The sequence below is a fragment of the Ornithinibacillus salinisoli genome, assembly GCF_042684965.1.
In the GTDB taxonomy this organism is placed as follows: domain Bacteria; phylum Bacillota; class Bacilli; order Bacillales; family Amphibacillaceae; genus Ornithinibacillus; species Ornithinibacillus salinisoli.
Genome location: NZ_JBHUMI010000009.1, coordinates 230687 through 288357 on the forward strand (window position 1 = coordinate 230687; position 57671 = coordinate 288357).

61 protein-coding genes (2 of these 61 running past the window's edge) are annotated in these 57671 nt (G+C 35.5%); all 61 read left to right on the forward strand.

Annotated elements, in window-relative coordinates; all coding sequences use genetic code 11:
- Positions 1–47, forward strand: partial view of a flagellar assembly protein FliH gene (gene fliH, locus ACFSTA_RS06025; RefSeq protein WP_377555687.1) — the end only. 685 nt of this gene lie to the left of the window's left edge; the window shows 47 of its 732 coding nt (coding positions 686–732); its start codon lies off the left edge, out of view; the stop codon is at positions 45–47.
- Positions 44–1369 (forward strand): flagellar protein export ATPase FliI, encoded by a 1326-nt coding sequence (fliI, locus tag ACFSTA_RS06030; protein WP_377555689.1) that lies wholly within the window; start codon positions 44–46, stop codon positions 1367–1369. Before fliH ends, fliI begins: the two co-directional genes overlap by 4 nt.
- Positions 1362–1808, forward strand: coding sequence for a flagellar export protein FliJ (gene fliJ / locus ACFSTA_RS06035; protein WP_377555691.1), 447 nt, complete (start codon positions 1362–1364; stop codon positions 1806–1808). The genes fliI and fliJ overlap by 8 nt, the downstream gene beginning before the upstream one ends.
- Before the next feature lie 5 nt (positions 1809–1813).
- Positions 1814–2407 (forward strand): magnesium transporter MgtE N-terminal domain-containing protein, encoded by a 594-nt coding sequence (locus tag ACFSTA_RS06040; protein WP_377555692.1) that lies wholly within the window; start codon positions 1814–1816, stop codon positions 2405–2407.
- Positions 2408–2435: 28 nt separating this feature from the next.
- Positions 2436–3725, forward strand: coding sequence for a flagellar hook-length control protein FliK (locus ACFSTA_RS06045; protein WP_377555693.1), 1290 nt, complete (start codon positions 2436–2438; stop codon positions 3723–3725).
- A gap of 9 nt (positions 3726–3734) precedes the next feature.
- The gene (gene flgD / locus ACFSTA_RS06050) at positions 3735–4193 is read left to right on the forward strand and encodes a flagellar hook assembly protein FlgD (protein ID WP_377555695.1); all 459 of its coding nucleotides are present in this window, start codon (positions 3735–3737) and stop codon (positions 4191–4193) included.
- Between the two features lies 1 nt (position 4194).
- Positions 4195–4566: a TIGR02530 family flagellar biosynthesis protein gene (locus tag ACFSTA_RS06055; protein ID WP_377555696.1), complete on the forward strand. Its 372-nt coding sequence runs from the start codon at positions 4195–4197 to the stop codon at positions 4564–4566.
- A 79-nt stretch (positions 4567–4645) separates the two neighbouring features.
- A complete protein-coding gene (locus ACFSTA_RS06060) occupies positions 4646–5722 on the forward strand; it encodes a flagellar hook-basal body complex protein (RefSeq protein ID WP_377555697.1) in 1077 nt (358 codons plus the stop codon).
- A gap of 39 nt (positions 5723–5761) precedes the next feature.
- Entirely contained in the window at positions 5762–5980 is a 219-nt protein-coding gene (locus ACFSTA_RS06065) for a flagellar FlbD family protein (RefSeq protein WP_377555765.1), read from the forward strand.
- Positions 5964–6392, forward strand: coding sequence for a flagellar basal body-associated protein FliL (gene fliL, locus ACFSTA_RS06070; protein WP_377555698.1), 429 nt, complete (start codon positions 5964–5966; stop codon positions 6390–6392). Before ACFSTA_RS06065 ends, fliL begins: the two co-directional genes overlap by 17 nt.
- A 30-nt stretch (positions 6393–6422) precedes the next feature.
- Positions 6423–7421 carry a flagellar motor switch protein FliM gene (gene fliM / locus ACFSTA_RS06075; RefSeq protein ID WP_377555699.1) on the forward strand — a complete coding sequence of 333 codons (999 nt, stop codon included), beginning with the start codon at positions 6423–6425 and terminating at the stop codon, positions 7419–7421.
- Complete coding sequence (fliY, locus tag ACFSTA_RS06080; RefSeq protein ID WP_377555700.1) at positions 7411–8553, forward strand: flagellar motor switch phosphatase FliY; 1143 nt, start codon at positions 7411–7413, stop codon at positions 8551–8553. Before fliM ends, fliY begins: the two co-directional genes overlap by 11 nt.
- A gap of 11 nt (positions 8554–8564) precedes the next feature.
- The gene (locus ACFSTA_RS06085) at positions 8565–8927 is read left to right on the forward strand and encodes a response regulator (protein ID WP_377555701.1); all 363 of its coding nucleotides are present in this window, start codon (positions 8565–8567) and stop codon (positions 8925–8927) included.
- Between the two features lie 15 nt (positions 8928–8942).
- Positions 8943–9638 (forward strand): flagellar biosynthetic protein FliO, encoded by a 696-nt coding sequence (locus ACFSTA_RS06090; RefSeq protein ID WP_377555702.1) that lies wholly within the window; start codon positions 8943–8945, stop codon positions 9636–9638.
- Positions 9631–10296, forward strand: a complete 666-nt coding sequence (gene fliP / locus ACFSTA_RS06095; protein WP_377555703.1) for a flagellar type III secretion system pore protein FliP — start codon at positions 9631–9633, stop codon at positions 10294–10296. Before ACFSTA_RS06090 ends, fliP begins: the two co-directional genes overlap by 8 nt.
- A gap of 42 nt (positions 10297–10338) precedes the next feature.
- Positions 10339–10608 carry a flagellar biosynthesis protein FliQ gene (gene fliQ, locus ACFSTA_RS06100; protein ID WP_377555704.1) on the forward strand — a complete coding sequence of 90 codons (270 nt, stop codon included), beginning with the start codon at positions 10339–10341 and terminating at the stop codon, positions 10606–10608.
- A 3-nt stretch (positions 10609–10611) separates the two neighbouring features.
- Positions 10612–11391 (forward strand): flagellar biosynthetic protein FliR, encoded by a 780-nt coding sequence (gene fliR, locus ACFSTA_RS06105; RefSeq protein ID WP_377555705.1) that lies wholly within the window; start codon positions 10612–10614, stop codon positions 11389–11391.
- Position 11392: 1 nt separating this feature from the next.
- Positions 11393–12475: a flagellar biosynthesis protein FlhB gene (flhB, locus tag ACFSTA_RS06110; RefSeq protein ID WP_377555707.1), complete on the forward strand. Its 1083-nt coding sequence runs from the start codon at positions 11393–11395 to the stop codon at positions 12473–12475.
- Positions 12476–12492: 17 nt separating this feature from the next.
- A complete protein-coding gene (gene flhA, locus ACFSTA_RS06115) occupies positions 12493–14529 on the forward strand; it encodes a flagellar biosynthesis protein FlhA (protein ID WP_377555708.1) in 2037 nt (678 codons plus the stop codon).
- On the forward strand, positions 14526–15656 hold the full coding sequence (gene flhF, locus ACFSTA_RS06120; protein ID WP_377555709.1) for a flagellar biosynthesis protein FlhF: 1131 nt from the start codon (positions 14526–14528) through the stop codon (positions 15654–15656). The genes flhA and flhF overlap by 4 nt, the downstream gene beginning before the upstream one ends.
- Positions 15649–16512: a MinD/ParA family protein gene (locus ACFSTA_RS06125; protein ID WP_377555710.1), complete on the forward strand. Its 864-nt coding sequence runs from the start codon at positions 15649–15651 to the stop codon at positions 16510–16512. The genes flhF and ACFSTA_RS06125 overlap by 8 nt, the downstream gene beginning before the upstream one ends.
- Before the next feature lie 5 nt (positions 16513–16517).
- Positions 16518–17570 (forward strand): protein-glutamate methylesterase/protein-glutamine glutaminase, encoded by a 1053-nt coding sequence (locus tag ACFSTA_RS06130; RefSeq protein WP_377555711.1) that lies wholly within the window; start codon positions 16518–16520, stop codon positions 17568–17570.
- A gap of 1 nt (position 17571) precedes the next feature.
- Complete coding sequence (locus ACFSTA_RS06135; protein WP_377555712.1) at positions 17572–19587, forward strand: chemotaxis protein CheW; 2016 nt, start codon at positions 17572–17574, stop codon at positions 19585–19587.
- 450 nt (positions 19588–20037) lie between these two features.
- Positions 20038–20508 carry a chemotaxis protein CheW gene (locus tag ACFSTA_RS06140; protein WP_377555713.1) on the forward strand — a complete coding sequence of 157 codons (471 nt, stop codon included), beginning with the start codon at positions 20038–20040 and terminating at the stop codon, positions 20506–20508.
- Positions 20509–20512: 4 nt separating this feature from the next.
- On the forward strand, positions 20513–21148 hold the full coding sequence (locus ACFSTA_RS06145; RefSeq protein ID WP_377555714.1) for a chemotaxis protein CheC: 636 nt from the start codon (positions 20513–20515) through the stop codon (positions 21146–21148).
- Positions 21141–21638 (forward strand): chemotaxis protein CheD, encoded by a 498-nt coding sequence (locus ACFSTA_RS06150; protein WP_377555715.1) that lies wholly within the window; start codon positions 21141–21143, stop codon positions 21636–21638. Before ACFSTA_RS06145 ends, ACFSTA_RS06150 begins: the two co-directional genes overlap by 8 nt.
- A 100-nt stretch (positions 21639–21738) precedes the next feature.
- Complete coding sequence (locus tag ACFSTA_RS06155; RefSeq protein ID WP_377555716.1) at positions 21739–22506, forward strand: FliA/WhiG family RNA polymerase sigma factor; 768 nt, start codon at positions 21739–21741, stop codon at positions 22504–22506.
- A gap of 20 nt (positions 22507–22526) precedes the next feature.
- Positions 22527–23897, forward strand: coding sequence for a DUF342 domain-containing protein (locus ACFSTA_RS06160; protein ID WP_377555717.1), 1371 nt, complete (start codon positions 22527–22529; stop codon positions 23895–23897).
- Between the two features lie 21 nt (positions 23898–23918).
- A complete protein-coding gene (locus ACFSTA_RS06165) occupies positions 23919–24221 on the forward strand; it encodes a hypothetical protein (protein WP_377555719.1) in 303 nt (100 codons plus the stop codon).
- 10 nt (positions 24222–24231) lie between these two features.
- Entirely contained in the window at positions 24232–24678 is a 447-nt protein-coding gene (locus ACFSTA_RS06170) for a DUF6115 domain-containing protein (RefSeq protein ID WP_377555720.1), read from the forward strand.
- Between the two features lie 194 nt (positions 24679–24872).
- Positions 24873–25622, forward strand: a complete 750-nt coding sequence (rpsB, locus tag ACFSTA_RS06175) for a 30S ribosomal protein S2 (protein ID WP_377555721.1) — start codon at positions 24873–24875, stop codon at positions 25620–25622.
- A gap of 241 nt (positions 25623–25863) precedes the next feature.
- Positions 25864–26748, forward strand: a complete 885-nt coding sequence (gene tsf / locus ACFSTA_RS06180) for a translation elongation factor Ts (RefSeq protein WP_377555722.1) — start codon at positions 25864–25866, stop codon at positions 26746–26748.
- A gap of 100 nt (positions 26749–26848) precedes the next feature.
- Complete coding sequence (pyrH, locus tag ACFSTA_RS06185) at positions 26849–27571, forward strand: UMP kinase (protein ID WP_377555724.1); 723 nt, start codon at positions 26849–26851, stop codon at positions 27569–27571.
- A gap of 2 nt (positions 27572–27573) precedes the next feature.
- Positions 27574–28131, forward strand: a complete 558-nt coding sequence (gene frr, locus ACFSTA_RS06190) for a ribosome recycling factor (protein ID WP_377555725.1) — start codon at positions 27574–27576, stop codon at positions 28129–28131.
- 234 nt (positions 28132–28365) lie between these two features.
- Complete coding sequence (locus ACFSTA_RS06195) at positions 28366–29130, forward strand: isoprenyl transferase (protein WP_377555726.1); 765 nt, start codon at positions 28366–28368, stop codon at positions 29128–29130.
- A 15-nt stretch (positions 29131–29145) separates the two neighbouring features.
- On the forward strand, positions 29146–29943 hold the full coding sequence (locus ACFSTA_RS06200) for a phosphatidate cytidylyltransferase (RefSeq protein ID WP_377555727.1): 798 nt from the start codon (positions 29146–29148) through the stop codon (positions 29941–29943).
- 36 nt (positions 29944–29979) lie between these two features.
- The gene (gene rseP / locus ACFSTA_RS06205; protein ID WP_377555728.1) at positions 29980–31251 is read left to right on the forward strand and encodes an RIP metalloprotease RseP; all 1272 of its coding nucleotides are present in this window, start codon (positions 29980–29982) and stop codon (positions 31249–31251) included.
- Positions 31252–31400: 149 nt separating this feature from the next.
- The gene (locus ACFSTA_RS06210; protein WP_377555729.1) at positions 31401–35690 is read left to right on the forward strand and encodes a PolC-type DNA polymerase III; all 4290 of its coding nucleotides are present in this window, start codon (positions 31401–31403) and stop codon (positions 35688–35690) included.
- A 345-nt stretch (positions 35691–36035) separates the two neighbouring features.
- Positions 36036–36908 (forward strand): STAS domain-containing protein, encoded by an 873-nt coding sequence (locus ACFSTA_RS06215; protein ID WP_377555730.1) that lies wholly within the window; start codon positions 36036–36038, stop codon positions 36906–36908.
- Positions 36909–37166: 258 nt separating this feature from the next.
- The gene (gene rimP / locus ACFSTA_RS06220) at positions 37167–37637 is read left to right on the forward strand and encodes a ribosome maturation factor RimP (RefSeq protein WP_377555731.1); all 471 of its coding nucleotides are present in this window, start codon (positions 37167–37169) and stop codon (positions 37635–37637) included.
- A 15-nt stretch (positions 37638–37652) separates the two neighbouring features.
- Positions 37653–38756, forward strand: a complete 1104-nt coding sequence (gene nusA, locus ACFSTA_RS06225; RefSeq protein ID WP_377555732.1) for a transcription termination factor NusA — start codon at positions 37653–37655, stop codon at positions 38754–38756.
- 12 nt (positions 38757–38768) lie between these two features.
- On the forward strand, positions 38769–39050 hold the full coding sequence (rnpM, locus tag ACFSTA_RS06230; protein WP_377555733.1) for an RNase P modulator RnpM: 282 nt from the start codon (positions 38769–38771) through the stop codon (positions 39048–39050).
- A complete protein-coding gene (locus tag ACFSTA_RS06235; RefSeq protein WP_377555734.1) occupies positions 39040–39339 on the forward strand; it encodes a L7Ae/L30e/S12e/Gadd45 family ribosomal protein in 300 nt (99 codons plus the stop codon). The genes rnpM and ACFSTA_RS06235 overlap by 11 nt, the downstream gene beginning before the upstream one ends.
- Before the next feature lie 20 nt (positions 39340–39359).
- A complete protein-coding gene (gene infB, locus ACFSTA_RS06240; protein WP_377555735.1) occupies positions 39360–41522 on the forward strand; it encodes a translation initiation factor IF-2 in 2163 nt (720 codons plus the stop codon).
- Entirely contained in the window at positions 41519–41797 is a 279-nt protein-coding gene (locus tag ACFSTA_RS06245; protein WP_377555736.1) for a DUF503 domain-containing protein, read from the forward strand. The genes infB and ACFSTA_RS06245 overlap by 4 nt, the downstream gene beginning before the upstream one ends.
- A 383-nt stretch (positions 41798–42180) precedes the next feature.
- Positions 42181–42522 carry a 30S ribosome-binding factor RbfA gene (gene rbfA, locus ACFSTA_RS06250; RefSeq protein ID WP_377555737.1) on the forward strand — a complete coding sequence of 114 codons (342 nt, stop codon included), beginning with the start codon at positions 42181–42183 and terminating at the stop codon, positions 42520–42522.
- An 85-nt stretch (positions 42523–42607) separates the two neighbouring features.
- Positions 42608–43504 carry a tRNA pseudouridine(55) synthase TruB gene (truB, locus tag ACFSTA_RS06255; RefSeq protein WP_377555739.1) on the forward strand — a complete coding sequence of 299 codons (897 nt, stop codon included), beginning with the start codon at positions 42608–42610 and terminating at the stop codon, positions 43502–43504.
- A gap of 22 nt (positions 43505–43526) precedes the next feature.
- Positions 43527–44474 carry a bifunctional riboflavin kinase/FAD synthetase gene (locus ACFSTA_RS06260; RefSeq protein ID WP_377555740.1) on the forward strand — a complete coding sequence of 316 codons (948 nt, stop codon included), beginning with the start codon at positions 43527–43529 and terminating at the stop codon, positions 44472–44474.
- A gap of 137 nt (positions 44475–44611) precedes the next feature.
- Positions 44612–44881, forward strand: coding sequence for a 30S ribosomal protein S15 (gene rpsO, locus ACFSTA_RS06265; RefSeq protein WP_047981226.1), 270 nt, complete (start codon positions 44612–44614; stop codon positions 44879–44881).
- Positions 44882–45019: 138 nt separating this feature from the next.
- Entirely contained in the window at positions 45020–47134 is a 2115-nt protein-coding gene (gene pnp, locus ACFSTA_RS06270; RefSeq protein ID WP_377555741.1) for a polyribonucleotide nucleotidyltransferase, read from the forward strand.
- Positions 47135–47493: 359 nt separating this feature from the next.
- Positions 47494–48444 (forward strand): polysaccharide deacetylase family protein, encoded by a 951-nt coding sequence (locus ACFSTA_RS06275; RefSeq protein WP_377555742.1) that lies wholly within the window; start codon positions 47494–47496, stop codon positions 48442–48444.
- Positions 48445–48493: 49 nt separating this feature from the next.
- Entirely contained in the window at positions 48494–49717 is a 1224-nt protein-coding gene (locus ACFSTA_RS06280; protein WP_377555743.1) for a M16 family metallopeptidase, read from the forward strand.
- Positions 49718–49791: 74 nt separating this feature from the next.
- Positions 49792–50025, forward strand: a complete 234-nt coding sequence (locus tag ACFSTA_RS06285; RefSeq protein ID WP_377555744.1) for a YlmC/YmxH family sporulation protein — start codon at positions 49792–49794, stop codon at positions 50023–50025.
- Positions 50026–50300: 275 nt separating this feature from the next.
- Complete coding sequence (gene dpaA, locus ACFSTA_RS06290) at positions 50301–51188, forward strand: dipicolinic acid synthetase subunit A (protein WP_377555745.1); 888 nt, start codon at positions 50301–50303, stop codon at positions 51186–51188.
- Entirely contained in the window at positions 51185–51775 is a 591-nt protein-coding gene (dpaB, locus tag ACFSTA_RS06295) for a dipicolinate synthase subunit B (RefSeq protein WP_377555746.1), read from the forward strand. The genes dpaA and dpaB overlap by 4 nt, the downstream gene beginning before the upstream one ends.
- A gap of 283 nt (positions 51776–52058) precedes the next feature.
- Positions 52059–53105 (forward strand): aspartate-semialdehyde dehydrogenase, encoded by a 1047-nt coding sequence (gene asd / locus ACFSTA_RS06300; protein ID WP_377555748.1) that lies wholly within the window; start codon positions 52059–52061, stop codon positions 53103–53105.
- Between the two features lie 197 nt (positions 53106–53302).
- The gene (gene dapG, locus ACFSTA_RS06305; protein ID WP_377555749.1) at positions 53303–54553 is read left to right on the forward strand and encodes an aspartate kinase; all 1251 of its coding nucleotides are present in this window, start codon (positions 53303–53305) and stop codon (positions 54551–54553) included.
- Between the two features lie 6 nt (positions 54554–54559).
- A complete protein-coding gene (gene dapA / locus ACFSTA_RS06310; protein ID WP_377555750.1) occupies positions 54560–55423 on the forward strand; it encodes a 4-hydroxy-tetrahydrodipicolinate synthase in 864 nt (287 codons plus the stop codon).
- Positions 55424–55529: 106 nt separating this feature from the next.
- Positions 55530–56267 (forward strand): ClpP family protease, encoded by a 738-nt coding sequence (locus ACFSTA_RS06315; protein ID WP_377555751.1) that lies wholly within the window; start codon positions 55530–55532, stop codon positions 56265–56267.
- Positions 56264–56470 carry a YlzJ-like family protein gene (locus tag ACFSTA_RS06320; protein ID WP_377555752.1) on the forward strand — a complete coding sequence of 69 codons (207 nt, stop codon included), beginning with the start codon at positions 56264–56266 and terminating at the stop codon, positions 56468–56470. The genes ACFSTA_RS06315 and ACFSTA_RS06320 overlap by 4 nt, the downstream gene beginning before the upstream one ends.
- Before the next feature lie 143 nt (positions 56471–56613).
- Positions 56614–57671: the 5' portion of an FtsK/SpoIIIE family DNA translocase gene (locus ACFSTA_RS06325; protein ID WP_377555753.1), read on the forward strand. The gene runs 1228 nt beyond the window's last position; the window shows 1058 of its 2286 coding nt (coding positions 1–1058); the start codon lies at positions 56614–56616; the stop codon falls past the right edge of the window.

The following is a 57671-nucleotide window of genomic DNA, read 5'->3' on the forward strand; positions in this document are numbered from 1 at the left end:
AAATACGGAATGTTCTATACGAAGTAGTCATGGAGAATAAACAATGAATATTACTCATTATCTTTCTGCAGTTGAACAGGCAGACACGTATAAACGCTATGGTAAAGTACAACAAGTTGTTGGTATTATGATTGAATCTCAAGGTCCTGATGCCAACATTGGTGAAGTTTGTTATATTCATCCAAACACTCCAAATAAACATAGAATTTTAGCTGAAGTAGTCGGGTTTAATAATGAAAAAATTATTCTAATGCCTTATTCAGAACTGACTGATATTGGTCCTGGATGCTTAGTGGAATCTTCGAGAAAACCATTAAGTATAAAAATTGGAAGAGGATTAATTGGAAAAGTGATTAACTCTTTAGGAGAGAGCTTAGATCAATCTCCACTACCAAAAGGGCTCGCTAATTACTTAACAGAACAAGCACCACCAAACCCGATGTCCCGAGCGCCGATTTCAGAACCATTTCAAGTTGGTGTTAAAGCGATAGATTCCATGTTAACAGTAGGGAATGGTCAACGTATTGGAATTTTTGCAGGCAGTGGTGTTGGTAAAAGTACTTTACTAGGTATGATTGCGAGAAATAGTGAAGCAGACATCAATGTAATTGCCTTGATCGGGGAACGTGGACGAGAAGTTCGCGAATTTATTGAAAAAGATCTTGGTGAGGAAGGGTTGAAGAAATCAATTGTTGTTGTAGCAACATCTGATCAACCTGCACTAATGCGAATAAAAGGAGCCTATACTGCAACTTCGATAAGTGAATACTTCCGAGATCTTGGTTATAAAGTAAATCTAATGATGGATTCTGTCACCAGGGTTGCTATGGCACAGCGTGAGGTTGGTTTAGCTACTGGTGAACCACCAACAACAAAAGGATATACACCGTCTGTGTTTGCAACTTTACCTAAGTTATTAGAACGAACTGGAACAAATGAGTCTGGTGCTATTACTGCATTTTATACCGTATTAGTGGATGGGGATGACATGAATGAACCGATTGCTGATACAGTAAGAGGTATTCTAGATGGCCATTTTGTTATGGATCGTAAATTAGCTGAACAAGGGCAGTTTCCAGCAATTAATATTTTGAAATCAATTAGCAGAGTTATGAACCAAATAGCAACTGATGAACATACTGATTTAGCGCTGCAAATTCGTTCACTATTGTCAACATACGAGCAGAATAGTGAATTGATCCAAATCGGTGCTTATAAACGAGGAACTGATCAATCGATTGATAAAGCTATTTCTTATTATCCGAAAATACAAACCTTTTTAAAACAGGGAGTTTTTGAACAAATAACACTTGATGACTCGATTGATATGATGAAACAGTTGTTAAATGGAGGAATTAAACATGGCTAATATGGTAGCGATAAACAAAATATTGAACATACGCGAGAAAGAAAAGAAGGATGCACAACATGCATACCAACAATCAATGGACGATTTTGAACGTATAGCCACGACATTATATACGTTATTACGAAAAAAAGAAGTCGCAGAACAAGCCTATGAAGATTCGTTACAAGAGGCAACTCAAATCAATTCTATTAAAGATCAACTTGAGTATATTGAAATGTTAAATAAACAGATTTCAAATTTACAACAGGAAGTACAACAAGCAAGAACGGTAATGGAAACCAAACAATCTAACTTAACGAGTGCTCATGTTGAAGTGAAAAAGTATGAAAAAATAATAGAATTTCGTCACAATAAAAATGAAAAAGAAGAAAAAAGATTAGAAAACTTCATGATGGACGAAGTGTCAATCCAACAATTTCTAAGTTACAAAAATAGGTGAATAGCATGTCAAAAGAGATAATGAATAAAGAAAAAAAGAAAATGAATCCAATTATATGGTTTTTGATTGCAATTGTAATACCGGTTATTATCGCAATCTCTCTCACGGCAGTTGCGTTTGCCATTGCAGGAGTAAATGTACTTGATTGGGCGAAAAACACTGGGAACAATATACCTGTTGTTAATACTTTGATAACAACGGAAGAAGAAGCTGAAGAAGCAAAAGATGAAGAGAAAATACAAACAGAAATTACGAGCAAGGATAATGAAATTGAGAGCTTAACGAATGAACTGGCAAATCTGGAAGGAATAATAGATCAATTGGAACAAGAAATATTAAAGCTTGAAAATAAGCAAGACAATTCTTCTGATCAAGAAGAGTCTAGTAATGCGGAAAGTAATATGGTGAAAGATATGTCTAGCTCTTTAAGAGAGATGGATAATAAACAGGCTGCCAGAATCGTTGAGCAACTCGAAGACAGTACAGCCGTATCTCTTTTAAAACAGTTATCTAATAAAGATAGAGGCGCTATTTTAGAAGCGATGGAAGCAGAAAGAGCAGCAGAATTAGCTGGATTATTTATCGACAGCGATAATTAATTTCATATCCTTGAAAGGGGGTGAAGAAATGAATGCGTTAGGGTTACTATTAATTTCACAAGCAGGGAAAAATGTATTGCCTGTTAGCACAAACAAACAGGATACCACAAAAGATGGCGATATGTTTCAAGAACTGTTACTCCAATTGGGAAACGAGAGATCGGAAGATAGTGTTAACTTGTCTGGAAATAAGGTTAATGTTCTCTCAGAAATCATGAATTCAAGTCCATTAGCCCTTCAATGGATGGATGGGTTGGAACCATTCGAAACTAATCAAACAATGCTAGGTCAACAAAGTCAACTAAATGAACTAAGTGAACAACTTCAAGATGTGGATCATGAACTCCTTGAACTTACGTTACAACAGTTAGAAATAGCGGAAGATGGTCAGCTATTAAATCTGGAAAGTGTCAACATGGACTTACAGGATAATATTGCTCTACAGGGGCAATTTATGGAGATTTTTTCTAAAATGTCAACTATTATTCAAGGAATTTCTACTGACCAGGACATGAAAAAGGCTGCTCCAAAAATTTTGGATTTATTGCAGCAGTGGACAGCGTTAAATAAGAATAGTGGTAATGAAAAAAATATAATGAATCTTGTAACGCAAGAAGGCACAAAAGACCAAGGTGTTTTGAAAGATTTATTACAATCATTTCAAAAACGAAATCAGCTTGTTTCCAATCATCAATATAATTCCGATGCGAAAGTAACCTCAACAGATGTTGTTAAATGGCTTCGGCATGCTATGCAGAAACACTCACAAGGAGAAAGCACATTGAATCAGAGTGTGAACGCAACAGTTTTTTCTACGACGCCTATTACGAAACTGGAACAATTCGTTATTCATGTCAATCAAACACAAGAAGCAAAACCGGTTGATAAGCAACTTATGGATCAGGTTCAAAAAGTAATGAAGTCAAGTAAATTCCTATCTATGGCTAATGGAACCAATCAATTATCACTCACTTTACGCCCGGAAAACCTAGGGGACATGATGGTGAAACTTACACAAGTAAATGGTGAAATGACAGTCAAAATCATGGTTACTTCTCAGGCAACCAAAGAAATGCTCGAGTCAAATATGAATCAATTAAAAAATATGTTTTCACCACACCAAGTTTCGATTGAAAAGCAAGATGTAAATACACAGCAACAAGGCCAGAATTTACAAAAGGATCAAGAGGGACAAGCTTTTAAAGAACAAAATGATAATCAAGATGGACATTCACCATCTGATCAAGGTCAACAACAAGATAATGATCTTGATTTTGAATCAACTTTTAAAGATTTAATACTAAATGAGAAAGTGTAGGTGATATGTATGACAGTAATCGATCCATCACTATACTTAAAAAATCAATCTAGTGCAAGGACTCCTAGTCCAGATCTTGGGAAAGATGAATTTTTAAAAATTTTAATGACACAATTGCAAAATCAAGATCCAACTAGTCCGATGGATGATCGTGAGTTTATTTCACAAATGACAACTTTTTCATCTTTGGAGCAGACGATGAATATGGCTAAATCGATTGATAATCTGGTTCAAAGTCAACTGATTTCTCCAGTCATTCAGTATAGTCATATGATTGGTAAAGAGGTAACATACGAAGCTTATGATGAAGAGACAGGAGAAAAGCTAGGTGAACAAAAAAGTAATGTTATAGCAGTTAGTCAAAAAGAAGGTTGGGCAATATTAGAGCTTGAAAACGGAGAAAAAGTCTACGCAGATTCTGTATTGCAAGTTAGTGATCAACGTGAACCAGATGAAGGAAGTGAGTAGCATGGATCATCGTGTACATCAAGTACCACATCATGCATTACAATTTCCGAATGTAAGGAAGCCAGAAGTAAAACAACCGACTACAAGTTTTAAAGATGTGTTAGCTACACAACAAGAATTAAAGCTAAGTAAACATGCAACCGAACGTTTATCCGAGCGCAACATTCATTTTAATGATAAGCAATGGCAAACAATCTCGGAAAAAGTTATGGAAGCTAAAGAAAAAGGAGTAACAGACTCTCTTGTAGTTACGAATGACGCTGCATTGGTTGTTAGTGCTAAAAACAATGTGGTTGTTACAGCACTAGGTAGAGAGGAAGCATCGAGTAAAATCTTTTCTAATATTGACGGTACAATTTTAATAAATGATTAGGCTGGACCCTAATGGGAGGCCAACTAGCTGTTGAATGACAGATACAGCTAAAACTTAAACCAAAAAGGGGAGAAATAATATGCTACGTTCAATGTATGCAGGTATTTCAGGAATGAAGAACTTTCAAACAAAGTTAGATGTTATCGGGAATAATATTGCCAATGTAAACACTTCTGGTTTTAAAAAAGGTCGTGTTACGTTTCAAGATATGATGAGTCAGATGACATCAGGTGCACAAGGTCCAACTGCTACTCGTGGTGGGGTAAACCCGGCACAAGTTGGGTTAGGATCACAATTAGGATCTATTGATAATATTCACACGCAAGGGTTCCGCCAAACAACTAACAATCCGTTAGACTTCGCATTAGAGGGCGATGGAATGTTTGTTGTTCGAGATGGTGATTCAGTAGCATATACGCGTGCTGGTAACTTCTACTTGGATGAAAATGGAAGTATCGTAAATCCACAAGGTTTATATCTTACTGGTTTTCAAACGAATGAGGTTGATGCTAGACAATTTACGACAGATGATGAAAGTTTAACAGTTAGTGTTGATGAAAATGGCAATGCTACTGTAAGTGGTAATAACATTTATGAAGCTGGTATAACCGCCAATACAGATACTAGTGGTACTTTTGATGTCATCACCTTGAATTTAGAGGATGGAAGAACTATTACCATTAATGATGATCCCTCTGGTGTTACAATCGATTTTAACGATACATCTTATACGGGTGAAGCAACAAATATTACAACTACTGGCTTTGATTACACACAAACTAGCAACATACAAATTCCAGATACTGCACAAAGTTTCAGTGTACAATCAAACGGTATTATAAACTACATTGATGAAGATGGTAATACACAAGTTGCGGGGCAAATTGCAATTGCTAACTTCTCAAATCCAGCAGGTCTAGAAAAAGCTGGTAGTAATTTATTCTATAACACACCAAATGCTGGATATACAGGATTATCTGAACCTGAATCAGAAGGTGTAGCATCCATTGTGAGTGGTTCTCTTGAGATGTCAAATGTTGACCTTTCCGAAGAATTCACAGAAATGATTACTGCTCAGCGTGGATTTCAGGCAAATACTAGAATAATAACGACATCAGATGAAATTCTACAAGAGCTTGTTAATCTAAAACGATAATAAGGAGGTAGGGAGTGCCCTGTGCACTCCCGCCATATTATGATTACAGTTACACGATTGAATGGGGAACCTTTTGTACTGAATGCGGTCATGATCGAGCAAATACAGGCATTACCAGATACAACGGTAACGCTACACAACGGGAAAAAGATTGTTGTTAGAGAATCAGTACAAGAAGTGGTTGACCAAATTACAGTTTTTTATCAAAAGGTTGGGATCCAACGATCTCTTAAAGAGGTGAATGAAACTAGTGAATAACATAGTAAAGACGATGATAACTTCATTAATAGCTATTTTGGTACTTGGTGGCATTGCTGCTGCGGTTGTATTATATGTCTTAAATGATAAAAATGGCGATGGGGAGCAAACAATCGACGATATCGTTGAATACTCTTACACCACACCTGAAATTACTACGGATCTGAATGATGGTAGTTTTGTTCGCATTCAGTTTGAAGTCATTACAGATAGTAAAAAAGCTAAAAGCGAAATTGAAAAGCGTGATTTTCAAGTGAAAAACATATTGATTAAGGAATTGGCCAAGATGGATGAAGAAGATTTTAAAACAGGTCTTCCAGGGCTTGAAGATGTCGTTATGGCTAAATTAAATGAAGTTATGACAGAAGGAACAGTAGCAGACGTTTACACGATTCAGAAAATATTACAATAGCAAACTACTCCGGCATGGAGGTGAGTATACTTGGTAGATGAAGTACTTTCGCAAAATGAAATAGATTCGCTGTTATCCGCATTAACTACAGGTGAAATGGATGCAGATGAATTGAAAAGAGAAGAAAAAGAAAAAAAGGTTCGTGTATATGATTTTAAACGAGCTTTACGGTTCTCAAAAGACCAGATTAGAAGCATTGGTAGGATTCACGAAAATTATGCAAGATTACTAACGACGTATTTTTCGTCGCAGTTAAGATCATATGTGAACATAACAGTAGCATCAGTTGATCAGATTCCATATGAGGAATTCATTCGTTCGATTCCAAATATTACTGTTTTGAATGTGTTTAGTGTGGCACCACTAGAAGGTCGACTTATTATGGAAGTAAATCCTAATATTGCATACAGTATGCTTGATAGAGTTCTAGGTGGCAGAGGAGAAAGTGTTAATAAAATTGATAACTTAACAGAGATTGAGACAATATTAATTTCTCAATTACTAGAAAAAGGGTTTTCTAGTATAAAGGAAGCTTGGGCATCATTAATTGATATGGAGCCTATCTTAGAGGAGTTTGAAGTGAATCCTCAATTTCTTCAGTTAGTTTCTCCAAATGAAACTGTTGTTGTCGTTTCATTGAATACGACAGTTGGTGAAACGAGTGGAATGATCAATATTTGTATTCCACATATTGTTTTAGAACCAATCATATCCAAATTATCTGTGCAGTACTGGATGCAAACTACAACAAAGAAAAGAGATCCAGAAGCATATGAAAAGCTATCAAAGAACCTACAAAACGCTGACGTTGAACTGAAAGCTTTACTAGGAAAATCTACAATAAGTATTCAACAATTTTTGGAACTGAACAATGAAGATGTGATTGCCTTAGATCAATCAATTGATCAACCATTAACAATGAAAATTAATAATGAAGATAAATTCTATGTCCAGCCTGGTAAGTACAAAAACAAACTTTCCGTTCAAGTGTTGGAAGAAATTAAGGAGGGGAATGAAAGTGATGAGTGATGGTATGCTTTCCCAAGACGAAATAGACGCATTGTTAAATGTAGGGACTAATGAAGAAGATAATCAAGATTCAAATCAATCAAATACAGAAGAACATCTAACTAGCATAGAAGAAGATACGCTAGGAGAAATTGGGAATATTTCATTCGGAAGTTCTGCTACAACTCTTTCAACACTATTAAATCAAAAAGTAGAGATTACAACTCCAAAAGTATCTATTATAAATAGAGAAGATGTAAGTGACGAGTTTCAATATGAACATGTTGGTATTGAAGTTAATTATGTTGAAGGATTTACAGGTGTTAATGTATTTGTAATTAAATCGGAAGATGCAGCTATTATTTCTGACATAATGCTTGGAGGTACTGGTTCCGGAGCAACGGAGGAACTGAATGATATACATTTAAGTGCTGTTCAAGAGGCAATGAATCAGATGATGGGAGCAGCAGCAACAAGTATGTCAACGGTGTTTTCAAAGAAGGTAGATATTTCACCACCATCTATTGCTTTAAATCAAGCGAATGTGTCTCTTAGTAGTGATAGTACGGAGGATTTATTTGTAAAGGTTTCTTTTCAACTTAAAGTTGGCACATTAATCGATTCTAATATCATGCAATTGATTCCAATCGATTTTGCAAAACATTTAGTAGAAAGTTTAAATAATCAGCCTGCAGAAGAAGCAGCAGCGGCTGTAGAACAACTCGATCATCCGCTCGAGGTTGAAGCTGAGAATGAGATGTCAGTAAATACTCAATCTCAAGTCGAGAAGAGTGAACCACAGTTTATCGGAAGTCAAGTCGCTAACAAAAATTCCGATATTCAACAAGCCGATTTTTCAACCTTTAATCAAGTCGAATTGAACAAAAACGAGCAACGAAATTTAGATATGCTTCTAGATATTCCGTTAAAGGTAACAGTGGAACTGGGAAGAACAAATCGGTCTATTCGAGAAATATTAGACTTATCAGCTGGTTCTATAATTGAACTTGATAAACTAGCTGGTGAACCAGTGGATATTCTCGTTAACGAAAAGTTAATTGCCAAAGGGGAAGTCGTTGTTATTGATGAAAACTTTGGTGTTCGAGTAACAGATATAATTAGTCAATCAGACAGATTAATGAAGCTTAAATAGGGGGAATTAAAATGGGTAATCGTATTTTAATAGTTGATGATGCAGCATTTATGCGAATGATGATTAAGGATATTTTAAGTAAAAACGGATTTGAAGTTGTTGGAGAGGCTCAGGATGGTTCTCAAGCAGTAGAATTATATAATGAATTAAAGCCAGATTTGGTCACGATGGATATTACAATGCCAGAAATGGACGGAATTACTGCTTTAAAAGAAATTAAGTCTGCAAGTCCAGAAGCAAAAATAATTATGTGTTCGGCAATGGGTCAACAAGCAATGGTAATTGACGCAATTCAGGCAGGTGCAAAAGATTTTATCGTTAAACCATTCCAAGCTGATCGGGTAATCGAAGCTATTCAAAAAGCATTAGCCTAGAAACGAGTGACGATAGTGATTAAAAAAATTAGCATTAGTGTTACATTTATTCTATTACTCTTTATTAGTTGTTTTACTGTACATGCAATTGCAGAAGAGAAAAACGATCAAGAAGAGCGAGATGACGGAACAGCTAAAAGTATGTTTGAAAATGAGGATGAGGATAGTGAGGAAAGTGGCGATGAAACGCCACCTACTAATCCTGATAATAATCTAAGTACTACTGAGAATGGGAATAGCGGCTCGATGGTATTTGATCTCGTTAAAATGGTGTTTGCTTTACTGTTAGTCCTTGCACTTATTTATTTATTGCTAAAGTTTTTAAATAAACGTAACAAATTATTTAGTAAGGTGAAGGCGTTAGAAAATGTGGGTGGATTGACATTAGGACCTAATAAATCAATTCAAATTATACGTGTAGGAAGTAAACTGTATATGGTTGGTGTTGGGGATAATGTAGAATTACTTCACGAAATTACCGATGAAGATATGAAGAAGGAAATCTTAACTAGCTATGAAAAGCAACATAATTTTTCCGCAAGCGGTGTTTGGTCTACTTTTATGCAACCGAAGTCGGAAGTAACAGAATCTACAAACACTAGAAAGAAAAATGACTTTAAAAATATGTTTGCAACTGAACTAGACAAACTGAAGAAAAACCGACAGAAACTAAGAAATATGAATCAGCAGAAGGATGATAATCATGAATGAATTTATCGATATGTTTTCTAGTTCAGATCCTTCAAACGTAGCAACGTCCGTTAAATTAATACTGCTACTAACGGTATTATCCTTAGCACCAGGTATATTAATTTTGATGACAAGCTTTACCCGAATTATAATCGTACTTTCTTTTGTCCGTACTTCATTAGCGACACAGCAAATGCCTCCCAATCAGGTATTAATTGGATTGGCCTTATTTTTAACATTTTTCATTATGGCTCCTACCTTTGGTCAAGTGTATGATGAGGCATTACAACCACTTTTTAATGAAGATATTACGTTGGATGAGGCATATGAAAGAGCAAGTACACCTTTAAAGGATTTTATGGCAAAGCATACACGACAAAAAGATCTCGAACTATTTATCAGTTATACAAATATGGATAGGCCGGAAAGCGTTCAGGATATTCCGCTTACAACATTAGTTCCTGCATTTGCAATTAGTGAATTAAAAACAGCATTTCAAATGGGCTTTATGATCTTTGTGCCATTTTTAATAATTGATATGGCCGTAGCGAGTGTTCTTATGTCCATGGGTATGATGATGTTACCGCCTGTAATGATTTCCTTACCATTTAAAATATTATTATTTGTACTAGTGGATGGATGGTACTTGATTACTCATTCATTATTAAGTGGTTTCTAGAAAACTACTAAGTAGGAAGAGGAAGAGGAAGGGTGCGTATTTTTGAGTAGTGAATTTGTTTTATCTTTAGCAGAAAAAGGAATATATACTATTTTATTAGTAACGGGCCCATTATTAATTTTAGCACTTGCTGTTGGTTTGCTTGTTAGTATCTTTCAAGCTACAACACAAATTCAGGAACAAACCCTGGCCTTTATTCCGAAAATAGTAGCAGTACTAGTCGGATTAATATTTTTTGGTCCTTGGATGTTATCTAAGATGGTGGAGTTCACAGCGGATTTATTACAAAATTTAAATCAGTTTGTAGGTTAAAATATGCTAGAAATAATTAATATCAATAGTTTTCCTGTTTTCTTACTTGTATTAGTTCGAGTTGCAGCATTTTTTGTAACATTGCCTTTTTTCTCTTATCGAACCATACCGTTACCTTTTAAAATTGGTTTTAGTTTCTTCTTAGCATTTATTATGTTTTATACAATTGATGCTTCTACCATAGTAATAGACGAATTGTATATATTTTTAATTGTTAAAGAAATACTTGTTGGATTGTTAATCGGTTTGATTGGCTATATTATTATTTCTGCTGTACAAATTGCAGGTGGGTTTATAGATTTTCAAATGGGTTTTGCCATTGCGAATGTGGTTGACCCACAAACAGGTGCTCAAAGTCCTTTAACGGGTCAATACTTTTATATCATTGCACTTCTATTTCTATTATCGGTAGATGGACATCATTTATTAATAGATGGAATTGTAAATAGTTATCGATTTATACCAATTGATACGTTTATCCCTTTTCAGGACGGTAATATAGTAGAATTTATCATTCGTACATTCAATAATATGTTTTTAATTGCTTTTCAAATAGCAATACCTATTGTTGGATGTTTGTTCTTAGTGGATGTAGCATTAGGTATCATCGCTAGAACCGTACCACAGTTAAATGTTTTTGTAGTTGGGCTACCGATAAAAATATTAGTCAGCTTCGTAGCAATATTTTTTTTCTTAAGTCTTTATGTGGTACTAGTAAAGAATTTGTTCGAAACGATGTTTGAAGCAATGCGAAGCCTTATGCAGTTATTCGGAGGGGTATAAAATGCAGTTGAAACTAGACCTGCAGTTTTTTGCAGGTGAAAAAACAGAAAAAGCTACCCCGAAAAAAAGGCAGGACGAGCGTAAAAAAGGAAAAGTTGCCAAAAGCCAAGATGTGAATACAGCAATTTTATTATTATCTTCTTTTATAATTTTATTTGTTTTTGGCAGTTTCATGAAAAATAACATGACAGCAATGTACCAGCACTCCTTCACAGAATATATCCATTGGGATATAACGCCAAATAGCGTACATCAAGTTTTCTTAGAGGGTACTATTGAAATGGCTAAAGTACTTTCCCCTATCATGTTAGTCGCTATTATCGCAGGCTTTGCATCAAATCTTATGCAAATTGGTTTTTTATATACGACTGAGCCATTAAAATTCGATTTAAAGAAAATAGATCCAATCCAAGGTGCAAAACGAATTTTTTCTATTCGGGCACTAGTGGAGTTGCTTAAATCATTGTTAAAAATAGTTTTCATTGGAGTAATCACGTTCTCCGTTATTTGGATCTTTAAAGACGATATGATGATGATCGCTTTTAAAGATGCAGATAATGCATTGGCGTTCTTTGGAAACGTCACTATGATAATGGGGATTGCAGCTACTATAGCTTTATTATTCCTGTCTGTTTTTGATTATGCCTATCAACGTTATGATTTTGAAAAAAATATGAGAATGTCAAAACAAGATGTGAAAGATGAATATAAGAATATTGAAGGGGACCCTTTAATTAAGTCAAAAATTAAAGAAAGACAGCGTCAAATGGCAATGCGTCGTATGATGAGTGAAGTGCCAAATGCTGATGTTGTTATTACAAACCCAACCCATTTTGCTATTGCAATAAAATATGATGAAGAAAAAGCAAGTGCACCATATGTGGTTGCAAAAGGTGTGGATCATTTGGCTTTCCGAATAAGAGAAATAGCGAAAGCAAATGATGTTGTAACAGTCGAGAATAAACCACTTGCAAGATCGTTATATGACAAGATTGAAATTGGAGATACAATTCCAGAAGAGTTTTATCAAGCTGTTGCTGAAATTTTAGCATATGTTTATCGTTTAGAGAAAAAAGCTAGGTAATAAGGAGAGAGACATCCATGAAGGCACGTGATTTATCCGTACTTTTCGGCGTTATTTTAATAATTATTATGTTAGTAATACCATTACCAGGATGGCTATTAAGTGTACTTATATTATGTAATATTACACTTGCATTAATCGTTATTCTTGTTTCAATGAACACGCAAGATGCACTGCAATTCTCCATATTTCCGTCTCTCTTATTGTTACTAACATTATTTCGATTGGGATTGAACGTATCAACTACTAGATCTATTCTTAATGATGCAGATGCTGGTGGAGTTGTTGATACCTTTGGCTCGTTTGTAATAGGAGATAATGCGTTAGTTGGTTTTGTGGTATTCGTTATTTTAGTAGTAATTAATTTTCTAGTAATTACAAAAGGTTCGGAACGTGTGTCGGAAGTAGCCGCACGTTTTTCACTAGATGCAATGCCAGGAAAACAGATGAGTATCGATGCGGACTTAAATGCAGGATTAATTTCTGAAAAGGAAGCAAAGGATAGACGTAAAACAGTAGAGGATGAAGCAGATTTTCATGGTTCCATGGATGGTGCTAGTAAGTTTGTAAAAGGAGATGCCATCGCTGGTATTATTATCGTACTCATTAACATTTTATTTGGCTTAATTATTGGAATGGTTCAAATGGATATGTCCTTCCAAGAAGCAGTTAACACGTTTATGCGATTAACTGTTGGGGATGGTCTGGTAAGTCAAATTCCGGCACTATTAATATCTACTGCGACAGGAATTGTCGTAACACGGAGTTCATCATCAGGTAATAATTTAGGTAGTGATGTAACGGACCAGTTATTACGTTACCCGAAATTATTATTTATTGCTTCTGGGACTATTTTCTTATTAGGATTAACACCAATTAACTTCTTTCTAACAACATTTATTGCTGCGTTTTTAGCTTTAGGAGGTTACTTGCTGTTACAGCAAATCAAAGAGCCTGAGATACAAGATGTGGAACAAGAAGATGAAGCCGAAAGCTCTGAAATGAAAACACAGGAAAATGTAGTTAATCTAATCAATATGGATCCGATTGAATTTGAATTTGGATATTCTTTGATTCCACTTGTTGATGCCAAACAAGGAGGGGATCTGTTAGATCGAGTTATCATGATTCGACGGCAGCTTGCTATTGAATTAGGTATTGTTATACCGGTTGTAAGAATCCGCGATAATATTCAATTAAACCCAAATGAGTATCGTTTGAAAATAAAAGGGAATGAAGTTGCGCAAGGAGAGTTATTATTAGATCATTTTCTTGCTATGACTCCTGAAATGGATGATGATACGATAGAAGGAATTGATACTCAAGAGCCGGCATTTGGATTACCTGCTAAGTGGATTAGTGAAGAACATAAAGATGAAGCGGAACTATCGGGCTATACAGTCGTTGATCCACCATCTGTTGTGTCAACACATATAACAGAAGTGATTAAACAGCATGCACATACATTGCTTGGCAGACAGGAAACGAAAGAATTAATCGATCATTTAAAAGAAAGCTATCCGATTTTAGTAGAAGAAGTTACACCAGAACCTTTAGCAATTGGTGATATTCAAAAAGTACTCAGTAAACTGTTGAAAGAAAATATTTCAATAAAAAATTTACCGATTATATTCGAAACGTTAGCGGACTTTGCTAAATTAACGAATGATCCCGAATTGTTAGGGGAGTATGCAAGGCAGGCATTATCTTCGCAAATAACGAAACAATTTGTATCTGATAATTTGTCATTGAAAGTGATCACGATATCAGGAAAAGTGGAGAAATTGATTGCTGAAAACATTCAACAGACTGAGCATGGAAATTATTTAGCATTAGATCCAGAATCTCAACAATCCATTGTTACTACGATTCACGAAGAAGTTGAGAAGCTCACATTGCAAGAAGAAAATGCGATTGTATTATGCTCGCCAGCCATACGAATGTATGTAAAGCAGTTGTTAGATCGGTTTTTACCACAGGTTATTGTATTGTCCTATAATGAGCTAGAACCAAATGTACAAGTTCAAAGCGTTGGAGTGGTGAATGTAGCATGAAGGTAAAAAAATATGTAGCACCGACGATGCCAGAAGTTATGAGCATCGTGAGAAAAGAGCTAGGTCCTGATGCGGTTATCTTGAATTCAAAAGAAATTCAAGATAAAGGATTTTTAGGATTTTTCAAAAAAAAGAAGATAGAAGTAGTTGCTGCACTTGATAAAAATCCACTTCCAGAAAAGTCTAAAAGGCAAAGACAGCCTGCAGAAGCACCAAAAAGATCATTTAATAATATCGAGACCCCTACCGATAAAAGTAATACAGATATTTTAGACGAAATAAAGTATCTAAAGAAAATTATGCAACAACAAGCAGACCAAAAGGATTACACATTTGAATTGGATTATCAAGTAGTTTTTGAGTTTTTAGTTGATCAAGAAGTAAATAAGGATATAGCAGAAAACATCATTCAAAAAACAATGAAAAGTAGATTGGATAACAATTCCATCAATACCTCGACCATTATTAATGATGTTCGAAGCGAAATTGAAACGCAACTTAGCTCATTGACATTTCATGGCATTACCTATGATAAAAAAATTGTCCAATTCGTTGGCCCTACCGGTGTTGGAAAAACGACTACATTAGCAAAGGTTGCAGCACAGAGTATGCTTAAAGATAAAAAAAAGGTTGCCTTTATTACGATGGATACGTACCGAATTGCGGCGATCGAACAACTTAAGACATATGCCAAAATATTGGATGTCCCTCTAGAAGTTGCCTATTCAATAGACGAATATAAAGAGAAAGTTGAACTGTTTCAAGATTATGACCTAATACTGGTTGATACGGCAGGAAGAAATTTTAGGGATGAAAGATATGTAAAAGAATTAAAGGATAATATCAATATAGATGAAGATGTAGAAACATTTTTAGTCTTAGCATTAACAGCCAAACCAAAGGATTTGATAGACATTTATAATAGTTTTTATCATATTCCGATAAAGGAAGTAATTTTAACCAAAGTTGATGAGACTAGGCAATATGGAAGTGTGTTAAATCTAGCAATCGAGAAGCAAATAGGGATTGCTTATTTGACTAATGGACAAGATGTTCCAGAGGATCTCCTCCAGCCATCACCAAAAAAAATAAGTAATTATATAGTGGGTGAGTTCATTGATGCATGATCAAGCGGAAGGTTTGCGTCGGAAGTTTGAAATGTTACAACAACCTAGACAAGCGAAAACGATATCATTCGTCAGTGGAAAAGGCGGAGTTGGAAAATCCAATGTCGCACTAAATTTCTCCTTAGAATTATGTCGAAATGGAAAAAAAGTTATTTTAGTTGATTTAGATATCGGAATGGGAAACGTTGAAATATTGTTAGGTTTACAAGCCAATAAAACTATCGTAGACATGTTACATGATCATATACCTATATATGATATTATTGAGACGGGTCCATGTGATTTAGCGTATATTTCTGGGGGCTCTGGGTTAGCGGATGTATTTACGATGGATCAGGAGAAAATGGCTCATTTTTTTGAACAGTATAATAAACTGACCCAACTTTACGATTATATTATCTTTGATATGGGGGCTGGTGCGACTCCAACAAGTATGGCGTTTGTACTAGCTGCTGATGAATGTATTGTTGTTACGACTCCAGAACCGACATCCATAACAGATGCTTATAGTATGATAAAACATATTGTTACCCAACAATCAAGCATGCCTATTTATGTGTTGTTGAATCGCTCAACATCACCCAAGAATGGTTTGAAATCATTAGAGAGATTTAAGCGAGTGATTAAGCATTTTTTAAATTTCGAAGTTAAGTTTCTAGGGGTACTACCAGATGATCAAGTAGTAACAAAAGCGGTAATACGTCAAATTCCTTATAGCTTGTATAATGAAAGAGCAGCAGTTTCAAAATCTTTAAAACAACTTACCAAAAGCTATATATCGGATACACAAGAAAGTACTCATAATGAGCCATCGTCATTCATCCAAAAATTTAAAAGACTAATAAAAGAGAGGTAACTGCTGTGAATCCTATTCGTGTGATTGTAGTTGATGATTCCGCTTTTATGCGCAAAATGGTTACAGACATACTAGAAAGTGATAATCGAATACAAGTTATTGCTACAGCTCGAAATGGTGAAGAATGCCTTTTAAAAGTAAAAAAACTGCATCCAGACGTTGTTACACTAGATGTAGAAATGCCAAAAATGGATGGTATTTCTACTCTTGCTACGATAATGAATACCAATCCATTGCCAGTAGTGATGTTATCCAGTGTAACTAGTGAAGGTGCTGCAAAGACCCTTCAAGCAATATCAAATGGAGCAGTAGACTTCATCACAAAGCCTTCTGGTTCCATTTCTTTAGATATTAACACGATTAAAGATGAAATTATCCAAAAGGTATTAGCTGCTTCACAAGCACAGTTAACAAAAACAGAGCATGTAAAACAAGAACCGAACCTTCAACATGTTACAGGGTTACATAAGAAATCAATGATTGTAATAGGCTCCTCTACTGGGGGACCAAGAGCGTTACAAAGTGTTTTAACTAATTTACCCGAAGATTTTATTACTCCGATATTAATTGCACAGCATATGCCTAAAGGCTTTACGAAATCACTTGCAGATCGACTCAATTTGCTAAGTAACGTCCATGTAAAGGAAGCTATGCACGGTGAAATTATTAAAGATAAAACGGCCTACATTGCTCCAGGAGGCTATCACATGAAAATTCGGAATGTTGGTATTGCGAATGCGATTGAATTGATAGACGATAGTCTGGGGTATTTACATAAACCCTCGGTGGATTTCCTAATTGAGTCATTAGCACAGATAAACAAAGTAAATAAAATAGCTGTCATATTGACTGGGATGGGAAGTGATGGATCAGAGGGAATTAAATACTTAAAAGAGCAAGATCCAAGTTCCCTTATCGTTGCGGAATCGGAAGAGTCATCCATCGTATATGGAATGCCGAAGTCAGCAATAAAAACAAATGTTGTTAATTATATTTTACATATTCAACAAATTGGACAAATGGTCCATACGATTACGAAAAGACTAGGGGGGAGATAACATGGATACTACGCAATATTTAGACGTATTTATTGACGAAAGTTCGGAACATCTAGAAGTTTTGTATAAAAAACTGCTCGATTTAGAAAAGAAACCAACAGAAAAAGTGATTATTGATGAGATTTTTCGTGCAGCACATACGTTAAAGGGTATGTCTGCTACGATGGGTTATCAAGATATTGCAAATCTAACACACAAGCTAGAAAATATTTTCGATGGAATACGATATGATCAAATAGTAGTAAATGCGGAAATGATAGATACATTATTTGAGTCTGTCGATCACTTAAATGCAATGGTAGAAGAAATAGCAAATGGCGGAGATGGGAAAAGAGATGTTCGCTCTATTACCGCAAAATTAGAAGACATTGAAAGTGGCGAAGATTCTCCAAAAGAAATAGTGGATAAGAAATCCGTACAAGAACCTAGGGGAAGTTTACAAACCATTGAACAACTAGACGATTTTGAGCTATCCATTTTAAATGAGTCTGTTGAACGTGGGTTCTCCAACTACGAAATAACGGTTGCGTTAAGAGAAGATTGTCTGCTTAAAGGTGCTCGTGTATTTATGGTCTTTGAGGTATTAGAAAAATTAGGGGAAGTCATTCGCTCAGAACCATCAGTGAGTGAATTAGAAGAAGAAAATTTTGACTTTTCATTCAGCTTAATACTCGTTTCGGAGTCCTCCCAATCAGAAATTGAGGAAAAGATATTAAAAGTTTCCGAGATTGATCATGTTTCAATCAATCATTTTTCGGTGGATGCATTTAAAGAAGAAATGAAAAAGGAAGAATTAACTCCAGAAAAAGAACAAGAATCGAAAAAGCCAAATAAAGAGAAACAAGTAAGCAATTCTAATGGATCACCTAGTAAAACAATCCGTGTGAATATTGATAGATTAGATGTATTGATGAATTTATTTGAGGAACTTGTTATTGACCGTGGGAGATTAGAACAAATAGCAGATGATTTGAAGCATCAGGATTTACAAGAAACGGTTGAACGGATGTCACGCGTATCTGGGGATTTGCAAAATATTATTTTAACGATGCGTATGGTACCAATAGATCATGTATTTAGTCGTTTCCCAAGGATGATTCGTAATCTAGCACGTGATCTACAAAAGAATATAGAATTGGAAATTATCGGAGCTGATACGGAGTTAGACCGTACGGTGATTGATGAAATCGGAGATCCGCTCGTTCATTTATTAAGAAATGCAATAGACCATGGTATTGAATCACCAGAAGAACGTGTGAAAAAAGGTAAGCCAGAACAAGGTACGATAAAATTAGAAGCTTATCATAGTGGAAACCATGTCTTTATAGAAATTAGGGATGATGGAGCAGGAATTAATAAAGATAAAGTTCTTGCTAAAGCATTAGATAATGGCATTATTAGTGAGACTGAATCGGAAACATTAACCGATCAGCAAATCTATGAGCTCATTATGGCGAGTGGATTTTCAACTGCAGATCAAATTTCAGACATCTCTGGACGTGGAGTTGGGTTAGACGTCGTAAAAAATACAATTGAATCGTTAGGTGGAAACATTTCGATTAATTCTAATGTGAATGAAGGTTCTGTTTTTTCAATCCAACTCCCTTTAACATTGTCGATTATTTCCGTGTTATTAGTAGAATTAGAAAATGAAAAATATGCTATTCCACTTTCATCCATTATTGAAACATCAATTATTCATAAGGATCAAATTTTATCAGCACATAATAAAAGTGTAATAGATTTTCGCGGTAAGGTAGTACCTCTAGCATATTTAAAAGATATATTTGCTGTATCGAACAAGAATGACAGTTCAAGTGATTATGTATCGGTTGTTATCGTAAAAAAAGGTAACAAACTAGCTGGGCTAGTAGTAGATTCGTTTATTGGACAACAAGAAGTAGTGTTAAAATCTTTAGGAAATTATCTAACGAATGCATTTGCGATTTCCGGTGCAACTATCCTTGGCGATGGTGAAGTTTCCTTAATAATTGATAGCAATGCATTAGTAAAGTAGGAGATTTTCAATTAAATTGCTGCTTTTTCCAAGTTTTTAATCTTAATGAGTAATTGATAGAAAATGTGCAGGAACATATCAAAAATTGCTCAGACTACAAATTGTGAATTAATATAACGCTCGCAACACCGCTTCGGAAAAACACTTCGCTTTCCGCGGACGGCTAGTGGGCCTCCTCGTGCTACGCACTGTGGGGTCTCACCGATGCCTATTTTCCCGCAAGAGTCTTCGTGTATTTCCTACGCTAGTGAAGTAGTAACACTTTTTCTTTAAATAAGAAATTACCATCAGCGAAGTATTCTGACGGAGCGGTTTTGTAGCACACTATTGAATTAGACTGTGAAAGTAAATCTACGCAAAAGTTATGTCGCAGTTTATGTATAACTAGCAACAAACGAAGTGAAAAGAGTCTAATGTAAATAAATGAATTGTAACTAGGAGGATATTTATATGGAAAATGAAACTATGGTAGAACAAAAGGTTATTGTATTTCAATTAAAAGATGAAGAATTTGCTGTATCTGTTAATCAAGTTGGTTCGATTGAAAGACTAGTGAAAATTACACGTGTACCACAGACAGCTGATTTTGTTAAAGGTGTAATCAATTTACGGGGTGTTGTCACACCAATCATTGACCTACGTGTCCGCTTTGGAATAGAAGAATCAGAGTATGATGAATCTACCCGTATTATTATTGTTCACTTAGATGGTTTAGAAGTTGGATTAATCGTTGATGCCGCTAATGACGTTCTTGATATCCCTGTTGACGCAATTGAACCTGCCCCAGAAGTTGTTGGTGCAGTCCACGTTGATTATATTGAAGGCGTAGCTAAATTAGACAACCGACTACTTATATTACTGGATTTGCAGAAAGTCTTAACAAATGAGGAATTAAAAGAATTGAAAACAGTAGAAGGTTAAGGCTATGAATTTTGATGAACTATCGACAATTCAACTAGATGCACTTCGAGAAATAGGAAATATTGGAGCAGGAAATGCCGCAACTTCGATGTCCAAAATGATTAATGAGAAAATTGATATGCAAGTTCCAAGTGTGAAAATTGTAGCGTTTAATGAAGTGATGGATATGATTGGTGGTGCAGATTCATTAATCGTTGCCGTCATGTTTCAAATACATGGTGATGCACCTGGAACGGTGTATCTACTTTTTACAATGGAAGAGGCAGAGGCTCTAGTTGGTCACATAACATTGAATTCTGACGTAAAACTTTTTGACGAAGGAGCACCTAATGAGTTTGCTATTTCAGCATTACAAGAAACTGGAAATATATTAGCTGGCTCCTATTTATCAGCACTCTCTGACTTCACTAAAATGAATATGCATCCTTCCATACCACATTTAAGCATTGATATGGCTGGGGCTATATTGACAGTTGGTTTACTTGAATTATCACAAGTAACTGATTATGCCATAATTATTGATACGAAAATAAATGATGTAAATATGAAAAACGGTATAAATGGTCAATTCATGCTACTTCCTGCACCTGAGTCGTTTACGAAAATATTTCGAGCTCTAGGAATTAATGATTATGACTGAAGTAGTATCAATTGTTAAAGTCGGAATAGCTGAAATAAATATTGTGAAAGCACCACAGACAATTCGAACTTCAGGCCTAGGTTCCTGTGTTGGTGTAATCATTTATGATTTATCAAAAAAGACTGCAGGTTTAGCTCATATTATGTTACCTGATTCAAGCATGGCTAAACAAACAAATTTTAATGAGAGTAAATATGCAGATACGGCAATAGATAATATGATTGAAGAATTATACAAAAATGGTGCTAGGAAGTTTGCTTTAAAGGCAAAGTTAGCAGGAGGAGCGCAAATGTTTCAATTTTCCGCTAACCCTGACGTAATACGAATTGGACAACGTAATATAGAGGCGGTATTAGCTAAGTTAAAGGAGCATCATATTCCTGTTGTAGCAACCGATGTTGGCGGAAAATGTGGACGAACAATCGAATTTGATCCAAACAATGGTGAACTAAGGGTTCGGACAGTTTCTAAAGGGGAAGAAATTATATAATTTTGTTCAGTGGTAATAATAAACTTGTTGATAACTAATACGAAGAGTAGAGAGATTTGTAAATTTCCAATGTAGGAATAAATGGGGAGGGGCGGTGAAAATGAAAGCAAATAGAACTCCTCAAGAACAAGAGTTGTGGAATAAATGGCTAAATAGTCAAGATAACGAAGCAGCAAATGAGTTAATACATCATTATACGTATTTAGTGAATTATCACGTCGATCGGACAGCTAGTCATTTACCAAGTAGTGTTTTAAAGGAAGATCTAAAGAGTCTTGGTTTACTTGGATTGTATGATGCGTTAAAAAAATTCGACATTGAAAGGGATTTGAAATTTGAAACTTACGCATCATTCCGTATTCGAGGAGCGATAATTGACGGTTTACGAAAAGAGGATTGGCTGCCGAGATCAATCCGAGATAAGGCGAAGAAAGTAGAGCAAATTTCTCAGCAACTAGAGCAGGCTTATAAAAGAGAAGCAAGTGCTAGTGAAATTGCTAAGGAAGCAGATCTTCCAGTAAAGGAAGTCGAGTCTTTAATTCGTGATTCGCTATTTGCAAATGTCTTGTCTATAGAAGAAAAACCAAAAGATGGTTCATTTGATCAAAAGGAAGGAATTGGCTATTCCATACCAGATAGAACAACTAGATTACCAGACGAAAATATCGTTAAGAATGAATTGAATCAAGAGTTAGCTGAAGGTATTAAGACATTGAATCAAAACGAACAGATGATTATTAGTCTTTTTTATCATGAAGAATTAACCTTTACAGAGATAGGGCAAGTTTTAGGGTTAACGACATCAAGAATATCACAAATCCATAAAAAGGCTGTTGTTAAACTAAGAAGCGTTCTTGAAAAACTATAATATCTGAAGAGGGGAAGAGCATGGATCGGTTACAAGAGTATTTTCACATCAAACAATCCAATGATCTCATGTATGCGGAAATTCATTGTACACAAGGCTACCTAGAAAAAGATTTAGACATAACGGAAGATGACCTTCTGCAATATTTAGCACATAATAAAATTAATCACGGTATTTTGAAAGATCACGTACAACTACTTACTACAAAACCTCCAGAAGATCAATTTCCCATAATAATAGCTAGAGGCACACCAGTAAGGGATGGTGAAAATGGTTATGTACAGTATGTATTAAATTTTCACGCAGAAGTTGAAAAAAATGATAATTGGAATTTCCGTGATGTAATGCGTATTCCGTCTGTTCAGAAGGGACAAAAGATAGCCACGGTAATACCACCGACAATTGGTGTGGAGGGTAAAAATATACAAGGAAATAGCATTCCAGCTAAATCAGGTAAACCAGCTACTATTCGTGCTGGTCAAAATGTTGTCTTTCAAGAGGAATCTCTCACCTTTTTTGCTATATCTGATGGGCAAGTAAGTGCAAGTGTTCATGCCATTGATGTATTTGAAGTTTACGAAATAAAAGATACATTAACGATGAAGGATGGAAATCTAGATTTTGTGGGTTCGATAACTATTCATGGTGATGTCCCATCAGGTTACAAAGTTCAAGCTGGTGGGGATGTTAAAATATTTGGAATGGTAGAAGCAGCTGAGATTACTGCTGGTGGTTCTATATACGTATCTGAGGGATTGGCTGGACAGCAAAAAGGAAAAATTATTGCAGATAATAACATACATATCGGCAATATTAATCAAGGTGAAGTTTCAGCTGGAAAAGACATATTTGTAGAAAACTCTATATTACATAGTATTCTAACGGCAAATAACCAAATTATTTGTCAGCGTGGCAATATTATTGGAGGTACTATTTCGGCAGGAGAATTAATTGAAGCAAAAGAAATTGGTAATAAACTACATACAAAAACAGAGATAACTTTCGGAGTGAATAAACTGCAAAAGGATCAAGAAGAAAAATTAATAGTTCAAAAACAGGAATTAAGGGATACATTGTCGAAGTTAACTATTATAGGCAATAAGCTAAAAGAAAGAAATGATGTTCACCTTAATCCTAAATTGAAAGCCGCGTTTCATAAACAAAAGAAATCGGTTGAGCAAACAACAAAAAAACTCCAAGATATAGAAGAGATGCTTATGCACATCAATTCAAGCTTAGGAGATGAAAAGAAAGCAAAATTAGTAGTGAACAGTCACGTGTACCCCAATGTACTCATAAGTTTTGGAAAATACAAGAAAGTTATTCGTACAACACACCAACACGTTCAAATGAAATTAAAGAATCAGGAAATTGCAATTCTTAACCTGTAATAGTGAAGAGGGTGATTCTACTTGAGTTGGAAATCAATAGAATTGCAAGTGGCACTACCAAGAACCCAAGATGCAGGAAAACTTCAAGATCAAATGTTGAAACAAAATCAACATTTTCAAGAGTCGCTTGCGCAAAGTCAATCAAAGCAAGAAGAATTGAAGCGAAAAAGAGTTCAAGAGATGGAAACAGTTAACGAAGCAAAATTTGAAGAAGATGATTATACGAATAACAGTAGTGAAATAGAACAGTCAGATGAAACAAATAAAGGAAATAAAACGGTCGATCATCCTTATTTAGGAACCAACTTCGACTTCACAGGATAGAAGGGATTTTATGACATCATTCTTATTAATTATTAGTTTTTTACTCCATATCATTACGTTAAGTGGTGTTTATTTCTTATTGAAGCAAGTACAATCACTAAAGGACAACAATCATACGGACTTACCTGAATTACTAGAAACCTATCTAGAAGAAATAAAAACGGAAAACGAAAGACTCCAACATGAAATTTCAACGAGCAGTCCAATAAAATCAGTGAGTCAAAAAGTTGAAGAACTCTCCGATCATGAAAAAATAAATGTAGTTGAGACAGATGATTTTGAACAAAATAGTGAATACACCCCTGAAAACATGGAAACGATGAATGACGAAGTGCAAGCTTCCTTACAAGCGAGAATTCTTCAACTACATCAAAAAGGGTATTCTAATGAAAAAATAGCACGTAATTTAAATTGTGGTAAAACAGAAGTAGAATTAACAATAAAATTATATGGATAAAATTAATTTTATCGCTTGATTACAATGGACCATTATGATATATTTATTTTTGGTGTAAATGCAATGTTTACTACATATAGTGAACATGTAAAAAAAACACACGTTTGTTAATTTGTATATATGGTGCCATTTATTATGGTCTTATACAAAGATGATACAAACGGAGGAAAAAAACCATTTAGGAGGAAATTTTTATGTCAGTAATATCTATGAAGCAATTACTTGAAGCTGGTGTACATTTTGGACATCAGACACGCCGTTGGAACCCTAAGATGAAGAAATACATCTTTACGGAGCGTAACGGTATTTACATCATCGACCTACAAAAAACGGTTAAAAAGGTAGATGAAGCATATAACTATGTGAAAGAAGTTGCTGCCAATGGTGGAACAATTCTTTTCGTAGGTACAAAAAAACAGGCACAGGATTCTGTGAAAGAGGAAGCAATCCGTTCTGGAATGTATTTTGTAAACCAACGTTGGTTAGGTGGAACATTAACAAACTTCCAAACAATCCGTAAACGTATTAATCGTTTAATTGATATTGAGCGTATGGAAGAAGACGGAACTTTCGAAGTGCTACCTAAAAAAGAAGTTGTAGGCTTATTAAAAGAAAAAGAACGTCTTGTTAAATTCCTTGGTGGAATTAAAGATATGAAAAAACTTCCAGATGCATTGTTTGTAATCGACCCACGTAAAGAGCGTATTGCAATTGCTGAAGCTCATAAATTAAACATCCCAATCATTGGTATTGTAGATACTAACTGTGATCCGGATGAAATCGACTATGTAATCCCAGCTAACGATGATGCAATTCGTGCGGTTAAACTTTTAACTGGTAAAATGGCAGATGCTATTTTAGAAGTTAAACAAGGCGAAGAAATGGAAGAAGTTCAAACAGAAGAAACTGTTTCTGCTGAAAAAGAAGAAGTAGAACAAAACTAGTAAGCAAAAGCGTAAGCGCCCGTTTAGCGACGTATGGACTGGACTGAACGGTAGGAGATAAAGGAAACACGGTAAGCGAAAGCGAACCGATGTTGACTTATTGTACGAACGTGAGGGAAGTCGCACTAGTCGCTGGGCGCTGGAGCTGGACGTTTTAAAAAAAGGTCGGGGTGATAAGAGGATAAGCCTTTTATCACCCTTTTTAAAAAAGAATATGGATAAGAACTAAGGAGGAATTACAATGGCAATTACAGCTAAAATGGTAAAGGAACTTCGTGAAAAAACAGGCGCTGGTATGATGGATTGTAAAAAAGCACTTACTGAAACAGATGGCGATCTTGATAAAGCAATTGACTTCTTACGTGAGAAAGGAATTGCAAAAGCGGCTAAAAAAGCAGATCGTATCGCAGCAGAAGGTTCTACATATATCGAAGTAGATGGTAATTCAGCAGTTCTTTTAGAAGTGAATTGTGAAACGGATTTCGTTACAAAGAATGATCAGTTCAAAAACCTTTTATCTGACCTAGGTAAACACTTAGTTGAACAGAAGCCTTCATCTGTTGAAGAAGCTTTACAACAACCACTTCATGGTAATGGAGATACTGTTGAGACGTACATTAACTCTACAGTAGCAAAAATCGGTGAAAAGATTTCATTACGTCGTTTTACAGTACTAAATAAAACTGACAATGATTCATTCGGTTCATACCTTCATATGGGTGGACGAATTGGAGTGTTAACCTTACTTGAAGGAACTACCGATGACTCTGTTGCAAAAGATATAGCTATGCATGCAGCAGCTGTAAACCCTAAATATGTTTCACGTGATGAAGTTTCAGAAGAAGAAGTTGCACGTGAGCGTGAAGTATTAAAGACTCAAGCATTAAACGAAGGTAAACCTGAAAATATCGTTGAGAAAATGGTTGAGGGTCGTCTTGGGAAATTCTTTGAAGACATTTGCTTATTAGATCAAAGCTTTGTAAAAGATCCTGATCAAAAAGTGAAGAAGTTTGTTGCTGACAAAGGTGCTACAGTAAAAACTTTTGTTCGATATGAAGTAGGAGAAGGTATGGAAAAACGTGAAGAGAACTTTGCGGAAGAAGTAATGAGCCAAGTAAAGAAATAATTTCATTAAATAGGGGACATCTTATGTTCCCTATTTCTCCATGAAGAAGTACTATATCTTACGAAGTATATCAAATTATTAAATTTCTTTGGAGGTTATTATGACAACAGCTCGTTACCGTAGAATTGTGTTAAAATTAAGTGGAGAAGCATTAAGTGGAAAACTGGGATATGGCATTGAACCGAAAGTAATTCAATCAGTAGCTCGACAAGTGAAGGAAGTTGCAGAACTTGGTGTAGAAGTAGCTGTTGTTGTAGGTGGAGGTAATATTTGGCGTGGCAAAGTTGGCAGTGAGATGGGAATGGATCGTGCAAACGCTGATTATATGGGAATGCTAGCTACAGTAATGAATTCATTAGCCTTACAAGATAGTTTAGAAACGATAGGTATACCTACTCGTGTTCAAACTTCCATTGAAATGCGCCAAGTTGCAGAACCATACATTCGAAGAAAAGCAATCCGCCACTTAGAAAAAAAACGTGTTGTCATTTTTGCAGCTGGAACAGGTAATCCTTACTTTTCTACGGATACTACAGCAGCCTTACGTGCAGCCGAAATTGAAGCAGAAGTAATTTTAATGGCAAAGAATAATGTCGATGGTGTTTATACGGACGATCCAAAAATTAATAAAAATGCCGAAAAATATGATAACTTATCGTATATGGAAATGTTGAATGAAGGTCTAGGAGTAATGGATTCAACAGCGTCATCTTTATGTATGGATAATGATATTCCGTTAGTTGTATTTTCAATTACGGAAGAAGGTAATATTAAAAAAGTTGTTCAAGGTGAAGAAATCGGAACAACAATAAGGGGGAAATAGTAATGTCAGATGCTATATTAAATCAAAGCCAAGATAAAATGAAGCAGGCTGTACAAGCATTTTCTAGAAATTTAGCAAGCGTAAGAGCAGGTCGTGCTAACCCTAGCCTTTTAGACAGTGTATTTGTGGATTATTATGGAGCTTCAACACCACTAAATCAATTGGCTACAATTTCTGCACCAGAAGCACGTTTACTTGTTATCACTCCTTATGATAAGACAGCAATTAGTGATATCGAAAAAGCGATTCAAAAGGCAGATCTTGGACTATCTCCATCAAGTGATGGAAATGTCATTCGTATTAATATTCCTGCTTTAACAGAGGAGCGCCGTAAGGACTTAGTAAAAGTTGTAGGGAAATTTGCCGAAGAATTTCGTGTTCAAGTAAGAAATGCGAGAAGAGATGGCAATGATCAGCTTAAAAAAGCGGAGAAAAATGGCGATTTAACGGAAGATGAACTTCGTATTGCGCAAGATCAAGTTCAAAAGGAAACGGATAAACATATTGCTGAAATTGATCAACTTGCTAAGAATAAAGAAAATGAAATAATGGAAGTTTAATCTAATTTGATCTTTGAGATTATTTTTTAGAAAATAAGAAGCAAAAGCCCTCTTGTTTAAGGGGGCTTTTGTATTCTTTAGTAAATAAGTTATAATTAATATTGGTTAAATGCTATAATAGTGTTTTACTTATACTACTAAATACATATTATATACTAATATCTTTTCAGTAACATATTATTGTAAAGTTGTAAGAATTAGATTTGATTAATACCAGGGTTCGGAGGACAAACTATGTCAATGAAATTTCCTTTTTTTAAGAGAAAGAAACCAACACAGCTTCAGAATGACTGTGATCTATTAAATGTACCTGAGCATGTTGCAATTATTATGGATGGCAATGGACGTTGGGCTAAGCAAAAAGGATTGCCGCGTGTTGCAGGGCATAAAGAGGGAATGGATGTTGTAAGTAATACCGTGAAAGCAGCAGTGAACTTTGATATCAAAATTCTTACGCTTTTTGCATTTTCAACAGAGAATTGGAAAAGACCTAAACCTGAAGTAGAGTTTATTATGCGGTTGCCAAAAGATTTTTTACATACGTACTTACCAGGATTAATAGAAAATAATGTTCGTATTGATACAATTGGTGACTTTAACGGATTGCCAGATTACACAAAAGAAGCTATTCAATATGCCAAGGATCAAACCAAAGATAATGATGGCTTATTGTTGAATTTTGCTTTAAACTATGGAAGTAGATATGAAATCATGCGCGCAATCAAATTGATTATGTCGGATGCAGATCTTTCAAAAATTTCCGTTGATGAAATTGATGAAAGTACTTTCTCAGAATACCTGTATACAAACGGCATCTCCGACCCCGATTTATTAATACGGACAAGCGGGGAAATGCGATTAAGTAACTTCTTATTGTGGCAGTTGGCATACACGGAATTTTGGTTTACGGATGTACTTTGGCCAGACTTTAGTGAAGAAATATTTAAACAAGCACTCCTTGATTATCAACAACGAAAAAGACGTTATGGAGGAATATAAGGTGATGAAAGGTAAATGAAACAACGAATCCAAACCGCAATTTTAGCACTTATTATTTTTATTCCAATTGTACTATACGGAGAACTACCATTTACTATTCTTATTTACCTTTTAGCAACTATTGGTTTAATCGAATTAATGAGAATGCATAAAATTGCAATTATATCTATACCATCTATATTAGCTATTGTACTTGTTTGGCTAGTCATACGAGAACCAGATACAGAAACATTGCTATTTACGTGGTTTAGTAAAACGGAAGTAATTATGATGTTTGTTATGCTATTATTAGCATATACAGTTTTAGTGAAAAATAAGTTTACATTTGATGATGCAGGTTTTATATTATTCTCAGCATTATATGTTGGGATGGGTTTTCTTTATTTCCACGAGACGAGAAACGCTCCTGATGGACTGGCGTATATATTTTATGTGTTAGTTGTGGTTTGGGCTACAGATACAGGAGCATATTTTAGTGGTCGATCATTTGGGAAAAGAAAACTATGGCCGCAAATTAGTCCTAATAAAACAATTGAAGGTGCAGTTGGTGGGATATTATTAGCTACTATTGTAGGTGTTATTTATCAATTATTATTTCCATTACCAGTAAGTATGCTTACGATAATCATTGTATCTGTTCTGGTTTCCATTTTCGGGCAGGTTGGTGATTTAATAGAATCTGCATTTAAACGGCATTATCATGTGAAAGACTCAGGTGATCTATTACCAGGTCATGGAGGCATACTTGATCGTTTTGATAGCCTGTTATTTGTCTTTCCAATGCTGCATTTCATTCAGTTTATTGTTAGTTAATTATTTTCCTAGACAATTAAAGGAAGGTGTGTCTATTTGAATACAGTTATCGCATTTATTTTCATGTTCGGTTTACTCGTTTTTATTCATGAATTGGGACATTTAATTTTCGCTAAACGAGCAGGTATGCTTGCGCGAGAATTTGCAATTGGTTTTGGACCTAAAATATTCGCGTTTACAAAAAATGAAACAATCTATACGATTCGTTTACTCCCAATTGGTGGGTATGTAAGGGTCGCAGGTGAGGATCCTGAGATCATTGATCTAAAACCTGGGCATCATATAGGACTTGAATTTAATGAACTAGGAAAAGTAAATAAAATAATTGTAAATAATAAATCCAAACATCCTAATGCACGTGTTATTGAGGTTGAGCACGTTGATTTGGATCATCAATTGGTAATTGAAGGTTATGAAATTGATGAACACGATGAAAAACTTCGATTTGAAGTGGATCAAAAAGCATTTTTTGTTATGGATGAACGTGAAACACAAATCGCTCCATATAATAGACAGTTTGCATCTAAAACTCCTGGTCAACGTGCTATGCAGTTATTTGCTGGCCCAATGATGAACTTTCTATTAGCTATTTTTATCTTTTTAATACTGGGAATTATTCAAGGGGTACCTACGGAAGAAGCGCGTATGGGTGAAATCAACCCAGGAAGTCCTGCAGAAGAAGCTGGCTTTCAAGCTAATGATGAAGTAGTGCAAATTGAAGGAGAAGTTATATCCACTTGGGATGAATTTACAACTTTTGTCAGAGCGAATCCTGGCAATGAGCTAGAGATGACTGTTTTACGATCAGGACAAACTGAAACAGTTACAGTAGTACCTGGAGAAGTGCTTGTTGAAGGACCTGAAGGGGAAGAGAAAATTGGACAAATTGGAGTATATCAAGCCTTTGAAAAGTCCCTTTTGGGTACAGTTAAATATGGTTTAACAAAAACATATGATACGACAAAGCTCATTTTAACGAATCTTGCTATGCTTATTACTGGTCAATATTCTATTGATATGTTATCAGGACCGGTTGGTATATATGATGCAACAGATCAAGTTGTTCAAACTGGTTTTATGAACTTCCTGATGTGGACTGCAATTTTAAGTATTAACTTAGGAGTAATCAACCTTGTTCCATTACCTGCATTAGATGGGGGACGACTTCTATTTGTAGGAATTGAATTAGTTCGTGGAAAACCGATGGAACCTGAAAAAGAAGGTATCTTTCACTTTGTTGGTTTTGCATTGTTAATGTTACTAATGATCATCGTAACTTGGAATGATATTCAGCGATTATTTCTATAAGGTATTTCACTTTTATAAGGGAAAATACTTGTTGGAAGATATTAACCAAACTTAAAAACCCTTGTCTATTTATTTTAATGACAAGGGTTTCCATTGTTTCAAAAGAAATCTTACCGTTACACTTTCATACTGTAACAGGAGGAATACGAATGGATATATCAAAAAGCGAAAAAATGAAACTATTATTACAACAAATACAGATGAATACGGAGTTAATCGACACCGTTTTTAAAAATAGTTTTTTAGAACGTCTAGAAGTATTCAAGGCGGACAAGCGCTGGCATTTTTATATACAAGTAGAACGTGTGTTACCTGCTATTGTGTATCAGGAATTCCGCGCAAAGTTACAGGAAGCCTTTAGGCAGATTGCAACCGTAGAGTTAACGCTTCGTACGAACGAGAAAAATTGTGATTCAGAATTGATCTGTGACTACTGGCAATTATACATCCAGTCCATTAATGACTTATCTCCTGCATACAAAGACTTAGTATTTAATCAGAAACCATCTGTTAACAATAATAAACTTATGTTAACTGCTAGGAATGAAGCAGAAGCAAATGCGTTAAAGAAAAGGCTAGAAGATAACTTTCGTAGTTTTTGCAAAACAGCAGGGGTACCTTTTTATTCCCTTGAGGTCGAAGTTAAAAATCAAGATGCAGAAATTCAAAAGTTTAGAGAACAAAAAGCATTGGAAGATCAACAGCTTGTTAAGAAAACAATTCAAGAAAAAGAAAAGCGTGATCAGGATCGTTTGAAGAATGAAGATCAGCCATTTATGATCGGGTACAAAATCCAAGACGAGCATTCCTTGATGGAAGAAATTCTAGAAGAAGAACGCCGCATTACTGTACAAGGATATGTTTTTGATGTAGATATTCGCAAACTTCGTTCTGGTAGAAGTCTGTTGATAATAAAAGCAACAGATTACACAGATTCTCTACAAATTAAAATGTTCTCTAAAGGCGATGAAGACGCTGCAAAGTTTGAACATCTGAAAAAAGGTATGTGGATCAAAGCTAGAGGTAGTATTCAAACAGACATGTATTCCAATGAATTGGCTATGATGGCTAATGACATCCATGAAATTAAAGTTAAAACACGTCTTGATACAGCAAATGACGGTGAAAAACGAATTGAATTTCACGCCCATTCAACGATGAGTCAAATGGATGCAGTTGTGTCTCCTGGACGCCTTGTTGAACAAGCTGCCAAATGGGGACATAAAGCAATTGCAATCACGGATCATGCAGGTGTACAAGGATTTCCAGAAGCATATGCTGCTGGAAACAAAAATGGAATTAAAGTAATGTATGGGGTCGAAGCAAACCTTGTCGATGATGGTGTTCCTATTGCATATAACGAAAGTGATATGGACTTGGAATCTGCCAACTATATTGTATTTGACGTAGAGACAACTGGATTGTCTGCGGTTTATGATACAATCATTGAGCTTGCAGCCGTTAAAATTCACCGTGGAGAAATTATTGACCGTTTCGAATCATTCGCTAACCCACATCATCCGTTATCAGAAACAACTACAAATTTAACCGGAATTACAGATGATATGGTAAAGGATGCTCCGGAAGTAGCTGACGTATTGAAAGACTTTTTTGAGTGGAGCGGTAGTGATATATTAGTTGCCCATAACGCTAGCTTTGATATTGGTTTTTTAAATCAAGGATATAAAAAAATAGATTATGAAAAAGTAATAAATCCAGTTATAGATACGTTAGAACTTGCTAGATTTTTATACCCAGAACTGAAAAATCACCGCTTAAACACATTATGTAAGCATTTAGATATCGAACTAACACAACATCACCGTGCAATCTATGATGCAGAAGCGACAGGGTATTTGTTATGGAAGCTAGTACAAGGGTTATTAAAGAAAGAAATTACAAATCACCAGCAATTAAATAATCATATGGGTGAGGGAAATGCGTATCAACGTTCAAGACCGTTTCATTGTACGTTAATCGCTAAAAATGAAGAAGGATTGAAAAATTTATATAAACTAGTCTCACATGCTCATATCGATTACTTTTACCGTGTGCCGAGAATCCCTCGATCCCTTTTGCAGAAGTTACGAACTGGGGTATTGATTGGAACAGCATGTGACCAAGGGGAAGTTTTTGAGACAATGATGCAAAAGTCTGCTGAAGAAGCAGAGAGTGTTGCAGAATTTTACGATTATATTGAAGTACAACCGCCGGCTAATTATGCACATTTAATAGAGAAAGACTTAGTTCAAAATGAATCTCAAATTCTAGATATTATTTCGAAAATAGTAGATTTAGGTGTACGTGTAAACAAGCCGGTTATTGCGACAGGGAATGTGCATTATATTGATGAGCATGAAAAATTATATCGACAAATTTTAATAGCATCACAGGCTGGGAATCCATTAAATCGCGTTACATTACCGGATACGCCATTTCGCACAACGAATGAAATGATTGAATGCTTCAGCTTTTTAGGTGAGGAAAAAGCAAAGGAAATAGTTGTTTCCAATACACATGATTTAGCTGATCAAATCGAAGAGGTTTCACCTGTGAAGGACGGTTTATATACACCTACCATTGAGGGTGCAGACCAAGAAATGCGTGATTTATGCTATTCACGTGCAAAATATATTTATGGTGAACAAGTACCTCAAATCGTTGTGGACCGTTTAGAAAAAGAACTAGACAGTATTATAAGTAATGGTTTTGCTGTAATCTATTTAATTTCTCATAAGCTAGTTAAAAAGTCACTTGATGACGGGTATCTTGTAGGTTCAAGGGGATCGGTGGGATCATCACTTGTTGCTACGATGACGGAAATTACAGAAGTAAACCCATTACCACCACATTATGTATGCCCATCCTGTCATTATAATGAGTGGATTACAGATGGATCAGTAGGTAGTGGATTTGATTTGCAGGATAAGCAATGTCCAGAATGTGACTCAGAACTGAAGAAAGATGGACAGGATATTCCGTTTGAAACGTTTCTAGGCTTTAAAGGAGACAAAGTTCCCGATATCGACTTGAACTTCTCAGGTGAATATCAACCGAATGCACATAATTACACGAAAGTTCTTTTTGGTGAAGACAATGTGTATCGTGCTGGAACAATAGGTACGATTGCAGAAAAAACAGCATATGGTTATGTGAAAGGGTACGCCTCTGATAAAAGCCTTGTATTTAAAAATGCTGAAGTAGATAGACTGGTTCAAGGTTGCACAGGTGTAAAACGAACTACTGGACAACACCCAGGAGGAATTATTGTTGTACCAGATGATAAGGAGATATATGATTTTACACCAATTCAATATCCTGCTGATGATAGGAAAAGTGAATGGAAAACGACTCACTTTGACTTCCATTCTATTCATGATAATTTATTAAAGCTTGATATTCTTGGACACGATGACCCGACAGTGATTCGTATGCTTCAAGATTTAAGTGGTATTGATCCAACAACAATTCCAACAGATGATAAGGAAGTTATGAAAATATTCTCTGGACCGGAATCACTTGGTGTTACTGCTGAGCAAATTAATTGTAAAACAGGAACATTAGGAGTTCCTGAGTTTGGGACCAAGTTTGTTCGACAAATGCTAGAGGACACAAGACCTAGTACATTTGCCGAGCTCGTTATCATTTCAGGATTATCTCATGGTACAGATGTGTGGTTAGGCAATGCTCAAGAATTGATAAATGACGGTATTTGTGAATTACCAGACGTTATTGGGTGCCGAGATGATATCATGGTGTATTTAATGCATAAAGGATTAGAAGCATCACTTGCCTTTAAAATTATGGAATTCGTTCGAAAAGGAAAGGGATTGCAGGATGAATGGATTACAGAAATGAAAAAGCACGGCGTACCGGACTGGTATATTGAATCATGTAAAAAGATTAAATATATGTTCCCTAAAGCTCATGCCGCTGCATACGTGTTAATGGCTGTCCGAATTGCGTATTTCAAAGTGCATTATCCAATTTATTTTTATGCTGCTTATTTTTCCGTTCGCGCTGGAGATTTTGATTTAAATACGATGGTAAAAGGTTCTGAAGCAATAAGAAAACGTATTGAAGAAATTTCTGTAAAAGGTAATGAAGCTTCTCCTAAAGAAAAGAACTTATTAACCGTTTTAGAAATAGCTTTAGAAATGTGTGAAAGAGGGTTTTCTTTCCAAAAAGTAAACTTATATAAATCAGAGGCAGCGGAATTTATCGTTGACGGGAATTCGTTAATCCCACCTTTCAACGCTGTAGACGGTTTAGGAACTAATGCAGCAATTAACATTGTTAAGGCAAGGGAAAATGGGGAGTTTTTATCCAAGGAAGACTTACGTGACAGAAGTAAAATCTCAAAAACAGTATTGGAATATCTTGATAACCACGGTTGTCTAGATGGCATGGCAGAAAAAAATCAACTATCATTATTTTAATGAACAAAAGCACAAGAGCCCTTTCAGGCTAAAACGCCACGTCCTAGAAAAAGCAAATCGCTTTTTCCGCGTACGATGATACTCTCAGCAGGTTTCCTCTTATCCTGTGTCATCATCGACATTAGGACGTCCTGTCCGTTGGAGTTGGACGTGGTTGTTCCTGCCAAGAAGTACCCACAGGCATTAAATTTTAACCTAGACTACAAAAAAGCACTGACAGATGTTAGTGCTTTTTGACATTTTATCAAATCTAAGTCTTGGATTGGATATTGTGCACTATGCTATAATAAGATTCATAATCATTGTAATTATTACTTATCGATATAGTAAGGAAGTGATTTACATTTGAAGCTAATATTTAATAATGGTATGGATATTCGGGAATGTTTAGTTATGAATAGGAGAGTCTTTGAAGAAAATGTATTAAATGAAGCGGTAAACGTCAAGGATAAAATAGATGAAATCCATTTGATTGGAAACATCAACTTACTTCAAAATGCACATAAACTAGTATTACATATAGTGGAAGAAGATGTGCAGGAAGTGAAGGATTTTGCTAAGCAAGAGGGAATATTATGGGCAAAGTACTCGCTTACATTAGCATTTAAATTAGAATGGCTTCAAGCTATTCGTCGAACTCTTTGGAAGTTTTTACGTGAATACAATACGTTGAGCGAAAAAAATAATTCTAATGAAGATTTTTATCAATTAGAAAGTAAGATAAATGGTCTGATCGATTTGTTCTTAAATGGATTTTTTATTCATTACTCAAAATACAAAGATGAACTAATTGAATCACAACAAAAATTAGTTGATAATCTATCTGTACCAATTATTCCTATAACTTCTTCCGTTTGTATCCTACCATTAATTGGTACAATTGATACAAATAGAGCAAATACTATTGAAGAAAAAGTATTATTCGAGATAGGAAAGTTACGCATTGAAACATTAATTCTAGACCTTTCAGGAATTGCTGAAATGGATAGTGATGCAATCAAACATTTTATTAAATTACTTGATGGTGTATCCATGATGGGGGCAAAATCAGTTCTTACTGGTCTTAGACCTGAGGTTGTTAGAAATATGGTGAATTTAGACATTACATTTGGTTCAAGAGCCGATATAAAAGCTTCGTTACAAGTGGCTATAAGAGATTATTTGAAATCAGATATCTCAACTGAGCGGAACATACATTTAGAAGAGATAACTGACTAGTTATAAGTCATGCTAATTTGTTGCACAATTTTATATCTTATGGTATATTATAAACGTATTGATATGAACGTTTACAAGAGTGGGCATTCCCCACTCTTTCTTTCATACAACAATCATCTTTTGTCGTATTCCCTTGCCACTTTACTCGGCAAGGGTTTTATATTGAATTTGAGCTAGGATGTACATAAAGATATGAAAATGGCTTTGTTTGTCCATAATAAGAAGAAGTATTTTAACTGATGTAAAGGAGGATTAAAATTGAGTTCTCAAGTTATTCAAACAACCGAGGAATTAGTAAAGCCTATTTTAACGAATAAAAACTTAGAGTTAGTAGATGTCGAGTATGTTAAAGAGGGTAAAAATTGGTTCTTAAGAGTTTATATTGATAAAGCAGGCGGCGTTGATATCACAGAATGTGGTGAAGTCTCTGAACAATTGAGTGAGAAGTTGGATGAAGTCGACCCCATTAAAGAAGCCTATTTTTTGGAAGTTTCATCTCCAGGTGTGGAACGTCCTTTAAAGACAAAAGAAGATTTTGCTAGCAATAAAGACCAAAATGTATATATCAAATTGTATGAACCAATTGATGGAGAAAAAGAGTATCAAGGCATTTTAAAAGCGTTTAGCAATGATGTTGCAACCGTTGAATATAAGGTAAAAACACAAAAAAAACAAGTAGAAATACCATTTGAGAAAATCGCTAAGGCAAGACGAGCAGTTTCATTATAAAGGGGGAAAAGGAAAGTGAGCAGTCAGTTGTTTGACGCTATTGAACATTTAGGAAAAGAAAAGGGTATTGACAAAGATGTATTATTGGAAGCATTAGAAGCGGCGTTAATTTCAGCTTATAAAAAGAACTTTAAGTCAGCTACGAATGTACGTGTTGATTTAGATGAAAACGCAGGGACAATGCGAGTCTTTTCTCGGAAAACTGTTGTAGACGAAGTAGAGGATAATCAACAAGAAATTTCATTAGATGAAGCGAAAAAAATTGATCCCAATTACGAACTTGAAGACATTATTGAAGTAGAAGTTACACCAAAGGATTTCGGTAGAATTGCTGCTCAAGCAGCCAAACAAGTTGTAACACAACGTGTTAGAGAGGCAGAGCGGGGTGTGATTTTTGGGGAATATGCTGATCGTGAAGAGGATGTTATGACTGGTATTATCCAACGCAAGGATCACCGTTTTGTATATGTCAACTTAGGGAAGATTGAAGCAAAGTTAGCGGAAGCTGAACAAATGCCAACAGAAGAATACCATATCCATGATCGCATTAAAGTTTTTGTGACAAAAGTTGAAAATACAAGTAAAGGTCCACAAATTTATATTTCTAGATCTCATCCTGGATTATTAAAAAGACTATTTGAGATGGAAGTTCCGGAAATCTTCGATGGAATTGTTGAGATTAAATCAGTAGCACGAGAAGCTGGGGATCGTTCCAAAATTTCTGTATATGCTCCAGATCCAGAAATCGATCCTGTAGGTTCGTGTGTTGGACAAAAAGGACAACGTGTGCAAGCAATTGTCAATGAACTTAAAGGTGAAAAAATAGACATTGTGGAATGGTCTGAAGATCCAGTGGTATATGTATCTAATGCTTTAAGTCCTTCTAAAGTAGTTGATGTATTAGTAAATGAAGAAGAGAAATCAACTACAGTGATTGTGCCTGATTATCAGCTATCATTAGCGATTGGAAAACGTGGTCAAAACGCTCGATTAGCAGCTAAATTGACAGGGTGGAAAATTGATATTAAAAGTGAGACTGAAGCTCGTGAAGAAGGCTTGTTGACAGAAAAAGAAACTACTTCTACAAAGATTGAAGATGAAGAAGATTTATTTGAGTAGGAGGTATTTTTAATGGTTCAAAAAAGAAAAGTACCTGAGCGCAAATGTATCGTTACAAACGAAATGAAACAAAAGAAAGAATTAATTCGTGTGGTTCGTAACAAAGAGGGAGAGGTCTTTGTTGACTCTTCTGGCAAGAAAAATGGTCGTGGTGCGTATTTATCAAAAGAGATAGATGCAATAAATAAAGCCGAAAAAACTGGCGTCTTAAGTCGTCAACTTAATGCCCAAATCGAACCGTCCATTTATGATGAGTTACGTGAACTAATTCTAGGTGAGAATCATGAAAAATAAGTATTTAAATATGATCGGACTTGCATACCGTGCCAGGAAATGCTCACTTGGTGAAGAAACGATTGTAAAAGATATTCAGAAAAACCGTGCTAAATTAGTGTTAATAGCTAACGATATTGGTCCACAAACACATAAGAAATTAACAAATAAATGTAACACATATGATGTTCCATATATCATCGTTGATGATCGGGAAACATTATCAAATGCTATTGGAAAATCCCAGAGAGTAGCCATTGCGATTTTAGATGAAGGTTTCGCGGCTAAGATTAAATCGTTACTCGGGTAAATAAATTCGGGGGTGAACGTATGAGTAAAATGCGTGTATATGAATATGCAAAACAAAAAAACACGAGTAGTAAAGATGTTATTAACCATTTAAAAGAATTGAATGTGGAAGTTTCAAATCACATGTCAACAATCTCAACAGATGCAATTTCGAAATTAGATGAGAAGTTTAGTCCAAAACAAAAAAAGGATACCAGCTCTCAATCTGGAGAAAAACCAAAGAATAATAATACGAAGAAACAACAATCGAATCAAACGGAAACAAATAAAAATGACCAGAGTAGAAATAATAAAGGTAATTCTAAAGGTAATCAAAATCATGGTCAAAAAAATAAAGGTCAAAACCGTCCTGATAAAAATAAGAAACACCAAAAAGGGAATAAGAACAGACCTACTTCTAATCAAAAGCAACAACCAGTGGTGAAGGAAACACCGAAAGAAATTAAATACAGTGGGACATTAACAGTTAGCGATTTAGCGGCAAAACTTAATAAAGAATCGTCCGAAATTATTAAGAAGTTAATGTTCTTAGGTGTAATGGCAACGAAAAATCAGGATTTAGATGATGATGCAATAGAATTGATTTGCACTGAATTTGATGTTTCGGTTGAAAAGGAAATTATCTTAGAAGATACTGATTTTGATAAGTATATTCAAGAAGATGACGTTTCAGACCTTCAAGAAAGACCTTCAGTTGTAACTATTATGGGTCATGTTGACCATGGTAAAACGACGTTACTAGATGCTATTAGACATACGAAAGTAACGGAAGGTGAAGCTGGTGGGATTACCCAACATATCGGTGCCTATCAAATAGAAAATGAAGGTAAAAGGATTACATTCTTAGATACGCCTGGGCACGCAGCATTCACAAGTATGAGATCACGTGGAGCACAAGTTACGGATATTGCTATTTTAGTTGTAGCTGCAGATGACGGTGTTATGCCACAAACAGTGGAAGCGATCAATCATGCAAAAGCTGCTGAAGTTCCAATTATTGTAGCGGTTAATAAAGTTGATAAAGAAGGAGCAAATCCTGATCGTGTTATGCAAGAATTAACAGAGTATGAGTTAATTCCTGAGGATTGGGGCGGAAGTACTATATTTGTTCAATTGTCTGCTCTCCAAAATGAAGGTATTGATGATTTACTAGAAATGATCCTTCTTGTAGGTGAGGTTGAAGAATTAAAAGCAGATCCAAATAAAAATGCGTTTGGTACGGTTATTGAAGCGGAACTTGATAAGGGACGCGGTTCTGTAGCAACACTATTAGTGCAAAATGGAACATTGCGCGTGGGTGACTCCATTGTTGTTGGTAATACGTTTGGTCGTGTGCGTGCAATGGTTAATGATTTAGGTCAACGTGTTAAGGAAGCAGGACCATCTACCCCAGTGGAAATTACTGGGTTAAATGATGTGCCTCAAGCTGGAGATCAGTTCTTAGTATTTAATGATGAGAAGAAAGCCCGTCAAATTGGGGAAGCTCGTCAACAGAAACAAATACAAGAAAATCGCGGCGAACAAACGAAAGTAAGTCTAGATGATTTATTTGAACAAATTAAACAAGGTGAAATGAAAGAAATTAATGTAATCCTAAAATCAGACGTACAAGGGTCTGCAGAAGCATTGGCATCTTCATTACAAAAAATTGATGTTGAAGGTGTAAAAATAAAAATTATCCATACTGGCGTAGGAGCAATTACAGAATCTGATATTATTTTAGCTTCTGCATCCAACGCAATTGTAATTGGGTTTAATGTACGACCAGATGCAAATGCTAAAAAAGCAGCTGACTCTGAAAAAGTGGATGTACGATTACACCGTGTCATATACAAAGCAATTGAAGAAATAGAAGCTGCAATGAAAGGGATGCTTGATCCAGAGTTTGAAGAAAAAGTTATTGGTCAAGCGGAAGTTCGCGAAATATTTAAAGTATCTAAAATTGGAACAATTGCTGGTAGCTATGTAACTGAAGGTAAAATCACTCGAGAAGCTGGAGTACGTCTAATACGTAATGGTGTTGTTCAGTTTGAAGGTGAAATTGATGCCCTAAAACGCTTTAAAGATGATGTGAAAGAGGTTGCAACCAATTATGAGTGTGGTATAACGATCAAAAACTTTAATGACATTAAAGAAGGAGATATTCTTGAAGCATTTGTCATGGAGGAAATTGAACGGAAATGATTATCTATGCAGAAGTGGAATGTATGATGTATGAAGGACATTCCCTCAAGCAAAAACGCTCAATTCTGAAGCGGATTATGGCTAAATTACGCCATGATTTTAATGTAGCTGTTACCGAACTGGATTATCATGATTTGTGGCAACGCACGAAACTAGGTATTGTTACGATATCTAATGATAAAAAACACAGTGAAAAGGTTATTCAGGAGGTCTTACGTGTTATTGATACGTACTCGGAATTAGAACGTACGCTAACGAATGTTGAGCAACTTTAAAATATCTCTTTTACAGAGCATGGATATTCTTTTTATCCCGCATGTAACTGGCAGTAAGACCTCCACTTCACGATTACGGGGTATATCCAAGCGGGAAAAGTGGAAGATCAACTGAAAGTCAAATGTCCGATTGGTTCAAGGGCCTTTAGGTCATACCCTTGCGGTACTAACAATCAGTGGGTTGAAAGAACCCCCACTGATTGAAGTTTCACTTTATCCCGCATGTAACTGGCAGTAAGACCTCCACTTCACTATTAGAGGTATATTCAAGCAGGAAAAGTGGAAGGTCAACTGCCAGTAAATGTCCGATTGGTTCAACTAACAATCAGTGGGTTGAAAGAGCCCCACTGATTGAAGTTTCACTTTATGAAGAGGTGATAGAAATGAGTAATTTACGTGCAAATCGTGTTGCAGAACAAATGAAAAAAGAACTAGGGGAAATTTTAACTCGTAAAATAAAAGACCCAAGAGTTGGATTTGTGACTGTTACAGATGTCGAAGTAACTGGTGATTTGCAACAAGCGACAATTTATATTTCTGTACTTGGCGATGAAAAAAAGAAACACGATACTTTATTAGGTCTCGCTAAAGCAAAAGGTTTTATCCGCTCAGAAATAGGATCTAGAATTCGGTTGCGTAAAACACCTGAACTGACTTTTGAATTTGATGAGGCTTTAGAACAGGGTAATCGAATCGAAACAATTCTTCGTGACTTAAATAAATAAATGTAAATAAAAATCTGGCTCATAATGTACCTATAAAATGAGTCAGATTTTTCCTTGCCAAAACATAGGACGGTGATTCAAAAAAATGGATGGTATTTTAGCACTTTGGAAGCCTAGAGGAATGACATCGCATGATTGTGTTATGCGAGTTAGGAAGTTATTTAGAACGAAAAAAGTCGGACATACTGGTACCTTAGATCCTGAAGTTGAAGGAGTATTACCGATTTGTATTGGTCAAGCAACGAAAATTGTACCATTTCTAACAGACACGAAAAAGGTTTACATTGCAGAAGTTATGCTTGGAATTTCTACAGAAACAGAGGATAGTCACGGTGATGTAGTTGAACAAGTGGAGGTACATGAAGTTCCATCTAAACAGAAAATCGAAAACGTGTTACAATCTTTTCAGGGTGAGATCGAACAAATACCACCAATGTACTCAGCGGTAAAAGTTAATGGAAAGAAATTATATGAATATGCTAGAGCAAATCAATTTGTGGAACGACCGAAAAGAAAGGTTACTATCTACGATATAAAGCGCTTACCCGATGAGAAAAATAATAACAGATATATCCGGATGGAAGTAGTTTGCGCTAAGGGTACATATATCCGAACATTATGTGTAGATATAGGAAAAAAACTTGGATATCCTGCACATATGTCTGATTTAATCCGAATAACAACTGGTTCATTTACAAGACACAATACAGTTGATTTTCAGACGATTGAAGATGCAGTGGACCAGGGAAATCAATTGGATCTGTTGATGCCAATGATAAATGGAGTAAACCATTTGGATACACTCCAAGTTGACGCACAAACGAAAAGAAAAGTCCTTGTAGGACAAAAATTGGCAAGACCTGAATTTATTACATCTACAGATCCGTTTGTAGTCATACACGGAGAGCAATTATTAGCAATCTATCAAATCCACCCGAATAATCACGATGAAATAAAACCAATTCGTGTCTTTCATGAATGAATAAAAGTGTAGGTGACAAATAATGAGAACGATTGAATTAACTTATCCTCATAGCTTATTAAAGGGCGAATTACCGGATACGGTTGCTGCGACCGGATTTTTTGATGGAATACATAAAGGGCATCAACGAGTTATAAATACAGCGATTCAACATGCTAATAATAATGATATGGAAAGTGCTGTCATTTCATTTCATCCACATCCATCCGTAGTATTAAAAAAAGATAATAAGCACGTTAAGTATATAACGCCAATGAAAGAGAAAATAAAAGTACTTTCACAAATGGGAGTAGATCGCCTTTATATTATTACCTTTAATAAAGAACTCTCTGCTTTATCACCACAAGAATTTATTGATCATTTCATCATTGGATTGAATATGAAACATGTAGTGGCAGGATTTGACTTTTCTTATGGTCATAAAGGCCAAGGAAATATGAACAGTATAGAAGAACATGCTAGAGGTTTATTTACTCACACGACAATTGATAAAGTATTAGATGAGGGTGAAAAAATAAGTTCTACAAGGATTCGCAACCTTCTTCAAGATGGTAATGTAGAAAAAGTACATCATCTTTTAGATAGACCTTTAACTATTACAGGTAAGGTAATTGAAGGTGAAAAAAGAGGAAGAGAATTAGGGTATCCAACAGCTAATATTCAAATTGATCCGGATGCACTACTACCTAAACCAGGTATCTATGCGGTAAAAATCGTATATCATAATTCCATTTATGAAGGAATGGCAAGTCTTGGTATAAATCCAACTTTCACGGAAGATCGTCTGGACTTATCATTCGAAGTGAATATTTTTGATTTTCAGAACGATTTGTATGGGGAAGAATTAACCGTACAATGGTATACATTTATACGAGAAGAAGAGAAGTTTGATAGTGTTAAAGGACTTATTGACCAGATAAAAGAAGATGAAAGAGTTATTCGAAATTATTTTCACGTTACAGATAAATAACGTGAAATTATAGTTTTTTCCTTGCATTTTTACGCGAAAAGATGTACGATATAAAAGTTATAACCTTCGCTTGGCAAAACGTAACTCCGACGTTTGCTAGGGGACAGGGGATATTTAAATTATAGGAGGTGGGCCGAATGGCTATTACAAAAGAACGTAAGAATGAAATTATTAATGAATACAAAGTTCACGAAAGTGATACTGGTTCTCCAGAAGTACAGATTGCTGTACTTACGGAAGAAATCACAACTTTAAACGAACATTTACGTGTTCATAAAAAAGATCATCATTCACGTCGTGGTCTTTTGAAAATGGTAGGTAAACGTCGTAATTTACTGAACTACTTACGTAACAAAGACGTTACTCGCTATCGTGAATTAATCAAAAAGCTTGGCTTACGTAGATAAGCTTAAAAGCAGGAGTAATCCTGCTTTTTTTCATATCTGTATAGAAATATGCAGGTTTTATGTACATAAAATTTACTTTACTGCTGATAAACTATAAAATAGATACTAGAATGATTATTGAAAGGAGTACAACTACTAATGGCAGAAGAAAAACAAATATTCTCCACCGAAATCGCCGGTAAACCTTTTATCGTTGAAACTGGAGAATTAGCAAAACAGGCAAATGGTGCATGTATGGTTCGTTATGGTGATACATCCGTGTTATCTGTAGCCACAGCATCAAAAGAACCAAAAGATCTTCCCTTTTTTCCGTTAACGGTTAATTATGAGGAACGATTATATGCGGTTGGGAAAATTCCAGGAGGATTTATTAAGCGTGAAGGAAGACCGAGTGAAAAAGCAATATTGGCATCACGTTTAATTGATCGACCGATACGTCCATTATTTCCAGATGGTTTTCGTAATGAAATTCAAGTAATTAGCACGGTAATGAGTGTTGATCAAGATTGTTCATCTGAAATAGCTGCAATGATAGGATCCTCCATTGCATTAAGTATTTCAGACATTCCTTTTGAGGAACCAATTGCAGGAGTTCAAGTTGGTCGAGTTAATGGTGAATTTGTTATTAACCCTACTATTGAACAAGAAGAACAAAGTGATATTGAATTAACTGTAGCAGGTACTAAAGATGCAATAAACATGGTTGAGGCTGGTGCCGATGAAGTACCAGAAGAAACGATGCTTGAAGCAATCATGTTTGGTCATGAAGAAATCAAACGGTTAGTTGCTTTTCAAGAGGAAATTGTCCAAGCAATCGGACAAGAAAAATCAGAAGTTACATTATTTTCACTTGAAGAAGACTTGGTATCAAAAGTTGAAAAAGAAGCAAAAGATAAATTAGTACAAGCAATTCAAGTAAAAGAAAAACACGCGAGAGAAGATGCAATCAGCCAAGTTAAAGAAGACGTACTTGTAGCATATGAAGAAGAAGAACCGGATGTTATTAAGCGAGTGAAATCAGTATTAGATAAAATGATTAAGGAAGAAGTACGTCGCCTAATAACAAAAGAAAAATTACGTCCCGACGGTCGTAAACCTGATGAAATACGGGCGCTTTCTTCACGTATTAACGTTTTACCACGAACACATGGTTCAGGTTTATTTACAAGAGGACAAACACAAGCTTTAAGTATATGTACGCTTGGTGCATTAGGGGATGTACAAATATTAGATGGCTTGGATTTAGAAGAATCCAAACGATTTATGCATCATTACAACTTCCCGCAATATAGTGTTGGTGAAACAGGACCAATAAGAGGACCTGGACGCCGTGAAATTGGTCATGGTGCACTAGGAGAGCGAGCTTTGGAAAAAGTAATACCATCTGAAAAAGATTTTCCATATACAATTCGGTTAGTTTCTGAAGTATTAGAATCTAATGGTTCAACATCTCAAGCCAGCATTTGCGCGAGTACATTAGCTATGATGGATGCAGGTGTACCGATTACATCTCCAGTTGCAGGTATTGCCATGGGTCTCGTTAAATCTGGTGAGGATTATACAATCCTAACAGATATCCAAGGGATGGAAGATGCACTTGGAGATATGGACTTTAAAGTTGCTGGAACTGAAAAAGGTGTAACTGCTTTACAAATGGATATTAAGATTGATGGTTTGTCGAGAGAAATCCTTGAAGAAGCGCTTGTTCAAGCGAAAAAGGGTCGTATGCAAATACTAGATTCTATGCTTGCAACCATTAAGGAACCAAAACAAGAACTATCGCAATACGCTCCTAAAATTATGACAATGTCGATAAATCCGGATAAGATCCGTGATGTAATTGGGCCAAGTGGTAAACAAATTAATAAGATTATTGAAGAAACAGGTGTGAAGATTGATATTGAGCAAGATGGTAGTGTGTTTATTTCTTCAACTGATCCAGCAATGAATCAACAAGCGAAGAAAATAATTGAAGATCTAGTTCGCGAAGTGGAAGTAGGTCAAATGTACTTAGGTACAGTAAAACGAATTGAGAAATTTGGAGCTTTCGTAGAGCTATTTAAAGGAAAAGATGGCTTAGTTCATATTTCTGAATTAGCCGAAGAAAGAACGAATAAAGTCGAAGATGTTGTTAAGATTGGCGATCAAATTATGGTCAAAGTGAAAGAAGTTGACAACCAAGGACGAGTAAATCTTTCTCGTAAAGCGGTTTTAAAAGAGGAGAAAGAAAAAGCAGAAAAACTAAAATCATAATATAGGGAAAGACAAGAAGCTGGAACCCCAGTTTCTTTTTTATTTTTACGGCTGTTTTTAAGGTATTAAAAGGTTGTGTCGTTATTTCAAGTAAAAAAATCTTATTAGTAGTTGATGTAAAATGCGAAGTTACAGCAACGTGAAATCTACAGGGCGTGACTTTCCATGGCTAACGTGAAGTGGCCATGTAGAGAAATGGATAGAATGAAGGTTATATTATGAAATAAACTACTCCACGTACTCTCCTATAACTGCCATTTCAAGCGAAGTCGATGAGTCCCCACTATTTTTAAAAATATACCCTCTCTTTCATAACTTGTCCTTTGTGTTCATATAATTGAATAGAGGAGGGATATCGCATGTATAAATACAAAGATTTTATAAACCTTTGTGTTTTTATTATAATAGTTATGCTTAGTTTTCATCCTGAAACCAATCCGTTTACTTCATCTAATCACATTCATACCGGTTCTGTCATGGAAGTATCAAAAAATGACGCGTTATATCAAGAAATTCAAGAGAAAAGTAGTGAATTAAATCAGGAACCACAAGATGCCTATATCGATGATGTTTGGAAAAAAACTCCCGGAAGAAATGGTCTAACAGTCAATATTGATCGGTCCTATAAACAAATGAAAAAGAAAGGCAAATATAATGATAAGTTACTCGTTTACGACCAAATACCTCCGGAAGTAAAACTAGAAGATTTACCTACCGCCCCTATTTATAGAGGGCATCCAGAAAAAAATATGGTTTCTTTCTTAATCAATGTTTCGTGGGGAGGGGAATACATACCAAAGATATTGAATATCTTAAAAGAAAATAATGTTAAAGCAACATTTTTTATTGAGGGTAAATGGGCGAAGGAAAATATAGATTATGTCAAAATGATTAATGAACAAGACCATACAATTGGTAATCATGCTTACAATCATCCTGATATGGCAAGATTATCTGAACAGGAAATAGTGGATCAAATATCTAAAACGAATGAAGTACTAAAAGGGATTACTGGTTCTAGCCCGAAATGGTTTGCTCCGCCAAGTGGCAGCTTTTCAGACCAAGTTGTAAAAAGTGCGGAACAATTAGGCATGGAAACCATATTATGGACAGTAGACACAATTGATTGGAAGAATCCAACAGTTAGTGTTATGATGAATCGAGTAATGGGGAAAATACATCCAGGAGCAACTATTTTAATGCATCCAACTTCTTCTGTAGTCCATGCACTTCCTACAATGATAGCTCAAATTAAAGAAAAAGATTTAAAAATTGGTAAAATTGACGATTTACTAGATGAGTCAAGATGATAATCAATACTTAGAATAAGGAAAGCTAAAAGACATAGGAGGCAACATATTGATACAAAAACATACGAGTAAAAACGGTCTTAGAGTTGTACTAGAAAATATTCCATCTGTTCGATCCGTAACAATCGGTATTTGGGTCTTAACTGGATCAAGGAATGAGAATGAAGCTAATAATGGTATTTCTCATTTTCTAGAACATATGTTTTTTAAGGGTACAGAGACAAGATCTGCTACGGATATTGCGGAAGCATTTGACTCAATCGGTGGCCAAGTCAATGCATTCACTTCCAAGGAATATACTTGTTACTATGCAAAAGTTATTGATACGCATAAGGAGTACGCATTAGAAATTTTAGCAGATATGTTTTTTAATTCTTCTTTTGATGAAGAAGAGATGGAACGAGAAAAAAAGGTTGTTTATGAAGAAATAAAAATGTATGAAGATACGCCAGATGATATAGTACACGATATTTTAGCCCGCGCTTCCTATGGTGAACATCCGTTAGGGTACCCAATTCTTGGTACGGAAAAACAGCTTAAGACATTTAAGCCTCAAACGCTTAGAAACTATATTAAGGAACGCTATACACCAGAAAATGTCGTTGTTTCTGTTGCTGGAAATGTTGATGAATCATTTATTGGTAAGGTCGAAAGTTATTTTGGTGCTTACGAATCAACCAATAATCCACAATCTATTTCTGAGCCTGCTTTTATGGCGAATCATATCGAACGAAACAAAGATACCGAGCAAGCTCATTTATGTATTGGATATAATGGAATAGCTGTAGGTCATGAAAATATTTACAGTCTTGTCATTATGAACAATGTCCTAGGAGGAAGTATGAGTTCACGGTTATTCCAAGAGGTAAGAGAAAAACAAGGTTTGGCTTATTCCGTTTTTTCATACCACTCATCATTCTTGGATAGTGGAATGCTCACCATATATGCTGGAACAGGTAAGGATCAATTATCTTTATTAAAAGATACGATCGAAAAAACAACGGAAACATTAATAGCTAATGGATTATCTGATAAAGAATTAAAAAATAGTAAAGAGCAATTAAAGGGAAGTTTAATGTTAAGCTTAGAAAGCACGAACAGTCGAATGAGTCGTAACGGGAAGAATGAATTATTGTTAAAACGACATCGTACATTGGATGAAATGATTACGGAGATTGATGCGGTAAACCATGCATCCATTCAAGAAGTAATAAAGCAAATATTCGATAACACTCCATCAACCGCATTAATTGCCCCAAAAGTATTAACTTAAATTGCCTATGTTTAAACATAGGCTTTTTTTATGTTGCATATACATGAAGTAAGAAGGTAAATGGAGGCTAAAATATGCGGTATAAAGACATTAGCGGGAAGGAAATTGTCAATGTCAAACATGGTTCGAGACTAGGCATATTAGGTCAAACGGATTTAGAAATCGATGAAAGAACAGGTCAAATTGAATCATTTATATTGCCTAATTATAAATGGTTCGGCTTAAAAAAAGAAGGTGGAGAAACGAAAATCTATTGGAATTCGATTACCAAAATTGGTGAAGACATGATCATGATTGATGTAGATTAATCCCAACAGAGACATTTACTGACTTCACTAAATCTTAAAAGAGAATATGTCATTCAGGAGGAGTTGAACTTTCAACTGTTTGCAAAAAAGGCTAGTTTCCGGTAATAAGGATACTAGCCTTTTTTGTCGTTTTTCTTAACTACCATTCACTAATAGGCTCTTCAAACATAAGCTATAAAGAAAGTGTTATTTGAGAAGTGGTAAAATCTTTCGAGTAAATTATTCCATTTTGTATAAACACAAAGATACACAGTTGTTTGGAGGGTGTTTAAAGAATGAAACGATTAATAGCAGTGATAGGTGGAGATGCAAGATATTTGGAACTCATTCGTCAGTTAAAAAGGTTACCAGATACAGAAATTATGCTTATTGGCTATGATAAATTAGAACAAGGATTTACGGGATTAAATCAAATGGATTTTGCTGACCTGGAATTAAGTAAGTTGGATGTTGTCATTTTACCTATAACTGGGACTGATAAGGAGGGCAATGTTGAGACCGTTTTTTCAGACCAAGATATCTTATTAACGAAAGAGTGGTTTCGGAATTTAAAGCAATCAGCAATAGTTTTTACTGGTATTACAAATGAATATCTAACGAATGTAACAACGGAAACAAATACCGAGTTAATTCCATTATTAGACCGTGATGATGTTGCTATTTATAATTCTATTCCAACTGCAGAAGGAACTATTATGATGGCGATTGAACATACAGATTACACGATTCATTCCTCTCGAGTATTAGTAACAGGCTTTGGCAGAGTTGGCAATACGGTAGCTAATAAATTTTCTGCACTTGGTGCAAAAGTATCTGTTGCTGCTAGAAGTATTAAGGACATTGCTCGAATAACAGAAATGGGACTATCAGCAATTCCTTTAGATGATCTTGCTAATTACACGAGTCAGTGTGACATTTTAATTAATACAATACCGGCACCAATAATTAATAAGGACTCCATTCAACAACTTCCATCACATGCTTTCATAATTGATTTAGCATCAAAACCAGGTGGAACAGATTTTGAGTTTGCTAAACAGAGAGGCATAAAGGCAATTTTATCACGAAGTTTGCCTAGTATTGTTGCGCCAAAAACGGCTGGAAAAATATTAGCCGATGTTATCACGCAAATTTTAAATGATCGGAAGGAGTTAGATGTATGAATCTAAAAGGAAAACGAATTGGCTTTGGTTTTACAGGTTCACATTGCACGTATGATGATGTTTTTCCACAGTTAGAACGACTTATGGAGACAGGTGCTGAAGTTGTACCAATTGTTTCCTATACAGTAAGGAATACAGATACTAAATTCGGAAAAGCAGAAGATCACATTGAAAAGATTGAATCAATTACCGGAAAACGAGTGATATCTACCATGCCAGAAGCAGAGCCATTAGGTCCTAAGTACCCTTTAGATTGTATGGTAATTGCGCCATTAACTGGTAATTCGTTAAGTAAGCTGGCCAATGCTTTGACAGATTCTCCACCGCTAATGGCAGCAAAAGCTACTATGCGAAATCAAAATCCAGTCGTTTTAGGTATTTCAACAAATGATGCACTAGGTTTAAATGGTGTAAATTTAATGCGCTTAATGGCTAGTAAATATATTTACTTTATACCTTATGGTCAAGATGATCCATATAAAAAGCCAAACTCACTCGTTGCTAAAATGGACTTATTACCAGAAGCAATAGAAGCTGCATTGGATAGAAATCAATTACAACCTGTAATTGTTCCTCATTTAAACTAAATGTGATAAAATTAGTATTTATGATAGATTATAGTTTTATTTCGCGTGTAACGTGAAATAAAGTCCCAATTCAAGACTTTGAACTTTGAGGAAACATAAATGTTCCATTCGTTCAAGGGCATTTAGGTCATACCTTTGCGGTACAAAATTCAGTGAGGATAGAGAAACGCAGACTAAACCCGCCACTTCCTGTGGCAACGTCTGCATGACCTACATTCTGTAGACTTAGCACCCCACTGAATGAAGGTTCAATTTATTGTAGTACGAGAAAGGAGTAGGCACTATGGCTGAAAGAAAAGAGTATAATATAGCAGTAGTTGGAGCAACAGGTGCAGTAGGAGAAAAAATTGTAACATTATTAGAGGAAAAAGATTTTCCAATAAATGAATTAAAACTTCTTTCTTCCAAACGATCAGCAGGTAAAAAACTGATATTCAAAAATGAAGAAATTACCGTAGAAGAAGCAACAGATGATAGTTTTAAAGGTGTCGACATTGCTTTATTCTCTGCTGGAGGTAGTGTGTCAAAGCGATTTGCACCATCAGCAGTTAAACAAGGAGCTGTTGTTGTAGATAATACGAGTGCATATCGTATGGATGAAAACGTTCCATTAGTTGTTCCTGAAGTAAACGAAGCGGATATTGCAACACATCAAGGTATTATTGCAAACCCTAATTGTTCTACGATTCAAATGGTCACTGCGTTAAAACCAATCCAAGATAAATTTGGTTTATCACGTGTAATTGTTTCAACGTATCAAGCTGTTTCTGGAGCAGGAAATCAAGCAAATGTAGAATTAGAAAAGCAATCAAAACAATTTTTAAATGGGGAAGAAATGCAAGCTGAAATACTACCTGTAAAGGGAGATAAAAAACATTATCCGATTGCCTTTAATGCATTACCACAAATCGATGTATTTCAAGAGAATGGATATACGTTCGAAGAAATGAAGATGATTAATGAGACAAAAAAGATAATGCATGCACCGGAATTGGCAGTAATAGCAACTTGCGTAAGATTACCATTTTTCACTTCCCATGCCGAAAGTGTTTATATTGAAGTAAATAAAGATGGATTGTCGGTAGAAGATTTGTGGAAGGTTCTTGGGGAAGCAGAGGGTGTTATTTTAGAAGATGATCCTCGTACGCAGACTTATCCAACACCAATAAGTGCAGCAAATAAGGAAGAAGTTTTTGTAGGTCGTGTAAGAAAAGACTTAGATCACGAAAATGGCTTTCATTTGTGGGTTGTCTCAGATAATTTAATAAAAGGCGCCGCATGGAATTCTGTTCAAATTGCCCAAAGACTAATAGCAAATAATTGGTTATAATTTCTTTTTTATTTGGCTCTTTTCGCATAGCTTGTTGCTAATTCTAGCGTATAGTATATTTCCATAGCAGTTTTCTGGGCGAAGTTATGCCACAGTTTATATAAATTACTAAGATTCTTTTGCTTGATAAAAGCAACAACCTTTCAGAAAAACAGCCTTTAAAAAATCTAGTTAAATTAAGGTAGAGGTGTAATAATGTGCAGATATTAGTTCAAAAATTTGGCGGGACTTCTGTACAAAATGAAAAAAGTAGATGCCATGTATTAAAGCATATAAAAATAGCCCTATCAAATAATCTTAAACTAGTTGTCGTAGTGTCTGCACTAGGTAGAAGTCCAGATCCATACGCTACAGATACCCTTTTAAAGCTTGTAAACTTTCCTGCAAATTATAATTCCAAACGAGAATTGGATTTACTCATGTCATGTGGTGAAACAATTGCTTCCGTAGTACTATCAAATGAATTACAAAAAAATCATATTGATGCAATTGCTTTAACGGGATCACAGGCAGGATTTGTAACAAATATGGATTATAATAGAGCGAAAATAAAAAGTGTAAATCCAAAACGCATACAAAATGAATTGAGAACACGTGATGTTGTAGTTGTAGCAGGGTTTCAGGGACAAACAGAAACAGGTGAAATTACAACTATCGGGCGTGGTGGAAGTGATACATCTGCGGTAGCTCTTGGTGCAGCATTAGATGCAGAAAGAGTTGAAATTTTCACGGATGTAAATGGGATTATGACTGCAGACCCTCGCGTAGTTAAATCTGCTCAACCATTAGATGTGGTAACGTACACAGAAATTTGCAACTTGGCGTATCAAGGTGCAAAAGTTATACACCCAAGGGCTGTGGAGATCGCAATGCAGGCGAAAATCCCGATTCGGGTCAGGTCTACTTATGCTCAAGATGGTGGAACACTTGTCACCGGTTCAAGAACAAAACAATTTGATCAGGAGATTTCAGATCGGCCTGTAACTGGAATTGCACACATGTCATCCATCACGCAATTAAAAGTTCATACAAAAGAGGAAGCTTATCGTTATCAATCGGAAGTTTTCAAATCAATGGCTGATGCAGGTATATCTGTTGATTTTATAAATATTTCACCAACTGGTGTTATTTATACCGTTCCAAATATGTTAGCGAATCGAGCGGTAGAGGTATTGGAAATGCTCGGCTTCCATCCTGAGGTTACAGCAAATTGTGCCAAGGTGTCTGTGGTTGGTGCAGGTATGACTGGGATTCCTGGCATTGCTTCTCAAATTGTTAAGGCGTTAACAAACGAAGGAGTGCAAATCCTACAATCTGCAGATAGTCATACAACAATCTGGGTTCTTATTCATGAAAAAGACCTTATTACTGCTGTAAATGCTTTGCACGATGTATTCAAGTTGAGTAAAATAAATATGAAAGTTCAGGATTTTATAATAGAAAGGTGAATGTAAATGGATTTCGGTAAGGTTCTTACAGCAATGATTACACCCTTTGAACAGGACGGTAATATTGATTTAGAAAAAACAAGTGAATTAGTTGAACATTTATTAGAAAATGGAACAGATGGTCTAGTAATTGCCGGTACAACAGGTGAATCTCCAACTTTGTCAACGGATGAGAAAGTGAAATTATTTAAACATGTTGTAGACGTTGTTAATAAAAGGGTGCCAGTAATTGCTGGAACTGGTAGCAATAATACCGCAGCTTCCATTGCATTAACGAAAAAAGCACAAGAATGTGGTGTTGATGGAGTTATGTTGGTTGCACCATACTATAATAAGCCTAACCAACGTGGTTTGTATGAGCATTTTCTTTCGGTAGCAAAAGAAACTACATTACCAGTTATGCTCTATAATATCCCAGGGAGATCTGTGGTGAAAATGTCTGCTGAAACAATTATTCGTCTAAGTAAAATAGACAATATTGTATCTGTAAAAGAAGCAAGTGGTGATTTAGATCAAGTTGCTGAAATAATTGAAAAAACAGATGACGACTTTACTTTATACTCTGGTGATGACGGTTTAACTCTCCCAATGTTAGCTGTTGGTGCTGATGGAGTTGTATCTGTTGCTTCTCATATAATTGGAACTGAAATGCAGACAATGATTAATTCTTTCCTCGCTGGTGATAATAAGGAAGCTGCGACACTGCACCGTAAATTATTACCAATAATGAACAGCTTATTCCGTTCACCGTCGCCAACTCCTGTAAAGACGGCATTACGTCTTAAAGGATTAGATGTTGGTGGTGTACGATTACCATTGGTGCCGTTAACGGAAGAAGAAGTAAACGAATTAAAAGATATTTTAGAATAAAAGGATAAGAAAAGATATCGGTTAGTTACCGATATCTTTCTTTTATGCATGTATTGAACATTTTACGATAATACTACTTTTATAACGTAAAAGGGAGTGTCGTTTTATGGACAAAGACATGGAAAAAAAAGAAACTAAACCACAAGAGGATCAATCATCAAACCCATCATCTTTGGTGCAAAAGATACAATCATTAGGACAAACTAATGTACCACAGGCACCTGATTCTAATATACATGTACTATCGATAGTTGGACAAATTGAAGGTCATATTCAACTACCTCCACAAAATAAAACTACCAAGTATGAGCATTTACTACCTCAATTAGTTGCAATTGAACAAAACCCTAAAATAGAGGGTTTGGTAATATTGCTCAACACGGTAGGTGGAGATGTTGAAGCGGGACTAGCCCTATCTGAAATGATTTCATCTTTATCCAAACCAACCGTTTCTATCGTATTAGGTGGAGGTCATTCTATAGGGGTACCAATTGCAGTTTCAGCTAATCATTCATTCATCGTTCCTACAGCAACCATGACAATACATCCTGTTCGATTAACTGGTCTTGTTATAGGTGTTCCACAGACATTTGAGTATTTGGACAAGATGCAAGAAAGAGTGATAAATTTTGTTATAAGTCACTCCAATATTAAAGAGGAAAAATTTAAAGATTTAATGTTTGCTAAAGGAAATTTAACACGGGATATCGGAACGAATGTTGTGGGTAATGATGCTGTTGATTTTGGGTTAATTGATGGCGTTGGTGGTGTTAAAGAAGCCATGGAAAAGGTCAATGAACTAATTAATAGTACAAAAAGTAGCCAGCAGGAGGTTATCCAATGATTTTATATACACCGTTATCTGAATCAGATATTTTCCCTCATGATCCTGGAGAGAGTAATAACCGAGAATGTATTTCCTATAACGGGAAGCAAGTTTTTGTAGAAAGAAACAATGACGGTACGTATCAATTACTTCAATTGTTATCTACAAACCCCCAGGATTTTTTAGATGCTAATTACACACCTGGTACATTATTAAAATAAGGAAAAGTTATTTCTCAAGTATTATTAAAAGAAGAATATATGTTATACTAAAAATAATGACTACTAAGAGTAAACCCTTGCCTATTTCCTGGTAAGGGTTTACTCTGCTCTATATACTGTTCGACTATAACAGAGGTGAAATTATGGCTAAAAAACGAAAAAAAAGAAAAAGCAAATTGAAAAAACAAGTTAAATTTGAGTTGTTGGGACTCTTATTTATATTTCTAGCTATTTTCGGAAGTGGTGCTAGTGTCATTAGTGATGGTGCTATCCCAGGTGGACTAGAACATATTTTTAGATTCGTTTTAGGGATCTGGTATTTTGTTGCATCTATATTTCTACTAATTACTGGCGTTATTCTAGTTGTGAAGCGGCGTTATCCAAACTTTGGCCATAAGAAAATGATAGGGTTCTATATTTTCTTTGTTGGTATTTTACTTTTAACACATATACAGACGATGGAGAGTTTAATGGTTACTTCTACAGATACATCAATTATTAAAGCTACTTGGAATAACTTTTTCGCTTTCATCAATGGACAAGGTACAGCAGCTCAAACTGGTGGGGGCATGCTTGGAGCGTTTATGTTTGCCTTTTGTTACTATTTATTTTCATCAGTTGGAGCAGGAATAATTGTTTTCTTTTCTCTAATTATTGGACTCATTTTTCTTACAGAGTTTTCAATAGGAGACTTTTTCTCTCAAACGATGAAAAAATGGAAAGAACTCGTACATAAACTAAAAGACAAGTGGCAGGAGTCTCGTAGCAAAAAGAAAGAAATAGATACAGAGATTGATGTAAAAGATTTTATGGAGCAAGAACAGATTACATCTACGGAACCAGATATTCAGGATTTTCCAGATGTAACCTATGCGTTTGATAGTAACAACCAAACTGGTCCTAAAGAAGCAGTGGATGAAAATAATAAGAGTGATACGGAAAGTGATGCATTGGACGAGGGGTTACTACAAAATCTACCAATGACGGAACCTGAAAACTATGAATATATCCTCCCGTCGCCAACATTATTAGCTGAACCAACAGTGAACTCACAGCACCAGGAGAAGTCGCAAATTCAAGCAACAGTAAAAAAGTTGGAAAAAACATTTCATAGTTTTGGAGTAAAGGCGAGAGTAACAAAGGTAAATGTTGGACCTGCTGTTACGAAATATGAAGTTTATCCAGAAGCTGGAGTAAAGGT

Coding starts and splice junctions, on each gene's coding strand:
- fliI (WP_377555689.1), top strand. CDS start 44: ATGAATATTACTCATTATCTTTCTGCAGTTGAACAGGCAGACACGTAT.
- fliJ (WP_377555691.1), top strand. CDS start 1,362: ATGGCTAATATGGTAGCGATAAACAAAATATTGAACATACGCGAGAAA.
- ACFSTA_RS06040 (WP_377555692.1), top strand. CDS start 1,814: ATGTCAAAAGAGATAATGAATAAAGAAAAAAAGAAAATGAATCCAATT.
- ACFSTA_RS06045 (WP_377555693.1), top strand. CDS start 2,436: ATGAATGCGTTAGGGTTACTATTAATTTCACAAGCAGGGAAAAATGTA.
- flgD (WP_377555695.1), top strand. CDS start 3,735: ATGACAGTAATCGATCCATCACTATACTTAAAAAATCAATCTAGTGCA.
- ACFSTA_RS06055 (WP_377555696.1), top strand. CDS start 4,195: ATGGATCATCGTGTACATCAAGTACCACATCATGCATTACAATTTCCG.
- ACFSTA_RS06060 (WP_377555697.1), top strand. CDS start 4,646: ATGCTACGTTCAATGTATGCAGGTATTTCAGGAATGAAGAACTTTCAA.
- ACFSTA_RS06065 (WP_377555765.1), top strand. CDS start 5,762: ATGATTACAGTTACACGATTGAATGGGGAACCTTTTGTACTGAATGCG.
- fliL (WP_377555698.1), top strand. CDS start 5,964: ATGAAACTAGTGAATAACATAGTAAAGACGATGATAACTTCATTAATA.
- ACFSTA_RS06085 (WP_377555701.1), top strand. CDS start 8,565: ATGGGTAATCGTATTTTAATAGTTGATGATGCAGCATTTATGCGAATG.
- fliP (WP_377555703.1), top strand. CDS start 9,631: ATGAATGAATTTATCGATATGTTTTCTAGTTCAGATCCTTCAAACGTA.
- fliR (WP_377555705.1), top strand. CDS start 10,612: ATGCTAGAAATAATTAATATCAATAGTTTTCCTGTTTTCTTACTTGTA.
- flhB (WP_377555707.1), top strand. CDS start 11,393: ATGCAGTTGAAACTAGACCTGCAGTTTTTTGCAGGTGAAAAAACAGAA.
- flhA (WP_377555708.1), top strand. CDS start 12,493: ATGAAGGCACGTGATTTATCCGTACTTTTCGGCGTTATTTTAATAATT.
- flhF (WP_377555709.1), top strand. CDS start 14,526: ATGAAGGTAAAAAAATATGTAGCACCGACGATGCCAGAAGTTATGAGC.
- ACFSTA_RS06125 (WP_377555710.1), top strand. CDS start 15,649: ATGCATGATCAAGCGGAAGGTTTGCGTCGGAAGTTTGAAATGTTACAA.
- ACFSTA_RS06135 (WP_377555712.1), top strand. CDS start 17,572: ATGGATACTACGCAATATTTAGACGTATTTATTGACGAAAGTTCGGAA.
- ACFSTA_RS06140 (WP_377555713.1), top strand. CDS start 20,038: ATGGAAAATGAAACTATGGTAGAACAAAAGGTTATTGTATTTCAATTA.
- ACFSTA_RS06145 (WP_377555714.1), top strand. CDS start 20,513: ATGAATTTTGATGAACTATCGACAATTCAACTAGATGCACTTCGAGAA.
- ACFSTA_RS06150 (WP_377555715.1), top strand. CDS start 21,141: ATGACTGAAGTAGTATCAATTGTTAAAGTCGGAATAGCTGAAATAAAT.
- ACFSTA_RS06155 (WP_377555716.1), top strand. CDS start 21,739: ATGAAAGCAAATAGAACTCCTCAAGAACAAGAGTTGTGGAATAAATGG.
- ACFSTA_RS06160 (WP_377555717.1), top strand. CDS start 22,527: ATGGATCGGTTACAAGAGTATTTTCACATCAAACAATCCAATGATCTC.
- ACFSTA_RS06170 (WP_377555720.1), top strand. CDS start 24,232: ATGACATCATTCTTATTAATTATTAGTTTTTTACTCCATATCATTACG.
- rpsB (WP_377555721.1), top strand. CDS start 24,873: ATGTCAGTAATATCTATGAAGCAATTACTTGAAGCTGGTGTACATTTT.
- tsf (WP_377555722.1), top strand. CDS start 25,864: ATGGCAATTACAGCTAAAATGGTAAAGGAACTTCGTGAAAAAACAGGC.
- pyrH (WP_377555724.1), top strand. CDS start 26,849: ATGACAACAGCTCGTTACCGTAGAATTGTGTTAAAATTAAGTGGAGAA.
- frr (WP_377555725.1), top strand. CDS start 27,574: ATGTCAGATGCTATATTAAATCAAAGCCAAGATAAAATGAAGCAGGCT.
- ACFSTA_RS06195 (WP_377555726.1), top strand. CDS start 28,366: ATGTCAATGAAATTTCCTTTTTTTAAGAGAAAGAAACCAACACAGCTT.
- ACFSTA_RS06200 (WP_377555727.1), top strand. CDS start 29,146: ATGAAACAACGAATCCAAACCGCAATTTTAGCACTTATTATTTTTATT.
- ACFSTA_RS06210 (WP_377555729.1), top strand. CDS start 31,401: ATGGATATATCAAAAAGCGAAAAAATGAAACTATTATTACAACAAATA.
- rnpM (WP_377555733.1), top strand. CDS start 38,769: ATGGTTCAAAAAAGAAAAGTACCTGAGCGCAAATGTATCGTTACAAAC.
- ACFSTA_RS06235 (WP_377555734.1), top strand. CDS start 39,040: ATGAAAAATAAGTATTTAAATATGATCGGACTTGCATACCGTGCCAGG.
- infB (WP_377555735.1), top strand. CDS start 39,360: ATGAGTAAAATGCGTGTATATGAATATGCAAAACAAAAAAACACGAGT.
- ACFSTA_RS06245 (WP_377555736.1), top strand. CDS start 41,519: ATGATTATCTATGCAGAAGTGGAATGTATGATGTATGAAGGACATTCC.
- rbfA (WP_377555737.1), top strand. CDS start 42,181: ATGAGTAATTTACGTGCAAATCGTGTTGCAGAACAAATGAAAAAAGAA.
- truB (WP_377555739.1), top strand. CDS start 42,608: ATGGATGGTATTTTAGCACTTTGGAAGCCTAGAGGAATGACATCGCAT.
- ACFSTA_RS06260 (WP_377555740.1), top strand. CDS start 43,527: ATGAGAACGATTGAATTAACTTATCCTCATAGCTTATTAAAGGGCGAA.
- rpsO (WP_047981226.1), top strand. CDS start 44,612: ATGGCTATTACAAAAGAACGTAAGAATGAAATTATTAATGAATACAAA.
- pnp (WP_377555741.1), top strand. CDS start 45,020: ATGGCAGAAGAAAAACAAATATTCTCCACCGAAATCGCCGGTAAACCT.
- ACFSTA_RS06275 (WP_377555742.1), top strand. CDS start 47,494: ATGTATAAATACAAAGATTTTATAAACCTTTGTGTTTTTATTATAATA.
- ACFSTA_RS06285 (WP_377555744.1), top strand. CDS start 49,792: ATGCGGTATAAAGACATTAGCGGGAAGGAAATTGTCAATGTCAAACAT.
- dpaA (WP_377555745.1), top strand. CDS start 50,301: ATGAAACGATTAATAGCAGTGATAGGTGGAGATGCAAGATATTTGGAA.
- dpaB (WP_377555746.1), top strand. CDS start 51,185: ATGAATCTAAAAGGAAAACGAATTGGCTTTGGTTTTACAGGTTCACAT.
- asd (WP_377555748.1), top strand. CDS start 52,059: ATGGCTGAAAGAAAAGAGTATAATATAGCAGTAGTTGGAGCAACAGGT.
- dapA (WP_377555750.1), top strand. CDS start 54,560: ATGGATTTCGGTAAGGTTCTTACAGCAATGATTACACCCTTTGAACAG.
- ACFSTA_RS06315 (WP_377555751.1), top strand. CDS start 55,530: ATGGACAAAGACATGGAAAAAAAAGAAACTAAACCACAAGAGGATCAA.
- ACFSTA_RS06320 (WP_377555752.1), top strand. CDS start 56,264: ATGATTTTATATACACCGTTATCTGAATCAGATATTTTCCCTCATGAT.